The following is a 57,671-nucleotide window of genomic DNA, read 5'->3' as shown; positions in this document are numbered from 1 at the left end:
ATTTGGATAAATCCCAAAACTGGAATTTCAGGGCAATGATCCCTCTTGAAATAAGAAAATGGTGGAATACCAGCAACATGGTCCAAGTCAACAATGCCCGTTGGAAATCCATGATCGGTGACGCTTTGTTGGATGTGTCTCAGACTTCACTGACTCTCAGAACCCAACACACCTTCAACCTGCCTGCGGGATTCAGGGGTGAATTGATGGCGATGTACATTGGCCCCTCCCAATATGGTCAAGCTGCCATCAAGGGATTTGGTTGGGTTGATGCCGGAATCTCAAAAAACCTGATGAAAGACAAGCTGAGCATCACGGTAAATGGAACTGACCTTTTCAGAAGTCAAATCATCAACGCAGCAGTGGTATTTGACAATATAGACACAAGCTTCCAGCAATACAGAAGCAATCAGGGTGTAAGGTTCACCTTGAGGTACAAGTTTGCCAAAGGAGAAAATTTCAAAATCTCCAACAGAAGCGGAAGTACGGAAGAAAGAAACAGGTTGGATAATTAAACAATCCCAAACCCTATACCGAATTGGTATGGGGTTTTTGGGGTTAATTGGATTTCATCAAGTAAATTAAGGTCATAATAGAACCAATCATATCAAAAGATACATCAATATATCATCATGGCAAAGTTATTTTCAACCATCATTGCGCTCCTTTTATTTCAAGGCCTGCTTGCGCAAAACTTCGATAAAGCTAAACTCGACCAATATTTTGAGACTTTGGCTGAAAATCAGAAATTAATGGGCTCTGTCACCCTCTCCCATGAGGGGAAGGTTATCTACCAAAATGCTTTTGGCTATGCCGATATCCAAGCCAATATTCCTGCCTCTTCTGCCACGAAATACCGGGTGGGATCGATCACAAAAATGTTTACTTCTGCCCTTATTCTGAAGGCGGTGGAAGAAGGAAAAATCAGCCTTGACCAAAAAATAGATAAATTTTTCCCTGAAATCAAGAATGCCTCTGACATTAGCATCAGCCAATTGATGAACCACAGAAGTGGAATCCACAGCTTCACCTCCAATCCTGATTATCTCCAGTGGAATACCCAAAATAAGTCGAGAAAAGGACTTTATGACATCATCAGGGAAGGCGGCAGCGATTTTGAACCAGACTCCAAGGCGGATTACAGCAATTCCAATTATGTCCTGCTCACATGGATCCTCGAAGATGTTTACATGCAGTCCTATCCAATCTTACTGAAAAAACACATCACCGATCCATTGAAATTAGCCAATACCTATGTGGGACAGAAAACAACCACTGCCTCCAAGGAATCCTATTCTTACAAATTTGTAGGGAAGTGGGAAAAAGAAACAGAAACGGACATGTCCATTCCTTTGGGAGCGGGAGCAATTGTCTCCACTACCGAGGACCTAACCAAATTTATCGAAGGACTTTTTGCCGGGAAAATCATATCCCCTGCCAGTCTTGCATTAATGAAGGAGATGAGGGATAATTATGGTAGAGGCATGTTTGCCATTCCCTTTTATGACAAAGTATCTTATGGCCACACAGGAGGTATAGACGAATTCAAGTCCATGTTGGGATATTTTCAGGACGAAAAACTTGCTTTCGCCATGGCAGTCAACGGATCCAACATAGACCCAAACCAAGCTGCCATTGCGGTATTGAGTGCGTATTTTGGAAAAGAATATACTATTCCCACCTTTTCGGCAAATCCCCTCAAGACTGAAGATCTGGATGTGTATCTCGGTGTGTATGGAAGTACATCTTTCCCATTGGAAGTGACTATCACCAAAGAAAATACCACATTGATCGGTCAGGCTACCGGACAACCCAAATTTTCCCTAGAATACAAAGAGGAACATGTTTTCATATTTACCCCGGCAGGATTGACATTGGAATTCAATCCCGAAACCAAGGAAATGACCCTGAAGCAGGGAGCAGGAAATTTCGTCCTTAGCAAAAAATAAAGAATCTAAAAGTGAAACGGTTTGCAACTTGAAAGGAGGCTTTAATAAAAGCCTCTTTTTACTTTAAGATATAAGTAAGTCCAATATTGAGGACGAGATTTCCCCTGTCGAGACCCGGCACAAAGTATATATCAGGCTGGTTTTCCAAATACCATTTATAATTCCAGGTATTGACATATTGAAAATTTCCTTGCGCCAAGAGATTACCAAATCTCCACTCTGTGACAAGGGAAGGCACCAAGTCCACATATTTGGTGCGCCAATCCTTGGAAGCCTCAAACCTGAAATTGTAAAAGTCATTGTTATAGACTATCCTTTCCATATGAAAGGCGATTTTGCTGAAATCCCTTACCCATCCCAATTCTACCCAATTGACATTGGCAGCAGGCCCATATCCAATCCCCAACACCTGTCCCTGATGGGTATAACCATGCCTGACATGGTTATGAATGTACCAAGTGTCCAGATTTCGGATGCTTTCCCTGATCGTCTGACCTGACTGGGTCATTTCCGAACTGATCTGGATAAACTGCCTGTCTCTTTTCAATGGGATCAAAGTTGAGAATCCAAGTGTAAACGCCCTGTTTCTCTCTGGAGTAATGAGAAAATCGGCAGTCCTTATACTGTTGCCGTTGGTTCCGTATTCTCCGTAAAACTCAAAATGACCTTCTGAACTCAACCATCTAAAAAACCCTGAACTGAACTGCTGTCTGCGGTCTCTTGTAGGATTGTGGACTGCATAGAATCCTTTTTCTCCATTGAACACAGGAAGATAATCAGCAAAAGTCTCCATGTCTGCCCTGTACATATGGTTTACAGAACCATAACCCAGTGACAAACCTGGCAACCACTTAGGCTGATAGGTAAAAATCAAGCCGGAGATATACCTGTCACCATTTTCCCTTTTTGGAACCAAAACAGGATTTTGTTGGAAAACATAATCTGAATGAGGAGAGGGGTAATTGGTGCTTTTTAGAAAACCTGAAATTAACTGCCCTTCAAAATGTCCGATTTTGGTTTTTATCGGCTTCTGGGTGTTGAGGGTAAAGTGTAAAAAGCCGGGAGCATTGTTGCTCATTAGCAATGAACTCCTTTTGCCGGGTCCCCACCACAGGTTTTCAGTCGAAATACCGAGGGACATTCCTTTGTGGTTGAACCTGAGACTGGATTGTCCGAGGTTAAGGCTATTGAGGGGTTCGGTCCCAAACCGCTCCGGCATGTCAATCCTATTCATATATTCAAAGTAATAAAGAATAGTAGACTGGTGCTCTATAGGAAATCCTAGGTAATCTTTGTTTTGGGCTAGGAAAAATTCCGGCTGAAGCTGAAGGCTGAATTTTCCATATTCAAGATACGCCCCGATGCTGAAAATATTCTGCATGCCCCGATTAGGAATCATGGCACCATCATTCAGGCCAAATGCATAATTCGAAGCATATTGAAACCTGTTGGTGACAGGCATTATGAAGAATTTCAGCTTTTTTTCCTCATCCAAAAATCCATAGTATGGAGAGGTATCTATATCAATAAAAGTACTGTCAAGGTCAAAACCCACTTCCCGGTCAAAAGCATGGACAGGAAGGATTGGCCTGATCATAAAACTGCTCAGGTCATTTAATTTACCCTCAAGCTGCATCCTGCGCATGTAGTCCTCCAGGACAGGCGTGCCAACCGCCACTGATTGGGACAAAGAAACCTCCACAAAAAGGAGCAACTGAAGAATAACCAAACCTAACCTGAGAGATGTTTTCATCGCTGTTTTCATATGATCACATCACAAATAAGGTTGACACTTCTATTTTGCCCAAAGACCAGCTTTCGTCACACTTGGGATTTGGGCTATTTGTCTGCAGCAGCTGATCCCCCAAAGTAACCTTTACTTTTTGATCGGTATGCTTGACCAATTTTGAAATCCTATAAACAGTGGTGTTGTTGGGCTGATTGGCGAGATGACAAAGTCCAGGAATATTGGTTCGGATTGCTCCTTCTTTTGGAAAATTCTGTCTGAAATAATCGGCCGGGTAAGATTGTCTTGGGCAAAAAGTCGATTCACAGGGTGTATTAGAAAAAGTCGTACGCATCACTTCTTCTCCTTCTACTTTCATGTACCAAAAATCAGGGCCGCCAATGGCATTATCCGGATTGCCGTCCCATGAATCATGGATCCAAATCTCTACAGTCACTTTGACAATGTTATGCTTCGGCAATTGCTGCAGTGTCAGGGAAACTTCCTCATTGTTGTAATTTCCTAAAAGGGTATCCCTTTGGAAAACCAAAAGTCTTCCATTTTCAAAATTGGTCAAATCAGATTTTGAAAAATCATTGGAATAAACCTCCTCGACACCCTCACAGTCACAAACCATATCCTGTTGACAGGAACCGAGCCCAAGAGATATAATCAAAAGCGTGAAAAAAAAGGGAAAAGGCAGGTTAATCTTGGGAAGCATACAATTGAAGAGTATTTTTTGCAAAACCACTGAATAGTGGAACCGACAGGTGACAATCGGATTACAAATAAATGAATTTTTGATGGAATAAGAACCTTTTGAAAGGGTAAAATCAGGGAATTATAAATGATTGAAAAAGTAATTAAAACTCAACCAAAAGCTGAGCCAACTCATCTGGCATAGAAAAAAAAGGAGAATGCCCAGATTTCAATTTTACTGTTTTCTCACATTTGACTCTAGTAGGCAACAATGATTTGTCCAAATCCTTACTTTCTGTACACAGAATAAAATATTTTGGAATGTTACCAAAAACTTCTTCAGTCACCTTTACAGGAGTTCCCAATGGAGCAAATGATTGGCGACTTAAATGTTTATGGGCATAATCTTTATCTGATTGGGTGCAGTCATGATAAAACAGAATATCTGCTATTTCCGGTTTGAAAGTGGAGGTCTTTCCATTTTTACTTACAATCAAGCCATTTCCTATTGTCATCCTTGAACTGTCCTTTGGTAAGCTAGCTTCAATTAACCCGGCCAAGGAACTTACTGATTCCCCGTTTTGGGGCAAGAACGCATCGATATAGATAAGTTTGGCTACTTTGACTTTTCCAAGGATTTCTGCCGCTTGCGATATGACAGTTCCTCCCATTGAATGGCCGACCAAAATCACTTCACCTTCTATACTATTGGCAGTTTTTGTAACCTTTTCTACGTAATCTGAAAAAATTACCGAATCAGCATCAGTGGTGTCATTACCATGGCTTGGGAGGTCTATCGCCATCACTTTGTAACCCTTACCTTCCATCAAAGGGATTATCTTGTACCAACACCAAGCCCCATGCCAGGCTCCGTGGACCAAAATATAGGTTTTGTCTTTGGATTGACCTTGAACAGAAGTAATACCCAAGAACAACATGAGGATAAAAAAAACCGGTTTTTTCATTTTTTTCCTAAGTCAAAAGATTGAGGTAACTTCTATTCTAAATACAGGAATTAATCAGCAATTCGCAAAGTTAGAGTTTCAAAATTTTTATTTTTAAACTAAAATTTGGACAAAAAATTAAACTTACTTATTAGAAATTGATAAGGATAAACAGGCCTAATTGGAAATTGTCCTAGATTAGTGACTCAGAAAAAATATCCTCCGCATCTCCGCATCGTTGAATGCCAACTCAATTTGACCAAACAATGAATCGTCTTGACCTCCACTCCAAAATCGGAAGAACCGTCGTCCAAGATGGCAGGGAGTTTTTGTTTTTTAGCGGTACGGCCTATCTGGGTATGGGAGGAGTGGAAGCATTCGAAAAACTGGTCATCGAAGGAATCTCCAAATACGGCATCAGCCACGGCCTCAGCCGGGTCAACAATGTCCGTTTAGCTGTTTATGAGCAGTTTGAGGTGTTTTTTGCAGAAAAGGCAAAGGCTGAAAAATCCCTGGTTTGGAGCAGCGGTTTTTTGGCCGGAACTGCCGCCATCTCTTATTTAAAGAAAGATGCCCACCAGATTTTTATCGCTCCTGATACGCATCCCGCGGTTTTGGCAGAGGGGCTTCATCCTTTCCCCAACCCAAGTTTTGACTATTGGATCGGCTATTGCAAAGAAACCTGTGAGCGGCTTCCTACCTCCAATATTCTTATTCTGGCCAATGCCGTTGATCCGCTGAAGCCTGCTGTCCATGATTTTGATTGGATCAGGGAATTGCCATCACGGCACCATTATACTTTACTCATCGACGACAGCCATGCCTTTGGGATTTTGGGTGAGGATATTTTTGGAACGTATAGCCAATGGAAAAACCTGCCTGTGAATTTGGTCATTTCTGGTTCCTTGGGAAAAGGACTTTCCCTACCAGCCGGAATCATTTTGGCAGATGAAAAAACCGTTTCAGGAATCTCCCAAATGTCTATTTTCCGTACTTCCTCGCCGCCGACGCCGGGATTTTTGCAGGCATTTCTCCAGGGACAGCATCTTTTTGAAGCGCAGCGCACAAAATCCAAATCCAACCTCAGCCTGTTCAAAAGTTTATTGGGAAAGCATTCCGAATTCCTTCAATCCGGTGACTTCCCTGTTTTTTCGTTTCCCGATAAAAGTTGGGCCGCTGCGCTCGAAGCAGCAGGAATCATCGTTTCCTCTTTTCCCTATCCAAAGCCCACCGATCCCTTTGCAAACAGGATTGTGGTTTCGGGCTGTCACGAAGAGTCGGATATCCTGATCCTCTACAAGGCCATTACAAGCCTTATCTGAAGATTTTTGAACCTGTTGTTTGGGTAAAAAAATGAATATGGTTTACTTGAAGTCAAATTTGATGCGCATGTTACAAAAACCTGTTTTCCTTTTCCTGATTGGAATTCTGCTGATTTCCTGTTCCCAAAAAGAGCCTGTCCCATTTGCGGATATTCCGGAAAGCTATCCTGTTCTCAGGGAGGTTTTGGAACATCCTGAGTCGTACAAAGCACAGATTCTGTACACGCAGATCGACCGGGATTCTTTGGGAAATCCTGATTTCAGGGATTTCAATGTGGGTCTCGATGATCAGGTTTATTTTTATCCCGCCAGCACGGTCAAGCTTCCGGTTGCGATTTTGGCTTTGGAATGGTTGGCCGGGCAAAACATAGCCGGACTTACTGCAAATACCATCATGCTTACCGATTCGGTCAGGCCTTCTCAGCTTCCCGCTTTGGTTGACAGTTCGGCAAAAAATAACCTGCCGAGCATCGCCCAATACATCAAAAAAATCCTCCTTGTCAGCGACAATGATGCGTATAACAGGTTGTACGAACTCTTGGGACAAGATTATATCAATACAAAGCTTAAGGAAAAGGGGCTGAACAATACAATGATCAACCACCGGCTTAGCATGCCGATGAGCGAGGCCGAAAACAGACATTTCAATCCAATTCGTTTTGTGGACAGTGTGGGAAATATTTTGATGGAAATCCCTGCAAGAGAAACCTCAGAAATTTACGCCAACATGGACCATCCAAACATAGGAAAGGCTTACTACAGCAATGGCGAACTGGTAAATACGCCGATGGATTTTACGTTCAAGAATAAGTTTGCGCTTTCGGACCTTCACGGCGTCGTCCAAAGGATCATTTTCCCCGAAAATTTTTCTCCTGGGCAAAGATTCCAAATCACAGAGGCAGACAGGGAATTTGTCCTGAAATACATGTCCATGTTGCCATTGGAAAGTGATTACCCTAAATATGAATTACCAGAATTTTACGACAGCTATTCCAAGTTTTTCAAATTCGGAACGGATAAAAACCCCATTCCGGATCGCTTCAGGATTTTCAACAAGACAGGGAATGCTTATGGTCACTTATTGGACGGTACTTATTTTGTGGATTATGAGACGGGAACAGAGTTTTTTGTATCTGCGGTGATTTATACCAATGCCGACGAAACCCTTAATGACGATGTCTATGAGTACGATTCCATTGGCTTTCCGTTTTTTGCGGAATTGGGGGAATATTTATACCAACTGGAATTGAAAAGAAAAAAGGAAAGGAAACCCGATCTTTCAGAATTCCGGTTTACTTATAAATAAATCTTCTCCCGCAGATATCGCTGACCTTCGCAGAAGGAAGGTTCAAAACATTTGATTTTTCACACATGGCTTGTCTTCACTGCCATAAAAAACATTTTTTAATCAGAAAGTCTTGAGGACACTGACTTTGGTACTTCAACATTAAAAAAGCCAACTTAAAGTTGGCTAGGGCAATGCAAACATTTGGTTCGTCTTATGTATTCTCGGACATGAACTTGTCTAGGTCTTTGAGGGTAATCAGGCCTTCGTAATATGCCCTCCCAAAAACTGCAGCAGTCACTCCCATGTCTTTGAGCTTCTTGAAGTCATCAATATTTCGGACACCCCCACTGGCTGCAAGATGGACTTTTGGAAATTTCTCTAATATTCTTTTATACAATTCAAAATTAGGCCCTTCCATCACCCCATCTCTGGTGACATCTGAAACCTTCAGGTATTTTAAGCCCCTATCGTAGAAATTTTCTATATGGTCAAAAAGGTCAATCTCAGTTTTCTTCAACCATCCCCTTGTTTTGATTTTCATATGTTCAGGATTGGTATCGGCTGCCAAAATGATTTTTTCACGACCATATGTTACCAACCACTGCGCAAACCTTTCCGGGTAAGATGCGGCCACGGATGCCGCCGTGATGGTTTTTGCGCCATATTCAAAGCACTTCAACAAATCCCCATCTGTTGAAATCCCTCCTGTAAAATCTACAATCAGGTTGGTATAGCCTGCTATGGCCTCAAGTATATGGTAATTTTTAGGTTCTCCCCTGCGTGCACCATCCAAGTCCACCAAGTGCAGCCACTTGATGCCATGGTCTTCAAAAGCTTGGGCAATCTCCAATGGGTTATTGGAAATTACTTCCTCCGTGGCAAAATCCCCTCTTTTGAGGCGGACGCATTTGCCATTGATGATCCAAATTGAGGGGATGATGTCAAAATCAGTCATAGCTCCAATAGGTTTGAATTGGGAAATTGTTGAAAACCCTGCCAGGCAAAGCTCAAAACTTAATACCTTATCAGGATTTTAAAGATAATACAAGAAAGCAGAATTTGACAATAGCCTCAAAAACTTTACCTATTTTTAAACCTTGGAAAAGAATGGCAGACAAGTCTATCAGTAGACTAGCCTTGCGATTTTACCTTTGGCCCCTGAAGCCCAAATGGAAGTAGTAGTATGGTCAATTTTGACAGCATGAAATCCCTCTTCTGAAAATCTCTCCCAATCATCTCCCCTGTTGGTGGAAAAATCCGATCCATTTGGACCGACTGTAATCAGCCATCCAAATCTGGCATAAAATTCAACTCCTGATCTATAGCCACTTGGAAGTTTTCCGGAGATCAGATTCCATGTTTTTCCTTTGTCCAAAGAGACCATGCAATTGTTATAGCTCGAATCCGCTTGGGTGTAATCTCCACCCACAGCTACAATACCATCTGTGTCAATCCTGACCATGGAGAAAATCCCCTGGGAATCCTCCTCCTGTAAAATAGGCGTGCTGTACTTGTCCCAATGAAATCCATTGTCAGCAGAATGGTAGATTTTACTGTCCTTACCCGCACTTGCAAACCAGATATTGTCTTCGTCTGCCAAAATCCCCGAACCACTTGCCGCAAAGGATCCGCCTCCTACAGGTCCGGGTGGAGAAAGTTCCATCCATTGCCAAGTTTCCCCAAGATCTTTGGTTTCCAAAACCATCCACTTTTCATTTACGACATCCCCAATGGCATATCCTGTATTTTTATAAAATGCCATGCCGTCAAGAAATGCTTCTTCGGGTCCCTGATACTTCTTTACCCAGGTTTTGCCCCCATCGACAGTTTTGTAAATCACGGCAGGTTGACCGGAGGCCATGGCTACGGCAGTATTGGCATCAATACCCTCAATGTCCCTAAAATCTGCCGAGTCCAACCCGTCAATAATTCCGGATTCCCATGTTTCACCGCCGTCAAGGGTTCTCAGCCATGTTCCTCCCGAACCGCTTGCCCAAACAATCTGCTCTGTAATCGGAGACAGACCACGCAAAGAAGCTGTTGATTGGGTTTCCATTATTTTCCAACCCAAGGGTTTTTCAGGAATGACGATTCGCTTAGCTTTGCCACAGCTTACAAGCAGCAGGAACAGCAAAAAAAAGGAGATGTGTATTTTCATAGTCGTGGTTATATTTTTAGTAATATCTCGCAAAAAATGTTTGTAAATAGGTTTTTTGTCGGATCAGAGGTACAACAGAATTTTCCTCTATTTGATTTCATTCCTACAAACTGATGCCTTTGGCCATTAGACCTGCCAAAATCGGAATGATGAATAAAAGCAGCAGTTCAAACCTGACCATCCAGAATATTGATTTGGGAATGTGGATCAATTCCTCAGGATCTCCTTTTCTGTTTTTGATAAAAAAAATTGTAGGATAGGCGGAAAGCAATCCAATGAGGACGAAAAAGCCTAGTTTGGTATGGAAAATGGGATTGTTGCTGTAAAATTCAGTAGGCTTGCCATATCCTCCCAGCCATAGCATCATTCCCGCAGCCAAAAGTACCAATACCGCTAGACCATAAATTCCGTCAATTTTAGAAAGACGGTCGATTTCTGATCGCGTCAGGGATTTTTTGAGCAATAAATGCTCTGAAACCAGTGTGCCCACAATGGTGAAAATACTGATAAAGTGTATGTAGCGGAGGAGGATTTCTGTGGACATATGAAATGGGTATCAGGATAAGGCTTTTCTTAAATCTCCCAACAATTCAGGTACTTTGGTCATGGCATCATATGGGACATTTGGGTCAGGGTCGGGTAGCGTCTCGATGGGAACATATCCCCGGTAATTGGAATCCCTGATGATGGCCACGAGCTTGTTCATGTCGATCTTTCCTCCCTTTCGGTCACTTAGTAATTCCTTCACCTGCCAATTGACCGCATATGGAATTACCCGTGCGATATCGGCATAAGGGTCAGGAGTCAGAAAAAACCCGGTGTCTACGATTGTCCCGAGCCAATCCGAATCCACCATATCCAGGATTTTGATGACTTCATCAGCGCTTTTGAGCATGTCTCCATGGTTTTGGACACCGATCATCACACCAAACTGCTTCCCGTATTCGGCACATTCGGCCAAAGCCTCTGCCACCCAAACAGACGTTTCATCCCAGGTATGTTCCTTGGGCTGCACACCGGCAAAAACCCGTAACACCGGCGCTCCCATCTCTGCAGCAACCTCAATCCAAACTTTGGCCAAGGCGACATCAGCACTTCTTTTGACTTTATCCGCAGTTGCAAAATCATTGCGGATGCCTGTTCCGCTGATTCCAAGACCGAGTTGGAAAGCACGTTGCTTGAATTCATTGATAAATTTTCTTTCAGGTCTGTTGGGATATCCGGGAAAAAAATATCCTGTGGGATCTACCGCATCAAATTCCAATCGGGTACATTCTTCCAGCATATCAAACAGACTCATCCCACCGGCTTCGCCTTTTTGGTATTTGTAGAGCTGCACATAGTAGGACCATGCATTCAGTCCTACTTTGATTTTGGAGGAAGGAGATTTATCGAAACTCTGGCTTTGGGCACCAAAAACATCCTGAATCGGCAAAACTCCCAAACCCAAACCAATGGGAAGAGCAGATTTGAGAAAATTGCGGCGGTGGGTCATAATTCAATGGTTTGGAAAGTAAATCAAGGTACTTATAAATATCCTAAAATTCCATGAACCAGATAGACCTTGAAAAGATATTAATGATATTGGTTCTATCTACCACATAGTAATTTGGCTTTGAAGGAACTTTTCAAAATTTGAATTGTCATAAAATTTTTCAGCGCATATCTGCGCAATCTGCGGGAGTCAATTATCCGATATATAGCCTTCCAAGTAAAATCCTGAAAGCTGACTCCCGCTTTTCCTGATAAATACCTATATTTTACCCTTCAAAATAAACCTATTGTAATGGCCAATTTTAATATCGATGCAAAAAAGGAGATGACCTACGATGCGATTGTCATCGGATCGGGAATCAGCGGGGGATGGGCTGCCAAGGAACTCTGCGAAAAGGGACTGAAGACCCTTGTTCTGGAGCGTGGCAGGATCGTCGAACATGTCGTGGATTATCCCACCATGACCTTGGATCCTTGGGATACCGAACTCCGCGGAGGACTCACTCCCGAGCAGCGGGATATTCATCCCAAAGGAAACAGGTCCGGATTTATCGGCGAGATGAACCATCATTTCCATGCCAACGACCTCGAAAACCCCTATACCGAAGTCAAACCATTTCTTTGGATCCGCGCCCATCAGATGGGCGGAAGGTCCCTGCTTTGGGGAAAACAGACTTACCGATGGTCTGACCTGGACTTCGAAGCCAATATGAAAGATGGTCATGGGGTAGATTGGCCGATCCGATACAAGGATATTGAATCTTGGTACACTTATGTAGAAAAGTTTGCCGGTATCAGTGGGGAAGCACTTGGATTGCCACAATTGCCTGACAGTCATTTTCTGCCTCCGATGGAGCTTAACTGTGTTGAAAAACACGTAAGAGAAAGAATAGAAAAGGAATTTTCAGGAAGAAATATGATCATCGGAAGGGTGGCCCACCTGACCGAACCGCTTAACGGACGTGGCAAATGCCAGTTCAGAAACCGATGCGATCGTGGATGTCCGTACGGCGCTTATTTCAGCAGCAATGCAGTGACTTTACCTGCCGCAAATGCCACCGGAAACCTGACCATCAGGCCGTTTTCCATTGTACAGGAACTGATCTATGACAAAGAAAAAGGAAGGGCCACCGGTGTCAGGATCATCGATTCCGAAACAAGCGAAGTCATTGAATACAATGCCAAAATCATTTTCTGTAATGCCTCCACGCTGAGCAGCACACAGATATTGTTGAATTCTGTTTCTGACCGTTTCCCTAATGGACTCGGCAATGACAGCGGGGAATTGGGACACAACCTCATGGACCATACTTACCGGGTCGGTGCGATGGGTACAGTAGAAGGATTTGACGACCAATACTACAAAGGCCGCCGTCCAAATGGCATCTATATACCACGCTATGTCAACCTTGATGATAAAACCAAATCCGACAAATTTGTCAGGGGCTTTGGATTCCAAGGTGGCGGCGGAAGAGGCAATTGGGGTGCAGGAGCCAATGTCGAGGACTTTGGCGCAGACTTCAAAGACCGCATGATGAAGCCTGGACCTTGGGAATTCTTCATCACTGGTTTTGCAGAATGTCTTCCTTATCATGAAAACAAAGTGTACCTCAACAAAGACGTCCTCGACAAATGGGGTCAGCCGACCTTGTCGATAGATGCAGAATGGGGTGCAAATGAACTTGCCATCAATGCCCAAATGAGGATAGATGCCAAGGAAATGCTTGACCGTGCTGGTTTGACAAATGTCACCGACTTTGACAACAAACATGAAATGGGATACGGCATCCACGAGATGGGAACCGCACGCATGGGACGCGATCCAAAGACTTCGGTCCTCAATGGAAATAACCAAGTGCATGACTGCAAAAACGTGTTTGTGACCGATGGCGCCTGCATGACTTCCTCCTCATGCGTCAATCCATCTCTTACCTATATGGCACTCACTGCCCGTGCAGCAAACTTTGCCGTCGATGAACTCAAAAAAAATAACCTCTAATGCCATGAACAGACGAGACGCACTTAGAAAAACAGCACTTTTGGCGGGATCAGCCGCCGCAGCGCCGACACTCCTTTCCCTGCTTCAATCCTGCGCCAAACAGGACAGACTGACTTGGCAGCCGGTCTTTTTGAATGAAGATCAGGCGAGGTTTATCTCCTCATTTGTGGATACTATCCTGCCAAAAACCGAAACACCGGGTGCTTTGGATGTGAAGACTGATATCTTTATGGATTTGGTGTTTGCCAAGACCTACAACAAAGAAGCCCAAGACAAGGTAGTGGCAGATATTGAAAAGTTCAATGCAGACTGCAAATCCACCTATGGCGATGTCTTTGCCAACCTGAGTCCGGAAGACAAAACCGCCTGCCTCAAAGCCGCAGAAGCAAGTTCCCCGAAGTTCAATCCAAAAGTATGGGGAACGGCCGTCGGGAAGCAAGAACCTGTAGGTTTCTACCGCTCGCTGAAGTCCATGGCGATGTGGGGATACTTCTCTTCGGAGGAGATCGGCAAAAATGTCCTTAGCTACGATCCTATCCCGGGAGAATTCCTTGGATGTATTCCCCTCTCCGATGTCGGAAATACCTGGAGTCTATAAAAAGAAAAACCGTCGAAAGGCGGTTTTTTTGTTTATTAAAAGTGGGGCGTAGCCCTGAGATCTTTCATTAATACCAAATAGCCAACAATCTTCAGATTTTTCACTTCTTTCGTCCCAGAAGAAGGATTCCAATTTTGTTAAACATAATTGCTTTGTCCATTTTCACAGACCATATTTCAAAATTTTCTGTCCCAAGAAACTGTTCAGTTATGCTAAAAAAGTCTTCGTTTTTGTACTCACCTGAATTTGTCCTTCCGTGAATAAATAGGAAATCTTCGCCTGTAAAAAAATCTTCAAAAAGTTTCTTCAACAAGTCAAATTTGATTCCATCACCTGTTCCAAAATGTATCCAGTCTTTTTCCCAAATCACCAGTGAACCTAGATGCTCTGCTGCTTTATACATTTCTCTTGAATCCATCGGCAATTATCAGTGTAGCTTATAAAGATTTCAGGGCTACGCCCCTCTTGGGTCCTTTGTTGTTTTTTATTACGAAGATTAGAGGGCTACGACCCTTGATTTTTACGATGTTTTTTATCTTTTGATTTGCGTTTTACCAACTTTAGAAGTTGGCTTGTCAAATGGTAAGTGGTATTTAATTTTCCATAATATGACCATATAATTCTGCAACCATCAAGCCATTTTTCACATGTAATTTATAACCATTTGAGTTTTCTAACTCTAAATTTTTAATCTTAACCCAAACAATCATGCGCTTTTGGTTGCCTTCTTGGATGATTTCTTCAGTTTTCAATATTTCTATTTTTTGATTAGAACCTGAATTGAAATAATAAATGCCGTCTTTTCTTATATAAAACTGAAATTGATTGTCGGAATGACCTAGTTGTTTTTGACCTATACTCAAAACACTTTTAACCTCATTTGGGTCGGAAGTATCCATTTTCGGGAGAGTGAACGAAAACTTATTTGAAGTATCATCACTTGAAAGTTCAAAATTTAAAATTCTCAAAGGTTCTTTTGTGCCGCTAACCCCATTTGCATTGCAATATCCTATTATCATTTGATACTCCTGAAATCCATATCTCCAATTTATAGATTGGGAATTTAAGTTTGCGCTTAAGCTTGGAGTACGCTGGGCTAAAAATAGGGTGTAATTTGGTTCTCTATCCTCCATTTCATTTTCGGTGCAGCCCATTAGTGAAATTGTGAGTATTAAAATTATAAGCTGTTTCATAGTGTCCTGTTTTAGGATTAAATAATTGGAATACCTTGTCGTAAAAGGATAAAGATCGAATATCAAATTTTAAATTGTTTAATTTTTCCTATCAGCTTATGAAGTCAACTTTTTAAGTAGAGATAATTCGCCAAGGCTTGGTTTTGAGTAACTCTTCTACTTGGAATTTGAAACGTCAAAAAAAGCTCTATAGTTAATGATGTTTTTCAATTCTTTAAACATAGTATCTTTTAGTTAAATATCCAATCCTATAATATGGGTAATTTTTGAATTTGAAATCTGCTCTAAAACTTGGGTTTCTCCTGGAGTCTAAAAAGAAGAAAAACGGTCGAAAGGCGGTTTTATTTAGGGAAGCTACCGAACGTTAATCAATCACACTTTTTGATATCCTTTCAAATCGGTCATGTATCAATAAATTTTGGGGTATTTTGCACCTACCTAAACCTAATCTCTTTTAGTTAAATAACAGTATGACTTATTTTCACTCTTTTTTGGATCAGTATTTTTAAAAAAAATTTTTAAAGCTTGTAAGGTTGCAGGTGTTTTTTACATCTTATAATAAAATTAAAGGCAAATGTCCAAGTCTGTCAGTTTTGAGAAGGCCTATCAAGAATGCTATCCTTCAATCCGTAGATTATGCAGAAGTTATGCTGCTGACCCCGAGGAAGCTGAAGACCTTATACAGGAAACTTTTATCAGCGCTTGGGAAAATTGGCACAGATTCAGGCAAGAATCCCGCGTAAGTACATGGATCTATCGAATCGCTGTCAACGTCTGCTTGACTTATATACGTAAAGCCCGTAAAAAGCCAATTTCCCGTTTGGAAAACAGTCCTGAATCTGAAGTAATATCCAATCCTGAAGATGGGACCGAGGAGCAAATTCAGCATCTATATCACTGCATCGGCCAACTGCGTCCCGCGGACAGAATCCTTATCACATTGGTATTGGAAGAGTTACCTTATCTCGAAATATCGGCGATTACAGGGATTAAAGAGAACACGATTGCAGTCAGAATTCATAGAATCAAAAAAGAATTAACCGAAATATATCAACGTCATGAAAGAATTTAACACCCTTGCTACTATCTGGAAACTGCAGCCTGTTCAAAAAGAACCCAAAGAATTCAAAAAAATCCGATCTGTTCGGTCATTGCTCAAAAAAAGAGCATTCTGGAGTTGTGCCGGCCTGATTTCCTTAATCATTTGGATTGGCTGGATCGGATTGGTTTCTCCAAAAAATCAAGTACCAGGATTTTCATTGGCTTCCATTGTTTTGATAATGTTGATCTTGTTGATTCAGGCCGCCTTCAGTGCCTTCAGTTACTTTCAACTTGCCCAAATGCATGAAGATGGAAAACCTTCTGAAGAGCTGCAAAAATGGAATGCTTATTATAAACATCGGACTTCATATCTCAAGAATGTTTCGCCCCTGTTTTTTTTCCTTCTAAATGGTGCATTTTTGCTCTATCTACCGGAAGTTTTGAAAAGCTATCCGAATGACTATTATAAAGTCGGATTTTCGTTAATTTATTTACTCTGCATGGGTCTGGCTTGGTTTGGTCCGGCAAAAGTCTACCTAAAAAAAGAATTGGATAATTTGGAAGAGATTTCCTCGAATTTGAAGACCATTTTTCAACAGTGGTATTCACTTCTTGAGGGTACTTCATCAGTGGACGACTCGAATGTCTGATACCGGGAAAATGGCTTTCAGGGAATAGCAAAAACCACAAGTATAAAGAGGGAAATAATGTGGGAAGGTTTATATGTTTAACATAACGTACTAGCCGATTGGAAGCTTGTTCCTTTTTCTCAAAGGATTTATGATTAACTCATAGTAAAAAATTCGTTAGGCATGCGCCAACAATTTTTTTTGAATTTTAATAACCTAAATCTATTCAGTTATTTAAATACTTCCTTGATGAGGTTCCCAAATTATTTCAAATGTCTGTTTGACAATTTTATAATTCTGGGATTTTCTCCCACAAAAAATTTCATTTCCAATTATTAGGACACATTTTCGCTGAAGCTAAGGCGGTAAACAAAAACCCTACGAAAATCTACAAAGGATCATCAGGATCATACAATACCTACACTTGGACCCTCCCTTCATCGCTTGACTATACAAGACAAGAAGCTTCTCGGTAATCCATTCTTTTTTTCAATCAAAAACCTGACGATAAGGAAATAATGACCCTTACCTCTGTAAATTACACTTGATTCTTTGACATTCTTGAAGAGTATACCTTTAGCTTTTTGCCATTCGAAAGAAGGTAATCGTTTTTTTGCCAAAAGTAAACCCCCAAAATAATTAGCACTGCCGAAACTGCCGAGAGGATAATTTCTGTTACCTTATATTTTATGTTTAGTCCAGTTTTTAAAATGTAGTGTCCCATGCATCTTTCCCCAAAACACCTTTTTGCTTTAAGGCATTACAGATTCCGATATTTTTTTAAGGTTTCAGACCATTTCATTTCCAGTTCTTGTTCTGACAATTTTGTGATAAGGCAAATGGTTGTGACCAGATTTTTATATTCCATTGTATCTGCCATCAACAATTGCAGTAAACCCTGATCTCCACTATGGCCATGGACAAGTTCACAAATCGCCGCACCGGCAGGATATGCTGTTTGGTATCCATTGAATCTTTCGGATTGGGATATCACAGACTTGAAATTTATTGTTTCTGAACGCTCTTCCAGATCAACGGCCAATTTGTTCATTAGGCTTTCATATTCTTCCTTATTCTCTTTCGTTCCGAGGAACTGTGCAATCCCCTCTTCAATCACAAAATTCCTTTTGGGATTTGAAGGCAGCAGTTTGTGAATAAACTCATGAGGGTAAAATTCATTCCCCTTTGCAGTCAGAATCATTCCTTCTCTGGCTTTTCCGGAGGTTATTCCGACGAAATAATAATCAAAGTTCTCAAGCAATCCCATGTCATCCATGCTGCTTGTGATGTAATACTTAAATTCCCCATCATAACCGGGATTAAATCTTCGGATAATCTCCTCGCAAAAGCTTTTTGCCCGTTCTGCTTCCTGTATATCAAATTCATGGGTGGGAGGAAATATATAGTCAATACAACCAAGTTTTTTGGAGCTCCAGCCTTTTGATAATTCGACAATCAGGTTTTCCAAAACCCAGGATTCACCTTCTTTAACGGCATTCAGTTTTTGAATACACCAAACTTTGGATCCTGCATACTTGGGGTCGGTCGTTGCTGAAGAAAATAAAACCCTGATCTGATATTTTGCCCCAATCGGTTCCACTGACAGTACAAAAGGTGAAAAATATTGGAATAAGGTATTGGCATCCATTCCCCCCTGAAAAATACTTATTCTGCTAAAGTCAAAGTCTTTGTAAAGGGTCTTTTCCTTTTTGTTCCAATAAGGATTGTCGTAAACAGAGTCCGGTTTGGACCTATAATAGTTCTCGTAGAGCTTGATGATTGCGTTTATTTCTTCGGATGTCGTGTCCACCCTTGAACTTATCAATAGGCTTATTGGATCGGTATTATCTTGCGCAAAAAGCGGGTAGAATCCGCCAAGAAAAATAATTGTCAGTAGGATGTTTTTCATTGGTCAATAAAATAAATGTAATGTCCACCCTGCTAAGATAACCCCAAAATACAATTCCATTGATCGCCGGCATTGCCATGGTTATTTGTAGGTTGTCTTTCATACCATAAAAATTTGGAGTTGAAAGTACCGGTATTGGATGGAGGTTTGGAATAATGTTTTTAAGGTTGGCAAACCAAGCAATTTATTAACACTAACCAATCTGATTATTATGAAACTGATAGAGGCACATCCTCTAATTAAGCAATGAACCCGTTATTTCCCCATACTCGATTTTAGCGCTTCTGACTTTGATTTACATGGTCTTCTCCTTTTGAAAATATGTTTTTGTCCCACTTTCGGAATTCATAATATCGACTTTTCGGTTCCCCTGTCCAACCATTGATTCCTTTTTTCTTTGGTAAATAATAACCGTGAACATATAACAATGGAATAATAAAAAGTGATAGCAATGTCATTGATACTGTCCTTCCAAAGTAAGCTGAAACTCCACATACAATAATAAGGGTCATCAGGTATTTTCCAACTCTACGAATTTTAGGTGTCTGTTCTTCAAAATGACCCATAAGTATATTACCCAAGGCATAAATTATACTTACAATTGCAATTTCAAACCAAAGTGAATCCATTTTCAACATATTGGTGAGACTTTATTTGTGTTGAATTTTTTAAATGGTTGTTGGTATTCCAATTAGGATGGCCTTCGTAATAACTATTGTATATCCCCACCCTTGATTTATCTTTCATCAAATCGGCTCGGACTCAATTCTATTGTCTCCTTTTTCCAATCCTTTAAACTTAGTTTTTTTTAGTTAATTATCCAATCCTCCTGTTAGACTAATTGTTGATTTGAATATTCCTGCCCCAATCCCGCAGAAATGGCTTAAATCCGAACAATTCAAAAAAAAACCTCCCGATGGCTCAGGAGGGTCTTTTCATTGATTAGCTGTGTGTATTGGAATAATTAATTGTCTTCATCAAAATCCTCGTCCCCGGGTGTCCCCATGTCAAACATCGAGCTGAACAGGTCCTTGAACTGCATCCCGGTGTCGAGCATTTTCTTGCTGAGTTGGCTGTACTCCGCCAAGCCATGCAGCGCAAATTCCATAAAGAATTCCTTCTCTCTTTCGGGTAATGCTTTCACCTGTTTGGTCACGATGCTTTCGAGCCCCGGAACCTGATGCAGGAGTGTCTTGTATTCTTTGTCGCTTTGCGAAGCCAATAAATCAAGGGTATTTCCTTCTCCAAACCATGATAGCGGCAGGGTGTATAAGTTGTTTGCCTTTTCTTTTTTCTTCAGTTCAGGAGATGGGAAGAAGTCTGTAAAGAGTGTGCGGATGGCTTTGCCGATCAGCGTATAAGCTACCAGACCGGCGCCCTCTTGTTCGCCCTCATAGACGAGTTCCACCTTCCCTGTGATGGCAGGAATGACGCCAATCAGATCCGATATCCTTACAACCGTATTTTCCTCATTATTCATATAGATCCTTCTTTCAGCAGCGGAAATGAGGTTTTCATAAGCTGAGATAGTCAGACGGGCTGACACACCGCTTTTCTCATCCACATATTCACTCTTTCTCGCCTCCACGGCAATCTGCTCGATGAGGTCTTTCATAAGCACCGGCACATGGATTTTGTCCAAAGGCTTTCCGTTCAGTTTTGCTTCCTGTGCGGTAATTCTTTTGCCGATCTCAATGCTCTTGGGATAATGCGTGATGATCTGACTTTCGATCCTGTCCTTGAGCGGAGTGACGATCGAACCTCGGTTGGTGTAGTCCTCCGGATTGGCGGTAAATACAAACTGAATATCAAGCGGCAACCTCAATTTGAATCCACGGATTTGGATATCGCCTTCTTGGAGGATGTTGAAAAGCGCCACCTGTATCCTTGCCTGAAGATCCGGAAGTTCGTTGATGACGAAGATAGAACGGTGGGAGCGGGGTACTAATCCGTAATGGATGACGCGCTCGTCGTTGTAAGAAAGCTTCATCGTTGCGGCTTTGATAGGATCGACATCCCCGATAAGGTCAGCTACCGATACGTCAGGCGTTGCAAGTTTCTCGGTGTATCTGTCATCCCTATGCCACCATGTGATGGGCGTATGGTCGCCTTTGTGCTGTATGAGTTCTTTGGAAAAAGTCGTCAGAGGCGCAAAAGGATCATCATTGAGTTCGGAGCCTTCCACCACAGGAATATACTCGTCCAACAAGTGCGTCATCTGTCTCGCAATCCTGGTTTTGGCTTGACCGCGGAGACCGAGGAGGTTGATATTGTGACGGGAAAGGATTGCCCGCTCGATGTCAGGAATGACTGTATCTTCATATCCCCAAATGCCTTCGAATACGTTCTCTTTGTTTTTGATTTTGTGGATCAGGTTTTGGCGGAGTTCTTCTTTGATGGATTTGGATTGGTATCCGGCGGCTTTGAGTTCGCCTAGGGTTTTTATTTTCAAAAGGTCTTTTCCTGCTAGTTTGCTGTAATCCATGTGTTAAAATTTTTTGGTTCGGTTTCTTTTATAATCTTCAAAAATCAGGTCTCCAAGACCTTTGAGGCTACTGTAATAGGCATTTCCGTTGTTGACTTTGGTAAATTCCTTGACAAATTCCTTCAGGTATGGATCCGATGCAATCATAAATGTGGTGACAGGAATCTTCAGCTTGCGGCATTGTGCAGCGAGTTTCAGTGTTTCATTGAGGATTTTGCTGTCGATGCCAAAGGCATTTTTATAATATTTGATTCCGACCTTGAGACAGGTGGGCTTACCGTCGGTGATCATAAATATCTGTTTGTTGGGATTCTTTCTCCTCCTCAATAAGTCCATCGCCAATTCCAATCCTGCGACGGTATTGGTGTGGTAAGGACCGACCTGAAGGTATGGCAGGTCTTTGATTTCGATCTGCCAAGCGTCATTGCCAAAGACGATGATGTCGAGGGTATCTTTTGGATATCGGGTTTTGATAAGTTCTGCGAGCGCCATGGCAACTTTCTTGGCGGGGGTAATTCTGTCCTCGCCATACAAAATCATGGAATGCGAGATGTCAATCATCAGCACGGTGGAAGTCTGAGAGCGGAATTCATTCTCGACAACTTCCAAGTCATCTTCGGTCAAAAGATAATCTCCTCCAAAACCGTGGTTTACCTGTGCATTTCTGATCGAATCGGTAAGTGCTATTTGATCAAGGTTGTCTCCAAAAGTATATGGCCTTCGGTCAGTTCCTTTCTCTTCGCCCTGACCGGAGTGGGTGGTGCGATGTTGGCCGCTTTTTCCGCGTTTGAGTTTGCCGAAGATTTCTTCCAACGCACTTTTCCTTATGGTTTGCTCGGCTTTGGAAGTGATCTTGAATTCTCCTTTTTGATTTTCCTCAGTCAGGTAGCCTTTGGTTTTGAGGTCTTCTATAAAATCACCGATCCCGTAACCGGGATTGGTCATGTTGTAGCGCTTGTCCAGATTGGTCAACCAAGACAATGCCTCTGCAACATCCCCGCCGGTCATAGTCACGAGCTGGAGGAAAATATTGAGCAGGTTTTCGAAGGTATTTTTCTCCGGATCGTTGGGCGGGACGTATTGTGTAAATCGAAATCCTTTCATAGCAAAGTCATAACACAATCAAGGCAAAGCTGGTTTGGATTCAGGTAAAAATAATTGGATGGGGTTTTGGTTAAGGGTTATTTGGTTAGTGGTTATTTGGTAATTGGCCATTGGCTATTGGTTATTGAAGGCTGAAATGGTTTTGACGTATAAAAATTTGGCAAAGATGGGATTTTATCAAAATTTTATTTCTAAATAATGCCATTCCATTGCCAAAGGACACTTACCTTAGACTCTGAAACCCAAACACTCAGCAACTTGTATGGAAAAGAACTTGCCTCAATCCAACCAGAAAATCAAGATCAATCCTGTTGTCTATCATTCTTTGCAATTGCTTGCGCTAGGTCTGTTATTGGTTTGGTGTTTTTTCATCCTTGAGCCATTTATCACACCTTTGGTTTGGGCAGCTGTTTTGGCGACGACATTTTACCCTCTTCATGTCAGGCTTTCACGCAGGTTGAAGGGAAAAAATGCACTTTCTGCCACCATCATTGCGCTCACGCTCCTGTTGCTGATCATCGGGCCGGGAGTGTGGTTGCTGATCGCGACTGCGGATGAATTCAAGGAGTTAGTCAATGCCTACCGAAGCAATGACCTGCATATACCTCCTCCGGCCGACAAGGTGGCAGAATGGCCGATAATCGGGAAAAAGATCTATGGTCTGTGGGCTGAGGCTTCGTCAAGTCTTTCGCAAACCCTGACCAATCACCAAGAAGAAATCAAACCCTATTTGCTGAAGTTTTTGGATCTCTTGAAGAGCAGTGCAAAGGGATTGTTGCTGTTTTCATTGTCCATTGGCATCAGTGGGGTGATGCTCGCCTATGCCAAGGAGGGCACGCAAATGCTCAAGACGATTTTCACCAAACTTGCCGGCAAAATGGGTGAGGATATGGCCGAAAGTGCGGAGGTGACGATCCGGAACGTGGTCAAAGGAATATTGGGAGTGGCTTTGATCCAATCCATCTTTGCCGGTTTAGGCCTAGTCGTCGCCGGGATACCCTTTGCAGGAGTTTGGATTTTAATCTGCTTAATCTTGTCTATTGTACAGATCGGTATACTTCCGGTTTCGATCGGGACCATTATCTATATCTGGGGGACAGCGGACAGCCTGACAGCAACCCTATTTACCGTTTGGATGATCGCAGCAGGATTGTTGGACAATTTTCTCAAGCCGATCTTATTGGGCAAAGGCGCACCGGCACCGATGGCAATTGTGTTTATGGGCGCGATAGGGGGTTTTATATTTTCCGGATTCATCGGGCTTTTTACCGGGGCCATCATATTGACACTTGGATACAAGCTTGCCTCAGGCTGGCTTGAAGCTGAAAGTGAATAAGCCCATTCCTGAATGTCAAAGTGCTAACAGACCTATTCCATCCCCAATCCCACAAAGATTGTCTTTCTGATTTGGATTGGAAGCAGATGCAACAATCGGTTTTGATTTTTTGTTATCAGGATATAAAACATTGATAGCCATGAAAAACTACCTCTTTCCTGTTTATTTGGTAACCGCTGTATTGATCGTCTATGTGACAGCCATTCAGGTCAACCTTGCTACTTCTTTGATACTGTTAGTATTTTCCTTTTCGCCAGCATTGGTTCTTTGGATGGTATATAGGGTGCTTACCGCAGATGTGGAAGTAACCTCTACTTTCGAAGAAAAATGGTATGAAGATCAATAAGCAAATCAAAGTTTCGGGCCGGGTTCAGAGCGTTTTCTTTCGGAAAAGTACCCAACAAAAAGCCTTGGGGCTGGGGATTAAAGGTTGGGTGAAAAATGAGCCGGATGGGTCCGTCCTGGTAGAAATGGAAGGTAATCCTTCTGCTATGATGGAAATGGAAGTATGGCTGAGACATGGACCTCTCTTGGCCAAAGTTGAGTTTCTTGAAATATCAGATGGTGAAGTTTTCAACCATGCTGATTTTTTGATTCTAAGGTGAGTTTCTTTTAAATTACTTTTTTCATTTTTGCCAGATTATATTGCCGGAGGTTGATAAATAAAAGTAATAATCGATCTATCAAACCTTCTCCGTAAATCTTAAAATCCGGAGGGAAAAAGCATAAAAAAAACCTTCCGGTGAACCTTAACTTATTGTGTTGGTCGTTAGGAACCCGGAAGGAAAAAAAAGAAACTTCAGTTGCAGGCGCCTTGGGTATACGAAAGAACACCGGCGTTAATAGCGACGCAACTATTCCCATAAGTTTTTTTGTCGCAACCACAAACAGGATCATATAGCATGATGCAGGCGGCGGAAGTATTTATCTTGGAAGTATCGATGCATCCATCGATAATTCTCTCTGCCGGACTGACTTCCTCGCATTGAAAGGAGAAAAGCATGATGGCTGAAAATGTGAGGATTAAAGGGAAAATCTTTTTCATAGCATATTGATTAGAATAAACCCAAGACGTTCCTACCAAGGAAAACGCGACTTGTAATTGGAAAACTATCTTTGGTTTTTTTTAGAAAAATTTTTGGATTAAAAAGAGATTTTTTTTGATTTTTATTTCTATTTTTCATTCCCAAATTATTTTGTAATCCGTATATCACCCACTATACGCCCAATTTATTCTTTATGGTTATACTAGGCCTGAATTACTATTTTCATGATTCTACTGCTTGCATTGTAGTAGATGGAAAGCTTGTCGCTGCTATTGAGGAAGAGCGACTCAACCGTGACAAACATACCAAACTTTTTCCTGAATTGGCTATTGCACGTTGTCTGGAAATTGCAAAATTGAAGTACAAAGACATTGATCACATTGCCGTATCTATCAAGCCTAGCCATAATCTTGGCAAAAAGCTGTTGTATGGCGTCACCCATGTCAAGACTATCCGACATTTTATCAGTCATGAATTTGTGCATTCATACCGAAAACAAAAAGGATTTTGGAAATGGTACAAAGGTATCTTTGGGTCAAAAAACTTAGGCCCGAGAGTGCACTTCATTCCCCATCACTTTTCACATGCTCCGGGTTCATTCTTTGTTTCTCCTTATGAGTCTGCCGCCCTTTTGGGAATAGACGGGTCCGGCGAATGGGCCACCACATGGTTGGGCAAAGGAGAAGGCAACAAAATCGAAGGCTTTGGAGAAAGTTTCTTCCCACATTCATTGGGTTCTTTTTATGAGGCTGTGACGCAATTTTGTGGCTTCAAGACCAATTATGATGAAGGCAAAACCATGGGACTTGCTCCGATGGGTGATCCTGAAGTTTTCAAAAAGGAAGTTGAAAAGATTGTTTCTATCGACAAAGAAGGCAGGGTAAAACTGGATTTGAGTTACTTCAATTTCCAAAATATGCAGTATAATCCTTTGAAATTCTCTCATCTGTCACCAAAATTTTCAGAGGTTTTTGGAAGTCCAAGGAGACCGGGAGAGGAATTCAAAAAACACCATATGGACGTGGCAGCTGCTTTTCAAAGGGTTTTGGAAGACCGTGTCTTAGAAATTTGTGAGATCCTACATGAAAAAACAAAAGCTAAATACCTGGTGATTTCAGGGGGAGTATCTCTGAATAGTGTCATGAACGGACGGATCGTTCGCGAAAGCAAATTCAAAGATGTCTACGTCATGCCGGCTGCAGGAGATAACGGTACCGCGATCGGTGCGGCTTATTACCTATACAATGGCATTTTGAAAAACCCAAGGAACTTTGTCCACCTCAACCCATATGTAGGGACAAGCTATTCCAATGAAGAAATTGAGAAAATCCTTAAAGGCTGTAAACTTAACTATTCACAGCATGAGGACATCTGTGAAGTAGCAGCAAGATTGCTGGAAAGCGGAAAAATCATAGGCTGGTTTCAAGGTCCTATGGAAATCGGTCCACGGGCATTGGGTAGCAGGAGTATCCTTGCCAATCCGGCATTCCCTGATATGAAAGCCAAAATCAATTCGGAAATCAAATTCAGAGAAGCTTACAGGCCATTTGCACCTTCGGCCATCGTGGAAGCTAAAGACATGTTTTTTGACCTAGAGGTAGAGGCGCCGTTTATGCTCAAAGTATGTAATGTACTCAAAGACAAACAAAGTGTTATCCCTTCTGTGACCCACGTGGATGGAAGTGCGAGGTTGCAGACTGTCAGAAAAGAACTTCATCCGAGATATTATGACGTCATCAAAAAACTCGGAGAAAAAACCGGCGTACCGGTCGTGCTGAATACAAGCTTTAATATACAGGGTGAGCCTGTAGTAGAATCCCCGAAAGATGCCATCAGGTGTTTTTATTCCACAGGACTTGATGCATTGGTGATCGGCAACTTTATTCTCCATAAGAAAACTGTAAACCTTCCTGATTCTTCTATCAAAAAAGAAATGAGCTTCGCTTATAAATGACAAGTGATTGGCTCAAATTAAACAAATCCGTAGGAGAGCATTTTCCTACGGATTTGTTTTTTATTTTTAGGGCATGGGAGAAAAAAAATGCCCCACCTGCGGCAAGTGGTCTTCTTGGACTAACAATATCCACGAATCATGCGATCACTGCGGTGCATCTCTAGGGGGAAAAGACTTGGAATATCACCTCATCCGGGAAAAAGAAGCCAAGGCAAACCATGAAAAATGGATTTTCTTTATCAAAGAAACAGACAGTCCTTTTGTCAAAAACTCTAAAATTGTCGGAAACTTTTTTTACACCATCTATATGGCTATCATCACTTTTATTGTTTGGCTGATCGCCATGATGCCGGGCTGATGGCTATTTTCAAAAACCCTTTTTTCATCATTCCCTGTATTGTTTTTTGGATCAATCAATACCTGGAAAAAAAACAAAACCTTTTCATTCCTTATGTCCATGCTTATTTGGACGACCTGATGGCGATGCCTGTCGTACTTGGTATTACGCTACAGGTTTTTAGATGGATCCATCCGATGAAACAATCATTTGTATTTACCAAATTCCAAGTCTTTATTGGATGGGCTTATTTCTCCTTATTGTTTGAATTTGTACTTCCAATCTGTTCAGACATTTATAAAGCAGATATCTTTGATGTCGTTTTTTATGGGATTGGTGCTGTGGTTTTTTTTAATTTTATAAATGTAAGCAAAGAGAAAATATGACAACGCTACAAGGGCTTTTTAAGGATTATGTTGCAAGACTACAAGAGCTCTATCCCAAACAGGAAGCCGAGAGCCTCGTTTTTTGGCTATTTGAAGCCTATCTGGGAAAAAAAAGAATGGATCTTTTGAAGAATGAAGGATTGGATAAGGAGCCTCAGGAACTGTCTCAAGCACTTGAAAACCTGTTGCAAGGCATGCCCATCCAATACATTCTTGGCAAAGCGCCATTTTATGGAAGGGAGTTTTTTGTTTCTCCTGCGGTGTTGATTCCGAGAAATGAGACAGAAGAACTCGTCCATTTGATCATCAAAGAAAACCCAAATGAAGGTCTGTGTATCTTGGATATCGGAACAGGATCTGGTTGTATTCCAATTACCCTTGATCTTGAAATGAAAACGCCTACAGTCTTGGGCCTTGACATCAGTGAGGAAGCTTTGGATATAGCCAAAAAGAATGCTAACCTATTGCAGTCCAAAGTTGATTTCTTTCAAATAGACGTATTAAATGAAGAACTTCCATTTAAAGATTTTGACATCATTGTCAGTAATCCACCCTATGTCCGACATTCAGAAAAAGACCTGATGCATACCAATGTTTTGGCCTATGAACCGCATTTGGCTTTGTTTGTATATGATGAGGATCCCCTACTGTTCTACAGAACCATTTCTCAAAAAGCCCTGAAAACCCTCAAATCAGGAGGAAAAATCTATTTCGAAATCAATGAGGCTTTTGGAAAGGAGACCAAAGAACTGATGGAAAATTTGGGATTTGAGCAAGTCAAAATTTTCGAAGACTTAAATGGAAGGCAAAGAATGATCCGGGGTATCAGGTATTCATAAATTCTCCGATCCAAAAAATCCCGTTTCCTTTGATGATGGTAGTCCCTTCTTCTACCTCAATAAATGTGGCGTGCTTGACCTGAACCATTTCATTTCCTTCGGGAGTATGTACTTCCAATATTGTCCCTTCCGGAGCATGGAGCTGTAGGGAAATATCAGGAAACCATTTTTTGAACTGTCCATTTTTAATTGGAAAATAACGTATCGGGCCATCCCAAACCACAATATCCAAAAACTCCAACATCGGCTCAAGTTCAAAGACTTTCAGGTGATCAAGGCCAATGATATTCACCGCCCCATGTTTGGAAGCAATCAGGTACTGAAGTCCCTCTTCAAGGAAATTTTCTTCCTGCACACCCAAAAACTTCACAGGATATTGTTCTTCAAGCAGGTGATAATGGCTTTTTTGAAATTCCATTTCTGCCAAAATCAAGTCAATCTTGACGCCCCAAGAAATGACAACAGGCACTTCATCCTGTACCACCAAGATGGTGGGGACCCATTCCAACAAGGGCGCTATCTGCTCAAAACTGATTCCGGCAGTATTCAATATCAGCAAAGCCGGCTCTTGTTGTTCTTTGACAAAATGGTGGGAGGACATAAGGGATTGGAAAATTGAAAGATTGAAAGATTGGAAAATTACAAAATTATTTACCAAATTGATTTATCCACAATCCTATCATTTAAACCGGACTACCTTTCCATAGGCTTTGGACGTCATGTGTTGAGGAATAGCTGCCGAGATTTCATGGTATAGCAATTCCACCAGTTTCTTTTTCAAAAAACTCCTAGTCAGCACGATACTTACCTCCCTCACGGGCGTCTCATCACTGAATGACCTCAGGCGGGATTTTTCTTCTTCATTTAGGGAAGCTGTGGCCAATTCCGGCAACAGCGTGATACCGGTATATTGGTTGACCATGTTCTTCAGCCCTTCGAGGGAACCGCTTTCATAATGGAAATTCATTCTTTCGAATTTGGTCTGACTGCAGAGATTCAATACTTGGTCTCTAAAACAATGGCCCTGCTGTAGCATCCACATGTCATCTGTTTCAAGGTCTTTGACCAATAGTTTTTCCTTGGATAGCAAAGGATGGCCCTTTGACAGGTATGCAAAAAACTTTTCGTAAAACATCGGCTTTTCCACAATCCCGCTTTCATCCAAAGGAGTGGCCACAATCCCGAGATCGAGTTCATCATTTTTCAATTTTCTGATGATTTCCTCCGTTATCGTTTCTTCTACCTGAAGCTTTACATGGGGATATTTTTCAAGAAATGACCTGATAAATCGGTGGAGTAGGTACGGTGCCAAAGTGGGAATTATCCCCAATTTGATCACACCGCTGATGTCGCCTTTGAGTTGGGAAACAAGCTCAAAGATCCCTTTACTTTCGGAAACGACCCTTTTGGCCTGTTCAATGATCTGTGTTCCGATTTCCGTAGGAATCACCGGCATTTTGGAACGGTCAAATAATATTACTTCAAGTTCCTTCTCCAACTTACTTACTTGCGCACTCAAGGTAGGCTGTGTCACGAAGCAGGACTCCGCCGCATGTCCAAAATGCCTGTGTTTGTCCACAGCAATGATATATTCAAGTTGTTGTATAGTCATATAGGGAGTTATATGGAGATAATATGTGAATCCAAAAAAGCACTTTCTGGTTCGGAATTAAAGTGAAATTCTTTTTCTTTTGATTTTAATTGAAAAATGAAAGAATTAAAAAGGAATTTCCCATCATAGGAAATTTAAACTCCCGAATAGACAATCAGCCCCAACCCAATCACAAACAACAAAAACATTCCTGCAATCAGGTTGCCCGTACCTTTGGGTGCTTTTTTGAATTCCTTCCAAATAAATACTCCCCAAAAAGCGGCGACCATCGTAGCCCCCTGACCCAAGCCGTAGGAAATGGCAGGACCTGCTTTTTCTGCTGCGATGATGCTAAATGACATTCCCACACACCAAATTATCCCACCCATGATTCCAAAAAGGTGCACGGGAAGCTTGCCGGCAAAATAATTCGGTGCTTTTAATGCGGGTCCTTCGATGGGTTTTTTCATCAGGAAAGTATTGAACATAAAATTGCTCAGCAGGATCCCTATCGAAAAGACAAATACTGCACCATAAGGGGTAAATTTCCCGCCTTCAGGATTGGAAAAGTCAAGCGACATGGATTGTGCCACAAAGAAGTAAAAGAAAGACATCAAAAATCCTCCTACCAAAGCCAAAACCAATCCTACTTTGGGGTTTTTTTGGTTTGTCGAGGCGAGCTTTCTGTAAGCCAAAGCGTCCAAAACAATAGCTGCTACCACCAAAGCCACCCCTGAAAAGAGCATGACAGGATCTCCCTGCTGGTTGGAAACATAATTGACGATGACGCCCAAAACCAAGGCGAGTCCGATGCCGACAGGAAATGCCACCGACATTCCGGCATAGGCAATTGCGGCCACGATGAGGATGTTGGCGAGATTGAATATCACCCCTCCGATAAAGGCAAGCGAATAACTCCTGCTGCTAGCCTGAAACAAATCTTCCGTAAATCCCCTTCCTGCCTCCCCGCTGCTTCCCAAGGTATAGCCAAAAACCAAAGAGAGGATAACAATCCCGATGACATAATCCCAATAAAACAATTCAAACCGCCATGAAGAACCGGCCAATTTTTGGGTATTGGCCCAAGAACCCCAACAAAACATGGTGATGATACAAAAGACAACCGCTAGAGAATAAGATTCTATGATGTACATAGGAAGGATTATTTTGGATTGACGATTTGGTAATCGATAAAGGATTGGTAAAAATCATCCATGACGGCATCACGGTCAAAATTCTCCCAAAGGACTATTTTTCGAGAATTCTCGGGCCTTTCTATCCATTGGTTTTCGATCAGGATCGGGCAAGGAATCTCTCTTTTTTCTCCCCAAACAGGATTTTTCAAAATCGCCGCTGCGACCATGTCAAACAAAGCCCGCGAAGGTGGATCGCCATGGTATTCGATATGCTCAAACAAGTTGACCGCATAGTCTCCAAAATTGTGAAACTCTCCGCCATGCCTGCCAACGATCGGGGTTTCTATCTGTGGTCCCAAACCGGGCATGCGGCTGTTGATTTCAGCTTGGGTGACCTTGACGGCATCCGTTCCTGAAGGTTCGCCATAGCGGACGGTAACCATTTCAAAGGGAACTTGCGTATTCAATAAATAATTCATAGAAACGGTATCGTTGTCCTGATTGTATTCTCCGGGTTGTGGATAATTGGATCCCAACCAAACCACCTTCATTTTGGAGGCAATGGATGGGTCTTTTTCCAAAGCCAAAGCGACATTGGTCAACTTCCCAACAGCAAGCAGAATGAGTTCTTCGGGATTATTGGCATTTGCCTGTTCGATAATGAAATCCACTGCCTCCTGACCATCAAAATTCCCGCTTGCGACAGTAGGCTGGATGTCGGCAAAAGATCCATTGGCCCCTTTGAGTAAAGGAATCTTTTCATAACTGAGACCAAGCTGCATGATCCGTTTTGCTTCTTCATAATGTCCGTTGATATCCCCGCCGCTTTTGGTCGCATTGACAGTGACGCCTTCAAGATCAAAAGTCTCCCCGTTGAGCAAAAGGTAAATCAGGGCAAACTGGTCATCCAACTCATTGTTTGCATCTGTGTCATAAATGAGCCGCACTTTATTTTCAACAGGTAAAACTTCCTCTTCGGTTGTATCTTCTACTTTTCCGGTACAGGAAAAAAGCAGAACCATCAGATAAAGGAAAATGGGGAAAGTCTTTTTCATAATTTTGGGTTTAATAGTTTTTATTGCCCGGATCAACAGAGGAATAGTGGATGGCCTCGTTGACATTGACACGGTATCCACTAGGGATGTCGAGGGCTACAAGTCTGACAGCATGGTCTCCTTCCTTCAGGTCATAATTCCAAAAAATCTCATGCTTCCTGCTTTGGAAGCTTGTGGACATTTTGACCTTTTCCATGAGCAAGTTATCCACATAGACCTCCAACTCCAAGACTGCGTCAGGAAGTGAGGCATCTTTGACCGCCTCTCCGGTCAGTACAAATCCATTTCCTGTGGTTGCAAATTCAACAATGGAGTTTTGTTGGTTCAGAGGCTTAAAGATGGAAGCCCTTTTGGTGGGATAAATTCCTTCAAAACCAATTTCCAGAGGTTTGGTAACGGGCTTTTGGTATTTGATGGTAATGCCGTCGGCAGTTTCTTCGCCTCCGTTTCTTTTGACCATTTGGATCGCATGATCCATACCGACCTCATATACTTTGTTGAGAGACATGGTGGTATACTTGAAATTCATGTTTTCCACTTTGTCGATTCCCTGTTTCCAATAATCGGGAATATTGCTGTATCCGATCATGGTTCCCAAAATCCCTCCTGCATTGGCCGGATTACAGTCTGAATCATAGCCACAGCGGGTGCTGATGTCAATGGTTTTGCCATAATCACCATCACCATATAAAAGCCCGATGACAATGTAGGCGGCATTGATTTTGGCATCAATGTTAAAAGCTTTGAAAACCCCATCAGGACAGCCTTTTTCTTTGGTCCATTTCTTTTGGGCTTCAAACCAAGTCTGCTTCCAATCCTCAGGATATTGCTTGTGCCAACGGATAATGTCAGCAATACATTGGTGAAATTCACTTTCCGCCGGAATGGTCTTCAGGGCTTCCTCCACCACAAATTCCATATCATCGTGGACAAAGGCTAAGGCATACATCGAAGCCACATAAATCCCGCCATAGACACCGTCCCCATAATTCATGATATGGCCTATCCGGTCACCGACGTTTGCGGCAGCATTGACCATTCCCGGCGCCATCAATCCGGCGAAATCTGCTTCGATCTGAAAATCGATGTCATCGGAATGTGGGTTGTTTTTCCAATACCCGGAAGCCGGAGGCATCATGCCGTTGAGGATATTGTAGCGGGCGGCTTGGTTGGCATGCCAAAGCTGGTATTCCGCATTGGCAAAGGCAAAGGCGTGTAGGGAATCTGCAGCGTCCAAACCGTGTTTTTCAAAGATATCCACAAAAGTCAGGTCCATGTAGACGTCGTCATACAGTCCGGGAGAGTTTTCGTACCACCACAGCATCTGATTTTCATCCCAAGGAATGGGAACATGGTCGCCTATCATGGTGCCGTTGAACCGGAATTCTGTCGGTCCGCCATAAGTACAGCCGATCACCTGACCTGCCCATCCTCCTTTGATTTTATCCTGAAGTTTTTCTTTACTGATGGCAATGGTAGCGCCTTCTTCATAAGTAGCAGGAGCTTCCACTTCGGTTACAGTTTCTTTTTGACAAGAAAAAAACACCAATCCAAAAAGGACAGGGGCAAAAGTTATCCACAATTTGGTTTTCATAGGGTTAGGGGGGTTGGAAGGGTTGTCAGATTTGCGTTGTCGGGTTGTAGGGTTGTAGGGTTGTAATGGTTATAATGGTTGTAGTTGTTGTAATGGTTGTAATGGTTGTCGGGTTATCTGCTGCGCGTTGTCGGGTTGAGGAATCCGTCATTCTGAACCGAAGCCTGCGAAGGTGAAGAATCTCCCTTAGCTGAGACTCTTCACTACGTTCAGAGTGACGTCCGATTTCTCGTCTTTCGCTTCTAGCATATCCTTTCTCAAAGTTCTTCCAAATACGGTATCGACGTCTGGGCACCAAATCTCTGCACGGACAGCGTGGCGGCTTTCAAAGCAAAGGCCACTGCTTCTTGGATATTCTTCCCATTTCCCAAAGCCACTGCCAAAGCTCCGCAAAAGGTATCTCCGGCGGCGGTTGTATCTTTTACCTCCACTTTCGTTGTTGGAATAATTCCCTGAAAGGTATCCGTAAATAAAAAAGCGCCAACACCTCCCATCGTGATGATGATTCTTTGGACTCCCATGTTCCTCAACCTAGATGCTGCCTGATAGGCAGAGGCTTCGCCGATGACTTTGATCCCTGTCAAGAACTCGGCTTCGGTTTCATTTGGAACTATAAGGTATAGAAAGCGAAACAAGCTTTCAGGCAAATCCATTGCAGGCGCTGGGTTGAGGATTACCCTTTTACCCAAGCCATAGGCTTTTTGGCATGCTTCCACAACTATTGGCACTGGGACTTCGAGCTGTACAAGCACAATATCTGCCTGTTGGAAAGCATTGGATGCACTTGAAATTTCGGCAACCGAAAGCGTATGATTTGCTCCCGGGGCAACGATGATGGTATTTTCTCCAGACTTATCCACAGTAATCAGTGCCACACCCGTTGGTTGGTTAGGATTCTGTTTGATGAATGAAGTATCTATTCCCTCTCTTTTGAAGTTCTCGAGATTCTGGTCTCCAAAAATATCTTTTCCCAATTGGGTAATGAAGCAGACATCTCCTCCCAATCTGGCAGAAGCCACAGCTTGGTTGGCACCTTTTCCACCGGGAATCAAAGAAAATTCTCCTCCCATTATAGTTTCACCGGGAGTAGGAAAATGATCGGTTCGGATCACCATGTCCATATTGGCTGATCCGATGACGAGTATTTTGGGTTTTTTTTTGTCCATCACCTTACAAATAAGAAAACATGGCTTTCATCAAACTAACCTATTCCAAGACTGAATTTTAGTAGTTTAAACTTTTATGAAAGCCCGATTTAAAGTAATATTATATTGTCCATATCTAAAAATAGCAATTTACCCTGAGATAATCCAAATTTACCTTGTAGGGGTAGTTATTAACAATAAACCCAAAAAACAATGAAAAAAAACTTTCCCCAAATTTCCAGGAGGAAATTTTTAGGAGCCTCACTTCTTAGCGCTGCAGGCCTTTCTTTTTTGCCAGGAATAAGTATTGCCTCTAATCAAATGCAATCCGCTGACATCCATCAGATTCGATTGGGATTTATTGGCGTCGGGCGTCAGTCTATGGGAATACTGAATGGCATGATGCGCATTCCCGGGGTGGAAATAATGGCTTGTGCGGATGTATATGAAATCAAAAGAGAAAGATTCAAACTCAGGGTCAATAAGATCAGCGGGGAATTAGGCAAAACGCCTCCCAAAATTGATGTTTACTCTAATTATAAAGACTTATTGGCTAGAACCGATATCGATGCTGTTGTCATTGCCTCCCCTGATCATTGGCATGCCCTTATGGCGATTGATGCCTGCAAAGCCGGAAAAGATATTTACCTCGAAAAACCTCTTACCCTCACCATTCATGAAGGTCAGGAATTGGTCAAAGCGGTTAGGTCGCATGGTACTGTTCTCGCCGTCGGCAGTCAGCAGCGCTCGGATGTCAACTTCCAACATGCTGCCCGTATGGTATTGAAAGGCAGAATCGGAAAAGTAAAACAGGTGCTCGTCCATGTCGGCCAACCGGAACATCCGGTTCCCTATGACCTTGAAAAACAAGAAATACCTGCAGGTTTGGATTGGAAAACATGGCTGGGTCCTTTGCCTGAACTCCATTACAATGAAAAGCTCAATCCACCCATTTCACTCGATCCGGAACAAAATGAAAAGCTTTGGGGGGCGTGGCGATCTTACAAAGAAACCGGCGGAGGGTACATGACAGATTGGGGCGCGCACATGTTTGACATTGCGCAATGGGGATTGGGAATGGACAGAAGCGGCCCTGTCAAAGTCGTTCCGGCCAAAGACGGAAAACCACTGACTTACCATTATGCCAACGGAGTAGAAATGGTCGTCGGACCTTTTGACGGCAACAGGCAAGGCGTTCAATTTATTGGCGAAGAGGGTTGGATCAAGGTTTCGAGAGGAAATTTTGATTCCTCTGACAAAAGTCTTAAGCCCACCATGGAGTTGCCCAAGCTAGGTTATCCACCACATTATTGGGATTTTATAGATTCAGTTATCAAGAGAAAAGATCCGATCGTTCCCGTGGAAATCGGCCACAGCACCTGTGTCGTCTGTACCATCGGCAACATTGCTGCCGAATTGGGTCGTCCCTTAGATTGGGATCCAAAAAGCCAGACTTTTCCACATGATCCTGAAGCCAACGACAAAATGCATTACAATTACGAAAACGGATATAAACTTTAAACCCATCATATCATGAATAAAAGAAGAGATTTCTTAAAAATATCAGGCGCGTTGGCATTGGGAAGTATCCTTGCCCCCAAGGATTTATTTGCTGCACCGTTTGCCAAAAAGCCAATAGGACTGCAGTTATATTCTGTACGAAAGGCCATGACCGATGATCCTCAGGGCACTTTACGCCTTGTATCTTCTATTGGATACAGGCACCTTGAAAATGCGAGTTACAAAGATGGATTGATTTACGGAATGGAACCGCTGTTTTACAGAAAGTACATTGAAGATTTAGGAATGAAACTGCAAAGTGCCCATGTTGGGGGACCGCAATATGATCCTGCCAAGAAACAGGAAGCGCTGGATTGGTGGAAAAAAGCTGCCGATGACCATAAAAAGATGGGCGCCAAATACCTCATCAAGCCCTCCATGCCTATCCCAAAAACCTTGGCAGAATTGGATATTTGGTGCGATTATTACAATGCTGTGGGTGAAGTGACCAAAAAATCAGGATTGATGTTCGGCTTTCATAACCACTCACGAGAATTTGAAAAAATAGAAGGAACCATCATGATGGATCACATGATCAAAAATACCGATCCGAAACTTGTGTGTTTCGAACTCGACGTCTATTGGTCCCAAAAGGGTGGTTATCCGGCAGTGGATTACCTCAATAAATATGCGGGAAGGTTTCCTCTTCTCCATATCAAAGATGAAGAAGAAATCGGAGCAAGCGGAACCATGGATTTCAAACCGATCTTCGAGGCTGCCTATGCCCAAGGAATGAAGGATTTCTATGTTGAGGTTGAAAAGTACAATTATGAACCTATCGAAAGTGTCCAAAAAAGCTTTGAATACCTCAACAAGGCGGCATATGTAAAATAAGCTAGTCAAAAGGCCTGCCCATTCTTCGATTGGAGAGGCCTTTTTTTAAATCCCAAACCTATGAAAAAACATCACTTATCCACATTTCTGATTGTTCTGAGCATGGCTTTTTTAGGAGCATGCGGCAAACAGGAATCCTCAGAAGAAAAAGAGACAACGCAGGATTCCACCACAGTATTTACTCCCAATCCACAGGAGATGACCGAACAGCCTGTTGGAAAATTGGCAATCGGAGATCAGGCCCCTTTTTTCAATTTGCCTGATGTAGAAGGGAAAATGGTCTCGATCGATGACTTCAAAGATGCAGATGTATTGGTCATCAACTTCACCTGCAACCACTGCCCGACAGCACAGGCCTATGAGGACAGGTTTATCAACATGGTCAATGAGTACAAAGGAAAAAGCGTTGCTTTCGTGGCTATTTCCCCAAACAGTCCCATAGGTATTTTACCGGAAGAATTGGGCTATACCGACCTAAGTGACGATTACAAAAGCATGCAGATCCGGTATGTGGATAAAAAGTATAATTTCCCTTACCTCTATGATGGAGACACCCATCAATATTCCCTGGCTTATGGTCCGACAGCTACCCCACAGGTTTTTGTATTTGACAAAGAAAGAAAACTCAGCTATTCAGGCAGGATAGATGCTTCCGAAAAACCCGGTACGGCCAACGGAGAAGACCTCCGAAACGCTATCGAAAAAACTTTGGCCGGAGAACCCCTGCCTGTGGATAAGTCTATCACGCCGGCCTTTGGATGCTCTACCAAATGGGCTTGGAAAAATGAATACACCCTCAAAACCAATGAAGAATGGAAGAAAAAACCAGTGGAAGTTCAAAAGATATCCACAACCGAATTGGCTGACCTGCTCAAAAACGACACTGACAAATTATTGCTGATTAACTTTTGGGCGACTTGGTGTGGTCCCTGTGTGATCGAATATCCCGAGTTTATTGAAATCCAAAGGATGTACATGGGCAGGGATTTTCAGTTTGTCTCCCTCAGTATGGATAACCCCAATCAGGAAGATAAAGTCCTGAAGTTTCTCCAAAGCAAATACTCTGCTGTCCCCAATTACCTGATCGATACAGAAGACAAATACGCCGTCATCGATGTGGTCAAAAACGGTTGGGACGGAAGTCTCCCTATCACCCTTTTGATCGAACCAGGAGGAAAAATGGCTTACACAAGAATGGGTGAAATCAATGCCTTGGAACTGAAAAGGGCAATTGTAGACCATCCTATGATTGGGAGGTATTATTGATTGGTTATTGGTTAATGTGTTATTTGGTTATTGGTTAGCTGTATCATAAGCCCTTCTGAATTCGGAAGGGCTTTTTTTTCTTTACCACCAAAGTCCAATAAATAACATAAAAGCCTTCAGACTTGGTGGAAGAATTTCCAATTTGAAATTAATTTCCTTTGTGTCTTCGTGGCTTTGTGGGATTAATTTTGTTCATTAATAATATTTCCATAAATTGAATTGTGAACAATATATTTCTTCTATATGCCAAATTTACCAAACCTTCAAAATGACCTCGGATTTGACTTTTATGTAGCTTCTAGGTTGGTTTCACAAGCTTACAGAGAACCGCTACAGGAATTAGGATTAACTTATCCACAGTATTTGGTGATGCTGGTACTGTGGGAGGAAGATGGGCAAATGGTTTCACAAATCGGAGAAAAGCTTCAATTGGACTCAGGGACACTCACACCTTTGCTCAAAAGATTGGAATCAGCCAACCTTATCCACCGCAACAGGAGCGAAAATGACGAACGGAAAGTAGTAGTGGAACTCAGCTACCCCGGCAAAGCCCTACAAGCCAAAGCCAAAGAAATCCCCGAAAAAGTAGCCACATCTCTCAACAGTTGGGAAGAAAATGAGTTATCTAATCTGTCAACCCTTACCAAAAAACTGATCAAAGACTTTACCCAAACGAACTCATGGAAAAAATAAACATCAGCTACACAGCCACAGCCATCAACACAGGTGGAAGAAGAGGTCATGTCCGGACAGATGACGGCATGTTGGATTTCGATGTGGCCATGCCAAAGGAAATCGGCGGTCCAGGGGGCAAGACAAATCCTGAACAATTGTTTGCCGCAGGATATGCCACCTGCTTTGGAGGTACCTTGGCTGCTATCGCAAAGGGAGTGAGTCTCATGGATTCAGAAATCACTGTGAAAGTTCATACCGGAGAATCAGACAAAGGTGGCTATGCTTTGGCAGTAGACATCGCTGTCAGCATTCCAAAGGCTTCCTCCAAGTCAGAAGCACAAGAATTGGTCGAGGCTGCCCATGCGCAATGCATGTATTCCAAGGCAGTTAAGGGAAATATTGAAGTAAGGGTGCAAGCGGTTTAAGCCAGGTAATTCTCTTTCAAAAAAATAAGGTGAAAAATCCCAGAAAAATTCCCATAAAAATACGGTTCCGTACTTTTACTTGGTTGAGATGAGATTTTCCACCTGAACTGTAGCTGTGGCCGGCAAGACGTGGGAATTTAGAACATTCTTTCGAATATTTCAAAACTTCGATAGGAATAATAGTTTTTTGATTTAAAAAGCCGAAAAAACAAAATCCAAGCTATTGATTTTCGACATGATTGAATTTTCTATGCGAGGAAGGTCAATAATATTCCGCTGATTTGTGATCGCCAATTCAATCTTGAATGGTTATTCATTGCTTATTGCTGCATGTATTTTTTTAGCAGAGATTGGGATTGGCTTTTGATTTTGTTTTGGACCATTGGAGACCAACCCAATAATATCCCTTTCCAACCCAAAGCCATCCTTGACCATTTCCACAAGTCAAAGCTGTCCGTATGTTTGATGATTTTTCCGTCCTTGAATTCAAATTCGGCTGTGATTTTGTTGTGGACCATTCTTTTGTCAGGACCAAATGGATAAACTGCCTCCCAATGCGCTTCGCCTGAATTCCTAACCACTTTGATATTTGAGAAAGATACCTTCAGGTTGCCTTTACTTCGTTCGATCAGCATTTTCCACATACTTTTGGCCTGTTCGCCCCTAAGCTTTCCAAAAACAGGATCTTCAAAGACTATATCCTGATGGTAATAAGAAACCATTTCATCTGCTTTTCCTTTGGCAAATGCTTTGTAAAAATTGTGGATAACTTTTTCATTGTCCATATAGTATGAAGTTAAGTTGTATCAAAAGTTAATCAATAAAGTGCTATTTACCGCATTGGACGCGAAGGTTTCGCTAAGAGCGCAATTTGAAATATGTGGCATTCTATTTTACCACAGAGGGCACAGAGAACTGTGTTATAACCGCAATGACCGCAAAGGTTTCGCGGAAGGACCCAATGGAAAATTCTCTGCATGTTCGATTGATCACGTCATTCTGAGCCGCAGCTTGCGGAGATGAAGAATCTCCTTAATCTTTGACAAGTTTGGTCAGACCTTTTACTTTACTCATGGTGACTAATTTAACTGAGATCCTTCAGTCGTGCCTCCTTCAGGATGACGGGACACCAATCGTCATTTTCCGTCAGAACATCTGGTCCACATGATTTGCTTTTCCATTGCTATTAACCGACATGTTCACAAAAGTTTCGCTAAGGGGCGCAATTTGAAGTATTTGGCATTCTATTTTACCACAGAGGGCATAGAGTTTGACTTCTGTTATGAAAAGTTTTTTACCGCTATGGACGCTATGGTTAAGCAAAGGATCGCAATGGGCTTTTCTTTGGGTCTTTGCGACTTTGCGGGATTAAAAAATGATAGTCTGACGGCTTGAAGCCATCCGACTGATTTGCGGCTTTGCGAATTGGCGTGAGATAAGAAGTTATACAGCTTCTGGAGAAGCAGGACAACGGGAAACACTTTTTCTTTGCGTCTTTGCGCCTTCGCGGGACTTATTGCCTTTGTGTCTCAGTGTCTTTGTGGGATTATGTTTTTCGAGCTTGCGAGCTTATTTATCCATGAACATGTCCCTCATCTCATCCAAGGGTAATTCCTCCAAGAGCTCCCTTTTGGAGATTCCCTCTTCCTCTGCCCACCGGACAAGCCTTACAAATCCATCAGCGATCTCAATCCCCGAGATGCTGTTGTCACTGTAGCAGCAACAGCCGGCGTTGAAGTAGGTGGGCTTGTACTTCGGCAAATCTTCGACTCCAAGCGTACATTGACTCGGATGCCTTTTGATCTTTTCTTCCAATTCAGCAGACTTATCCACATCCCCATTTTTCTGTGCCTCCACCAATTGTGCCCTAAGCTGTTGGATATGACTGTAGGAGTGAAAGATGGGCTGATGGGTATGTCCGGTTACCAAAACCACATTTTCCTGTTGCTGACTCCACTCGTACATGAGTTTGTTGTGGAGAGTTTTTTCCTTTTGGCTGAGAGCAGGTGTGTTGATGTTGATATCCAAAAATGACTGCAAAGGCCCCCAAATGTAGGCCACAAACCAAATCGAAAACTTATTGCCATCACTCCTTTTGTCCCCCTGATGCCCATGTGTACAAAACACATCGATATGCCTCCCGTCTTTGTATTTGACCCGCACCACGATACCGCCATAGATATTGATGGCTTTGTCATAAATCTCCCGTAGGTACATCTTCGAAAATGGATCTATCTTCCAAAAAAGGTCATGGTTGCCATAGATTTTGAAGAAAGCATTCCGCTGAACAAACTTCTTTTCCACCTCAAAAGTCTTTTTGTTGTGCTGCATGATGGAGAAGATGTTGAACTTCCAAAACTCCTCGCTATCGCCCAAATTGATATAATATGATCCCTTTTCATTGTAATGTTCCAAAGCAGTAAGGTAATTGTTCTCCGCATGGCGGAATTCATCCCGGCCTTTTCTATTCCCCTTGTGCACATCGCTGAAGATGATAAAGCTGTTGTTGCGCATGTCAAGGTGGTAGAGTGCGCCTTCTTCAGGTTCGGGGTTTTGGGTGATATCCCGGTATATTTCTGTCAGACGCTTGAAAACAGATTCCCTATCCGGCGAGGAAGAAATCTTCTTGGAAAACCATATAGTCGGCTTGCGCAATACAAAAACAATCGGGGCTTTGAGGATTTGAAAGAATCGTTGGAACATGGGGCTAAAAATAGGGAAAAATTTAGAGTGGTTGTAGTGGTTGAAATTGTTGTCGGGTTGTCGAGTTGTCAGCTTCGCGTTGTCGGGTTGTCGGGTTGGAATTGTTGTAGTGGTTGTAATTGTTGTAATTGTTGTAACAGTTGTGAAGTTACCTGCTGCGCGTTGTCAGGACTGCAAACTGAAAACTGAGAATGCATACTGGAATTGTTGTCAGCTTCGCGTTGTCGGGTTTTCAAGTTGTCGGGTTGTCTGAAGCGCGTGGTTAGGTCTGCAAACTGAAAACTGAGACTGCATACTGAAATTGTTTTCTGCTGCGCGTTGTCGGGTTGTAGGGTTGTAATTGTTGTCATTGTTATCGGGTTGTCGGGTTGTGGAAAACCCCGAAGGGGTGGTAGGATTATAGAAAAGGTTGCAATTGTTCTAGTGGTTGTGATGGTTGTAATTGTTGTCGGGTTGTCGGATTGTGGAAAACCCCGAAGGGGTGGTAGGATTATAGAAAAATGGATTTGATAGTAGGGTAGGCAAAACCCCGAAGGGGTGACATATTTATAGATCAGAATCAGTCGGGAAGTCAGGTCAGGTTTTGGCTAATTTTATGACCAAAGTTGGAGATGGCTTTCCGCCAAAACAAGGAAGGGATTGAATGCCTGAGGGGTAAAGAGATTAGTGATGATGGTCTTGGAATAGTACAAGCAATTAAATTATCGGAATAATGATATGGTTTCTTGGAAATTGGTCAAAAGGTAACGAATGGGTAAGGAGGGTGTAACGGGTGGGTAGGAGAAGGGTAAGGGAAGGGTAGCGGAAAGTGGGGGGAAATTGCTGATTTTTGGAAATATTATTGAATTATTTCTTTTAGAATTGATTTATTTTAAGTTGGGGTGAATTGTTTTATTTTGGGAAATGGCTTGGAAATACGGCTTGATCTTCTTCTTGTCCGGTAGAAAAGTTAAAGATCTTTTTTCATTTGGAACCATAATAACCTGTCGTTGGAAAATGACTAATTGGATTCATCATTAATGCTGTTGATTTAGAAAATGTAAATTACAAAATGTTAATCGGGTATCAATTTTCATTTGACGAGGGGGTAAGCTCGCAGTATCCCTTACTTTGGTAGGGCTTTGCTAGGGGTTCGGAGGGAGGGTTAAATGTAGCGAGTAAACAATTATTTGAAGGATTGAATCTTATCGTCTCCAATTAAGTCTTTTGCAAAGTCAATAAATAGTTTGTGTGCTTTGGTAAATGAATATCTATCGTTGCCTTGTTTTACTGCTATGTTTCTCTTAACCATAGTTCCAATATGTCGCTTTAAACTGTCGTCTGTGTTTAGTTGCTTGTTAGCTTTGATTACGTCTAACCATGATGAATTTTTAAAGTATTCGAGTATTTCGTCAATATGAAATTCCGAATAATTAAGTTCTTCTAAGAAATTCTTACCGTCTTTGTCAAGTTCATAGCATAGAATTGAAAAGAAAATAGAAATATCTCTTGATGTGTTTTCGTTTGTCTCGCTTGAAACCAAGTAATAAAAGTCGTGATTACCAATTATTTCAAAGCCAAAAGAAGTCTCAAAAAAATTGATATAAAAGTCTTCATTCTTCTTGATTGTCTCAAACAAATAATCCTCAACTGTTATGAACTTCCCTTCCATTAAGAAAGTGACTATTTCTTTGTGTTTATCTGGATACATCTTCTTGTTTCTTAATTGTAAGTTTCGGCATAATCAGTTCTGATTCGTCATTGGAAACAGTAATTTTATTTCCTTGTTTGTTTACTGTAACTTCATAATCATCTTCAAAAAGTAAACTGGTTACCATAAAAAAATTGTCAAAGGAAAAATTTTCACTTTCTTGCTTGATAGAACTTTCACACCATTTAAAAAAATCCTCTACGGGCAAATTTTTGTTCAAAGTTTCTTTATATTTTGATTTATCAAAGAGCCAATCGTTTGTTTCTTGTGCATCTTCTACGATAATTAATTCAGTTTCGTTTTTGAACTGTTCAAAGTATTCTTTCGTGTTTTCATAAACAAATCTGTTGTAGATGTTATCACGAGTAGAAACGAATATTCGAGGTGGTTCAATACCTTTATAACAATTCCCATTATTTAGATAGTGATGAAAACCCCTTAAATATTGGCTTTCAGTTTTTATTCGCTCAATTAATGGCAATAATTCATTGGTGAGAATAACGGATTGAGTATTAAGGTCTTTCCCTACTTGACGAAGTAGATGATAAAGTTTCTCAAATTCTCGTCTTATACTTTCATCTCTATAATCAAATCTTTTTACGTTGGAAAATTGAGAAACATTCAGCAATTCGTTGTAGATAGATTGACTATGATTTACATCTAAAATTGTATTGAGTGGAGAAATGTAATTTTCTATAAGATATCGTGCCTTATGAATTTTTTCTTGATAGTCAATTTTCTTATTGTTCGCTTTTAATTCTTTTGATTCAGTCAACAAACTTTTGGTATTATTTACAACAGCGTTTGTGAACTTCTTAATTTGGTTTGATAAGGCTTCAATTCTTTCCAACAAAATGTTCTTATCATCATTTATACCTTCTTTGATTTTTAGAAATAAAGTCCTGATTGATTGCCCGAAATGTTCTATTTCTTCAGGTAAGAGAGGTTTGAATTGTTGATGTATAAACTCAAAAAGAATCAAATAAGGCTCGTTAAATGCAAAGTCATCATTCTGCTCAACCAATATTTGATATTCGGTTAGTTGTGTCTGTATATTCTTGTCATAGTTTTCTAAACAAATATTTAGAGCTTCTTTCGTAATAATATCATTCTTAACCTGTATGTCAAAAAGGTCTCGTAGCAAATCGTAATGACTTGCCATAAACTGCAATATTGATTTTGGTTCTGACTTAATCATATTTCCAATATTGTTGCTCTAAAAATCGGTTATTTCTTATTATTGTTTCTCTAATTCTAATAACGTTAATGTCTCTACTTTGCTTAATTCTATTAGTCATTTCGGCTTTGTTGCCTTTTAGACTTTGAGAATACTTATTAAAGAGTTCATTATAATTTTCGGGTATGTGTAATTGGGCAAAGTCAAAAACTTCTTTGATTCTTAGAAACTCTTCAAGACCGTTAAAATCATAATCAACAAAAACAAGTAAGTGTTTTGTAGAAAGGCAGTTTAGTGATTCTTTTCCAATTCGACCATATTTATGAAGGAATACATAATTTTTGCCTAAAAGTTTTTCGGCAACTAAAAACGTGTCTAAGTTCTCAACAATACAAATGCGTTTGGCTTCAATCTTTTCAGCATTACAAGCGAATATTTGGAATTTGTTTGTATAATCTTCTAAATTTAAATAATTACCATTTATCTTAATTGTATCAAAGCCTCTAAGCATAAAGATTGGTGAAGTAACTGTTTTTTGAATTTTAGAGTTTCTAAATTTTCTAACATTGTCGGACTTGTCTTTGACTTCAATGTCTTCTGGAAAATAGGTTTTAAAGAAACTTTCAAATTCAACCGCCTTCTTTATTTCGTATCTGAAGCCTCTACCTGACTTTGTTTTTTCAAGGATTAAAGAAGAAACTAAACCTTTGAAATGCGAGGAACTCAAAACAGTTTTCGGGATTGCCTTTTCTGTAAGAAAAGAATCCTCTTTTAATTTCTTGTATGTTCTAAAATCTGTTTGATTCACACTGTTTTCTTTTTACGGTATATTACATTTCCGTTAGTTTCACTTAAAACAATTTTTCCCTTACTTCTTCTCACTAAGTAGTATTTATCAAATCCGTCATATGGGTGCAATGGTGCGGCTGATATGGGAACAAAATTATTTTCCTTGCAGAAATTTAAAATCTCAATTCTGTTGGCTTCATCAATTGTTCCGATTTCATCAACGAAAATCACAATTTTGTTTTCTTCATCATTAATTACAATTTGATGGATAATTGACATAATAATTACCATTCTAATCATTTTGTCTGTTCCGTCTGATTCAATTTGATTTCTTAAATCAACGACTTTATGCTGTCCTTTTTTGTCAAGGTGCAACTTGATGTCAAAAAGGTTATTAAAATCAATTACGAATTGATTATCCAAATATCTGTTCAGAATATTAAGGTTTTCCGATTGGTCGTCAAAGATTAGTTCAGAAGTTAAATCTCTAATATCCATTATCTTCTTCAAATCTTTAATTAGATTTTCGTTCGGAATGATTTCAATACTCAAAGAATCTATGTCAGAGATTTTAATTTTTCGGATTTTTGAATTGAATTGATTATTGATGAACGCTTCAAACTCTTGAAATTTTGAATGAAGTGTTTTGCACGGAATTGAAAATTGCGTTGAAATGTTTTTCAATAATGCGTCAATACTTTTCTGCTTATCTTCAAGCGTTGCGAGTTCAGAATCAAGATATTTGATAAACTCATCTTCCGAAGCAAAACCGGTTTCCGTTTTTGTTTTCAGATTTTCAAATAATCTTTCTTTGTTGTTTTTGATACTTTCTCGTTCAGAAGAGTTTCTTTCAAAATTTTTGAAAAGGTTGTCAAGCGTTTCGTTTGTTTGATATTCAATTGGAATTATTCCCGATTGCTCAACTTTTACTTTCCAACCTTGAATTTCCTTAATACGATTTTCTGCTTTATTGATGTCTTCCGAAAGAATATTTATAGCTTCACTAATTCTCGCAATGAGTTCCGTTGTTTGTTTTAATTCCTTTCCTGTGTTCTCTTGATTTTGAAATAGATTTTTTAGTTCTTCTTCTAACTCTGCAAGATTCTTTTCAAGTTCGGGTAACGAATTAAGTTCTTCAATTTTTTTTTCTGTTTCTTTAATTTTTGCTCGAACAGAAGAAAGTTCAGAACGATATTTTTCTAAATCTTTCGCTATCGGTAAAAGTTTTTCGTTACTTATTTTTTCTTTGATTGCATTTTCTCGTTGAAGTTTTAAGTCATCAATAGACGGAATTGGTTTTCCTTTAAAGTCTTTCGGAATTGTAATTGCTCCGTCAAAGATTTTCATTATTTCAGATAGATTTTCAATTCCCAATTGAATATTTTCTTTCGGAAGTGCAGTAATGGAATCGGAAAGAATTGCGTTTAGCAATTCTTTGTCTTTCCCATTTTTGCTTATCTGATGAATGAGCAAATTTGAGTAAGTTTCAATTTGTCCGTCAAGTTTTGAAATTTCTTGATTGAGTTTAGAAATTTTGTTTTCTAAATCTCGACTGTTTAGGTTTTGATTTTCAATTTGAGTTAATCGGCTTTCGATGTCTTTTCTTTGTGTGTCTAAATTACTGAATGACTGTTTTAAAAAGTCAATTCCCTCATACGATTTTATATTTCGGATTTTTTCGGCAAGGGATTCTTTTGCTGAACCTTTTTGAGAAATGGTTGCTTCTAATTTTCCAATAGTTTGATTTAAATTGTTTTGTTTCGGGGTTAAGTCTTCACTTAATCGTGTTCTGTTTTTATCTCGTTCATTCTTTTTCTCGAAAAGTCTTGTGTTAATGTCAATATTCACAGATGAATAAAGTACTTCAAACGCATATACAATTTCAGATAAAATCTGATTTTTTGCCTTGTACTGATTGACTAATTCCTTGAAGTCGGAAAAACTTTTTTTAATACTTCTAATTGCCTTGATTTCTTTGTTATGTTTCAAAAGTGTTTGAATGTCCTTTTGGTTTTTCTTGGAAAATTCAACTTGTTCATTTTCTTTATTGTCAGCAATAATCAAAGATTCCTTTAAAGTCTTGTTGTCAATAAGTTTTGAGTTAATCAGGTAACGATAAATTTTAGAAAAGTTGTTACTGATTTCTCTTTGGTCTTGTGATGCTCCTTCGTTTAACCACACAACACCGTTATTTTTCTTTCCTTTTTGATATACAAAATTGAAAAGGTCTCGTCTGTTAGAATATTTGCTGTATACTACTCCTGATGAAGAAAATTCAGCAAGTAATGAATCAAATTTCTTAAGTTTTTGTCCTTCTGGTGTTTGTTCAAAATAATGTTCCTCTTTATAATCGCTGTCAATTTTGTAATAATCTAAACTTCCCTCTGCATTCTTCTTTACTAAGATGCAGTAATACCGCTTTTTGAAAATCTCAAAAATAATGTAACTCGAATTGATAGAAGGGAAGTAATGATTAATTGTCGATTTGTCTCCTGTCCGATTACCACTAAATGTCATTTGTTTTCCGTCAATGATATACAGAAAGTTTAAGGCATAAATTAGAGTGCTTTTCCCAATGTTATTAGGTCCAACAATTTGTAATGAATCGCAATCGCCTAACTCGATGTCAGCTTTTGAATATATTTCTGAATGAAGAATAACGAGTCTTTTTAGCATAGTTAAAATTACATATAAAGTTACTTGTTCTGAACTGAAGGTAAAATTTACATTTATTTAGGAATCACTCCCCGGACTCCACCTTCTGGGTTATCCACATCTCCAACGTATCGGGGAATAAGGTGAATATGAACATGGTCAACAGTCTGGCTGGCAGATTTGCCGATATTTATCCCTATATTGAAACCATCAGGTTCATACTTTTTTTGGAGAATTTCTTTTACATAATTCAGCATAAAAATACAGGCCGATTGTTCCCGAAAGCTCAAATCAAAATAGTTATCCACATGTCTTTTTGGAATGATTAAAGCCTGACCCTTGGATACAGGAAATTTGTCCAACATAGAAAAAGCCGTTGCTGATTCGGCTAGAAGTGTCCTATCTGGAGAAGGATTACAAAATGGGCAAGAATCCGCTTTTGGATCTATATTTTTTTGATTATATGGCCTATACTCATAAATTTCACAGTTTTCGTTTCTGAATATGGAGAAAAAAGGAAGGATCACATTGCACTGGTAGGTTGGTTTTTGATGGATTTTATGTGTTCTGAAACCTTCAAAAGTGATGTCCCTTCTAACAGCAAAATAGGCTTTTCCGGTAGGTTTTAACAGTTGTGAAATCTCCATCAGCACCCTTGTCTGCTCTTCTTGCATCAGGACATTGAGCACATAAAAACAGATAATTGTATCGAATTGCTTTTGTGGATAACTTGGAAAATAATGCCTGTCATATCCGACAATATCAATCCCCTTTTCCTTCAAAACCTCCACATCCTTTCCAAAACCACATCCAAAGTCCAAGACCTCTCTTATTAACAATCCCTTATTCAAAACATGCCTTGCAGGAAAAGAAATTGAATCCCGTTCTTTGGCGGTGAGGTGGTTGAAGGAATTGGATGGGCTCATAAAAAAGAAGTTTTTTTGCTAACGCTATATTTGATTATCCCTTAAAAATATTCTCTCGATGCCAAGCTAAATTTTCTTGAGATGGAAAATAATCCTTTTCGAAAGGGAGTTTAATTTTTACTCCCCCCAATAATTTTAAACTGTATGGATGTGTTTCATCTTCATATATATGTTTCGAAACAATTATCCTAAATGAGTTATCCACAGTCAAAAGTCCTCTATCAAAAGCCCGATGCATATTTGGACAAAGGGCTAATCCGTTTGAAATAGTATCATTTTGATTGTAACTAAACGGAACTATGTGGCACGCGTCAATTAGGGAATATCCATGTAATGAAGTCAAACGCAAACCCGTAAAGCAACAAGAGTTATTATAAATCTTTGGGATCATCTTTTTGAAAATTCCATTTCTAACAAAAATTACTTCTTCTTGGCTTATTCTTATACTTGTCTTGGGACTTGTGGCCTTATTTAGCACATACAATTCAAGTTGATCCAAATACCCTTCCTGCCCTGTTTTTGCTTGAAAAAAGTTTCTTAAATCATTTGGAAAATAGTTATCTAACAATGCTGTTTTAAGAATTTCTCTTGAATCCCTATTAGATAGATAAAAATATAATTCTGGTAAAAAGTAACCATAATCAAGCACTTCGCTTAAAGTATTCACGCTTTTTATATGGGAATTTATTGAATAACCCGGTTTAGGTTTCAAAAACCAAAATGGATTGGATTGGATTTTATCATTTTGGAGATAAAAGAAAGGCTGTGTAAAATCAGATTGATGTGGGGTATCAACCAACAATTGCCAATTTTCTTGAAAAATCCCGACAAGATCAGAATTGAGGAAGACCCTGTTTTCCGAAATCATACCCTTATCTATCATTTCGATGAAGGTTAATAACAAAACGGGCTTATGGGGAGCTAAACCAAATTTTGTAGAAGCTCTTTTCAAACTTTTTAACCCACGAATAAAATTTTCAAGAGAATATGTATTCATCAATGTCACTGAAGTTTTAATTTTTGAATTTAACTAATTAAAACATTCATATCTAAAAATCAGGAATTATTTGGCTTCCAAAACCAATTAAGCTATTCTATTTCAATCCAAACACCCAAACCCCTCCTTACTTTCCTTTCCAAATGGAGGAAGGATGCGGTAGGCTTCGATGCGTTGTTGGATGGGGGCATCTTCCATTTGGTAATTTGGCGTATAGCGGACTTCATCCCAATAGGTGGACTTTGGATCGGTAGCCCTGAGGTCTCCGGTTTCGGTCATCCATGCCAATAGTTGGGTTTTCAGCTGTTCTTTGACTGCTTGAGATTCAGGTTCGGCAGCGAGGTTGTGTATTTGATAGGGATCCTTGATTACATCATACAATTCCTCTTCGGGCCTAAGCCCAAAGGAAAGGGCAAAGTAATCCGGTTGGCCCGGTTTAGCTTTTCCTTCCTGATTCATGATCAGAAACTTGGTGATGGAATGGTCCACATCCCCATATTGACCTACGGATTGGTGGACTGTCGGGTCTCCGGCGGGATTGCGCTCGGGTATGGGGTTCCAGATATAGAGGTATTGGTGGTTTCTGATTCCCCTCATCGGATAGCTGAGGTTGCCCTTGCGGACATTGGCATGCCGCTCGCGCTCGAGGAATACCTGATCCCGGTCTTGTTTTTTGCCATCCAATAGGGCCCAAAGGGATTGTCCACACATGTCATCGACATCCTGACCTGCCGCTTCGATAAAGCTCGGGGCAAAGTCCACAAAATTCACAAAATCGTCAATGACAGTTCCGGCTTTGGCTTTTGCAGGCCAACGGATGGCCAAAGGCATGCGGGTACCAAGGTCGTAGAGATTTGCTTTTGCCCGTGGAAAAGGCATGCCATTGTCACTTGTCATGACGATGATCGTATTGTCTAGTTCACCGATTTCCTCCAGCTGTCGGATGAGTTGTCCACATTCCCTGTCAAAGCGCTCTATCTCAAAATAATAGTCCAGGATATCATTCCGTACACAGTCATTGTCAGGAAAAAATCCGGGGACATTGACATCAGACAACTTCATGCCGCTTTTGATTCCGGTGTTGGTTTCATATTCGCGGTGCGGGTCACTGCTGCCAAACCAAAATGTGAAAGGTTGGTCTTTTGGTCTTTGGTCCAAAAAGGTTTTGAAGTCTTCAAATTGCTTTCCTGCAGGATTATGGGTGAGGCCGGAGACCAAAAACTCTCCCGGTCCCCAACCTTTGCGAGTGGAACCTGTGAAATAACCGGCTTGTTCGAGAATGCTGACATAGGTGGGATATTGGGCAGGAAACTCTGACCATAGATTTCCCCCGGATTCATTTTGGTGTGGATATCTTCCGAGCAAAATCGAGGCACGCGAAGGGGAACAGGATGGGGAGGCGGTATAGGCATTGGTAAACAAAGCGCCTTCTTTGGCAAGTCTGTCAAAAGTGGGTGTCCTTACCACCCGATCACCATAGACGCCGGCATGTGGATAAGACCAATCGTCTGCTATCAAAAAGAGGATGTTTGGGGGCTTTTGGGGAGTGTTTTCAACTTCTTTCTTTCCACATGAAAAAAGGAGGATCAAGGAGAAAAAGAGGAGTTGGAAAGATTTCATATATGAGGCTTTTTGTTTTTTCCTTAACAATATCAGGTACCTAATTTAAATGTAAATCATGATTGTAATAAATCACTTTTTTGCCAAAGGTTGAAAAGGCCGCTTTTGAAAGCTATAGATGAGGTAAAACAAAGAGGGAAGGATAAAGACACTTCCTACAAGGAGTGCAATGCCAAGGCTGTTCATGGTGGCAGGACCGGCAGCGGCTTCTTTCAGGATCAGGACACTGTTTTTGAAAACCATAAATGCAGGATGAATACTGTAAAACAGGGCAAAGAGGATCATACTAACCTGAAAACCTACCAGGATCCTTGCTCTCATGTGAAAATTTTCCCTCAAATACTTCCATGTCAAGGGAAGGGAAATACTAGCCAAGACCAATGCTAAAATCGTGATGGGATGCTCCAACATGCCTGCCAACAAAGGAATGCCCTCCAAGGTGGCAGCCAAAAAAACCACAGCGCCGGCAACTACTGTCAGGATATTCATCCTGATGGCTTTTTTTCTGAACAGCATTTGGTCTTCGTGGTTTTGGGCTTCACCGATCAAAAAGACGGCAGCCAAATACCCGCAAATAGCCACAGTAAACAAGCCTACACTGATCGGGAAAAAGGCCAACCATGGAAACAAGTAGGCCTCAGGGAAAGAAGCTGCCTCTAAGTCTATTCTTCCCGAGATGATCGTCCCTGCCAGGATGCCTAGAAAGAGCGGACTGAGGAAAGAAGAATAGACAAAGATAAGGTTATACAAGGGCTGAAATTTTCCCTGATCCGGATCATAATGCCTGAAAATAAAGGCTGTTCCCCGAGCAATTATACCCAGTAGCAACAGGGAAACAGGGATATGGAGGAAAATGGAAACAGTCGAGTAAACTTTTGGAAAGCCCACAAAAAGGATGACGATGGTGATGATGAGCCACATGTGGTTTGCTTCCCAAATGGGACCGATCGCCTGATAAGTAAGTAGCCTTGTGCGGTCTTTTTTGGCATCCGAGGTAAAAAATTCGATGATGCCTGCACCAAAATCCGCCCCTCCGAAAAGCAGGTACATCAATAATGACAAGTACAAAAAAGCAATGATGATATCTACCATGGGATCAGGATGTTTTGGGTGAAAGTTGCTCCGTTTCCTTATCCAAAGCCTTTACCTGCTTTGCCAGCAACGCGCCTACGATCAGGGATAGTGACAAGTACACTGCCACATAAAGCCAGAATGAATACACGATTCCCGGCATTGGGGTCACCGCATCAGCTGTCCGCATGATACCATACAGGATCCAAGGTTGCCTTCCTACCTCAGTCACTACCCAACCTGCCTCCACGGCAATAAAACCCAAAGGGCTCAATAGGGCTAGCAAAGCCAAAAACCAGGGGGCATGTAAATAGGAGGATTTTTTCCACAGCCCAAACAACCAAATCAATCCAACCAGCATCAGCAACATGCCTATACCTACCATGATCTGAAATCCATAGTGGGTAATTGCCACCGGAGGACGCTCATCTTGGGGGATATCCTCAAGCCCCTTGACCTCTGTGACGAAGTCACCATGGATCAGGTAACTCAACCCTCCCGGGATTTTGATGGCATAATTTACTGTTTGGGTAGCTTCATCCGGAATCCCTCCGATGATCAAAGCCGCCCTTTCTTCGGTGTGAAAATGCGCTTCCATAGCCGCAAGCTTTGCGGGCTGTCGGTGGGCAACATCTTTGGCAGCATGGTGCCCGCTCAGCGGCATCAGAATGGCCGCGACAGCGCCGATAGTCAGGGAAATCCTGAGAGCAGGAATGTGGATATCTTTGGATTTTCCCTTCCTGATCATCCAGGCATGGATCCCACCTACGGCAAAGCCTGTTGCGACAAAGGCTGCCAGCGTCATGTGCAAAGCCTGACTGAACCAGGCTTCATTAAACATCGCGGCGATCGGGTCAATATTGGTATAAACCCCATCGATGATATCAAATCCTGTAGGTGCATTCATCCATGCATTGGCTGCAACAACCAATATGCCTGATGCCAAGCCGCTGACCCCTACTACTACTCCTGTAAACCAATGAAACCAAGGGTGGAATTTTCCCCAACCATAGAGGAAAAAGCCCAATGCTATGGCTTCGATAAAAAAGGCCGTTCCTTCCAGGGAAAATGGCATACCAAATATCGGTCCTGCCTCTTCCATGAATTTGGGCCAAAGCAGACCAAGTTCAAAAGAGAGCATTGTTCCTGAAACTGCACCTGTAACAAAAAAGATTGCCACGCCTTTGCTCCATGCGACGGTCAGTTTCTTGTAAGCTTCCTTACCGGTTTTGAGATAGATGTAATGGGAAATGGCCATAAAAAACGGCATGATCATTCCAATGCAGGCAAAAATGATGTGAAAGCCCAGAGATAAGGCCATCTGAGACCTTGCAGCTAAAAGATCATCCATTTGGGAGGAGGTTTTGGTAAACAGGATGGCTAAGTAATTTACATTAGCAGTTTAAAAGTAGGGTATTTTTTTGAAGGAAACCAGGTGGGGAGTGGGTAAAAGGTTGGAAGTTTGAGGTCGGGAAGGATAGAAGAATGATGTTTGGGAGTTGGGGTGAGTAGGAAGCTCTGGTATGCCGGTCAATGATAGGAAAGCAATAGCATTAACAGTAATTTGGGGATGGCATTATTCCATTTCTCTTTGGTCCATTCTGTCAATCTCTTTCCTTACTTCGGCGATTAATTGTTGCTCTGTGGGGAGGTATAATTGGTATTTGCTGGATAATTGTCGAGCGCTCAAAATCTTTTTCGTAATAAGTAGCTTCCCTTCTTAGAATTCATGGAAATCAAAAATTGAGGCTTTGATAGTCAGATTCCAAGGGAAAAATCCGAAATTGATGTTTGCATTTATTTACAACCCAAAAGACCATGAAATATTCCATCGTATTTTCGTTTTTTATTTTGATAGCCATTTCCTGCACCCAACCCAAAAACACCATGAAAGCAAACAGTTCGATAGAAATTCTAGATGAGGCAGCGTTGAGTTTGATAAATCCTGATGCACAGATCGAAGTCATTTCTCAGGGCTATGCCTGGACTGAAGGGCCACTTTGGCTGGAAAAAGAACAGAAGTTGTTGTTTTCGGATATTCCCAACAACTCCATATTTCAGATTGATGCAAAGGGTGAAACAAGTCTTTATCTGAAACCTTCGGGCTATACAGGAGATGCTGCCCGTGGTGGAGAGACAGGTTCCAATGCCCTGATTTTGGATCCGCAGGGGAATTTGGTGCTCTGCCAACATGGAGACCGCAGGATGGCAAAGATGAATGCGCCTTTGGATCAGCCCAAAGCAGATTTTGTCAGCATTGTGGATAACTATCAAGGAAAGCGCCTCAACAGCCCCAACGATGCCATCTATGACAAGGCGGGAAATTTGTATTTCACCGACCCTCCTTATGGCTTGGAGTTCAATGTGGATGACCCGGCGAAGGAATTGGATTTTCAGGGAATCTATTGCCTCAAGACCGATGGGGAACTACTGCTGGTGGACTCCATCTCCCGTCCCAATGGCATCACTTTTTCCCCTGACCAAAGCAAGTTGATTGTCGCCAACTCCGATCCTGAACATGCCGTGTGGTACCAATATGACATTGTGTCCGCGGGTGTGGTGGAAAATAAAAAGTTGTTTTTTGATGCAACATCATATGTAGGAAAAGAAGGCTACAACGGACTTCCTGACGGGATGAAAATGCACAGTTCCGGAAATCTGTTTGCAACAGGACCGGGAGGTGTATGGCTTTTTGATGAAAACGGGAAGGCTTTGGCTAGGATTGCGACTGGGGAAGCAACTTCCAATTGCGCTTTTTCTACGGATGAAAAGACCCTGTATATCACGGCGGATAATTATGTGCTGAAGGTGGGGTTGAAGTGATTCTTTTCCCACAAAGACACTAAGGCACGGAGGGATAATAAATACCAATCACCCAGAGACGCAGATTGACGCAGAAAAAAAGAGAATGTGTCCCGCGAAGACGCAAAGAAAAATATCAATAAAATATGAGATTCTTCACCTCCGCAGGCGCCGGTTCAGAATGACGTTTTTAGAAAACCATCTATGAAAATCTGTGTGCATCCGTGGTAAGGATGTTTTACCGCAGATATCGCAGATGGACGCAGAAAAAAAGAGAATGTGTCCCGCGACGGCGCAAAAACGCAAAGAAAAAGTGAAGGAGTCAAGAAAGATCCCTTGAGCTCTTGGCGAAACCTTTGCGATCATTGCGGTAAAAAATGTCCCGAGAAGGCGCAAAGAAAAATGTTTGAGGTGACTTAAAAGGTCAAGAAAATTTAAAGGCTCAAGAACTAGACCATCTACTTAATTAAGATAGGCTTAAACCTTCGACCGAAAAAAGACGTCTTTAAGTGATCTGTTTAAAGCCATGAAAAGAATCTCTCAGCTTTTATTGTTCTTAATAGTTTCTTTACTATTTGTTTCCTGTTTTACGCCTAGAGCAAGCTACTCTAAAAAAGTTAGTGAACCTTCCAAGCCGATTAGCAATTTTCTAATCCTGTATTCTGTTCTTCATGATGATTTATTGGACTTGGGAGAACAAAATTATAATACCTATCTCAATGGAAAATTCAACAATTTAGAAGATAAGGGTTTCCGTGACAATTTGGTAAATAAGTTTTTAGAATTAGGAAGGGGAACTGATTATCGGGAAATTTTCGAGGATTTCCGTGCATATGATTTTTCGGAATTCAACATTCGATTACAAAATAAAGAGGTCGAGTTCATATTGCTTGTTACACAAAAAAGTTACGTGCGTAATGAGGAACTTTCCGATATCATCAAATATCAGGTTTACCTTTTTGAGTTGGGGAAAGAAGAACCTATTTGGGTTTCTTATGGCTTCACTAATGTTTTTGCAGGAAAATTAGCCAAAGGAATTCTAGTTAAATTAAAAGAGGACATGTTGCTTTGACCAATTTTTTTGTCCAAATAACAACATAAAAAAAGCCCCCTTTCGGAGGCTAATTTTTCAATATTCTCGTCACTTGTATCTAAATAAGGGTAAAACCTTCGAGGTCAAAAAAAGACCTCAAAGGTTATTTGACATACTTCTCAAGCCAAGTGTTCATTTCCCAAAGGGTATGCAAAATGGATTCTTTGCCTGCATAGCCATGGCTTTCATGTGGAAGGAAAACCAATCTGGTAGTTGCGCCGTGACCTTTGAGTGCATTATAATACCGTTCGGACTGGATGGGGAAAGTACCGGAATTGTTGTCCGCCTCTCCGTGGATCAATAAGATTGGGGTTTTTACCTTGTCCGCGTTCATAAATGGCGACATCACATTGTACACATCAGGTGCTTCCCAATAGCTGCGTTGCTCATATTGGAATCCAAAAGGTGTCAAAGTCCTGTTGTAAGCGCCG

At 41.3% G+C, this 57,671-nt stretch carries 54 protein-coding genes (2 of these 54 running past the window's edge); 22 read left to right on the top strand and 32 right to left on the bottom strand.

What is annotated here, in order from left to right; genetic code table 11:
- Both NK987_RS15755 and NK987_RS15750 read left to right on the top strand, forming a co-directional pair.
- Nucleotides 1–515, top strand: partial view of a TonB-dependent receptor gene (locus NK987_RS15755; RefSeq protein ID WP_259264626.1) — the 3' end only. 1,921 nt of this gene lie to the left of the window's left edge; 515 of the gene's 2,436 nt are visible here — the last part of the coding sequence; the start codon falls outside the window, past its left edge; its stop codon occupies nucleotides 513–515.
- 117 nt (nucleotides 516–632) lie between these two features.
- Nucleotides 633–1,949, top strand: a complete 1,317-nt coding sequence (locus tag NK987_RS15750) for a serine hydrolase domain-containing protein (RefSeq protein WP_259264625.1) — start codon at nucleotides 633–635, stop codon at nucleotides 1,947–1,949.
- 58 nt (nucleotides 1,950–2,007) lie between these two features.
- Here NK987_RS15750 and NK987_RS15745 read toward each other — a convergent pair whose 3' ends face one another.
- The 3 genes from NK987_RS15745 to NK987_RS15735 all read right to left on the bottom strand — a co-directional run bounded on the left by NK987_RS15745 (nucleotide 2,008) and on the right by NK987_RS15735 (nucleotide 5,339).
- Nucleotides 2,008–3,702 carry a capsule assembly Wzi family protein gene (locus NK987_RS15745; RefSeq protein WP_258422185.1) on the bottom strand — a complete coding sequence of 565 codons (1,695 nt, stop codon included), beginning with the start codon at nucleotides 3,700–3,702 and terminating at the stop codon, nucleotides 2,008–2,010.
- 16 nt (nucleotides 3,703–3,718) lie between these two features.
- Nucleotides 3,719–4,396, bottom strand: coding sequence for a hypothetical protein (locus NK987_RS15740; RefSeq protein ID WP_259264624.1), 678 nt, complete (start codon nucleotides 4,394–4,396; stop codon nucleotides 3,719–3,721).
- A 142-nt stretch (nucleotides 4,397–4,538) separates the two neighbouring features.
- Complete coding sequence (locus NK987_RS15735; RefSeq protein WP_259264623.1) at nucleotides 4,539–5,339, bottom strand: alpha/beta fold hydrolase; 801 nt, start codon at nucleotides 5,337–5,339, stop codon at nucleotides 4,539–4,541.
- Nucleotides 5,340–5,584: 245 nt separating this feature from the next.
- Between NK987_RS15735 and NK987_RS15730 the strand changes: the two genes are divergently transcribed.
- Both NK987_RS15730 and NK987_RS15725 read left to right on the top strand, forming a co-directional pair.
- On the top strand, nucleotides 5,585–6,640 hold the full coding sequence (locus NK987_RS15730; RefSeq protein WP_259264622.1) for an aminotransferase class I/II-fold pyridoxal phosphate-dependent enzyme: 1,056 nt from the start codon (nucleotides 5,585–5,587) through the stop codon (nucleotides 6,638–6,640).
- A 67-nt stretch (nucleotides 6,641–6,707) separates the two neighbouring features.
- On the top strand, nucleotides 6,708–7,946 hold the full coding sequence (locus NK987_RS15725; RefSeq protein ID WP_259264621.1) for a class A beta-lactamase-related serine hydrolase: 1,239 nt from the start codon (nucleotides 6,708–6,710) through the stop codon (nucleotides 7,944–7,946).
- A 193-nt stretch (nucleotides 7,947–8,139) separates the two neighbouring features.
- On the opposite strand, the gene NK987_RS15720 is transcribed toward NK987_RS15725, so the two are convergent.
- From NK987_RS15720 to NK987_RS15705, 4 genes are all read right to left on the bottom strand, one after another.
- Nucleotides 8,140–8,883, bottom strand: coding sequence for a 1-(5-phosphoribosyl)-5-[(5-phosphoribosylamino)methylideneamino]imidazole-4-carboxamide isomerase (locus NK987_RS15720; protein WP_258422190.1), 744 nt, complete (start codon nucleotides 8,881–8,883; stop codon nucleotides 8,140–8,142).
- Between the two features lie 168 nt (nucleotides 8,884–9,051).
- A complete protein-coding gene (locus NK987_RS15715) occupies nucleotides 9,052–10,086 on the bottom strand; it encodes a WD40/YVTN/BNR-like repeat-containing protein (RefSeq protein WP_259264620.1) in 1,035 nt (344 codons plus the stop codon).
- Between the two features lie 103 nt (nucleotides 10,087–10,189).
- Complete coding sequence (locus NK987_RS15710) at nucleotides 10,190–10,630, bottom strand: DUF2214 family protein (protein ID WP_259264619.1); 441 nt, start codon at nucleotides 10,628–10,630, stop codon at nucleotides 10,190–10,192.
- A 12-nt stretch (nucleotides 10,631–10,642) separates the two neighbouring features.
- The gene (locus NK987_RS15705) at nucleotides 10,643–11,581 is read right to left on the bottom strand and encodes a sugar phosphate isomerase/epimerase family protein (RefSeq protein ID WP_259264618.1); all 939 of its coding nucleotides are present in this window, start codon (nucleotides 11,579–11,581) and stop codon (nucleotides 10,643–10,645) included.
- Between the two features lie 291 nt (nucleotides 11,582–11,872).
- Between NK987_RS15705 and NK987_RS15700 the strand changes: the two genes are divergently transcribed.
- Nucleotides 11,873–13,579: a GMC oxidoreductase gene (locus NK987_RS15700; RefSeq protein WP_259264617.1), complete on the top strand. Its 1,707-nt coding sequence runs from the start codon at nucleotides 11,873–11,875 to the stop codon at nucleotides 13,577–13,579.
- Between the two features lie 4 nt (nucleotides 13,580–13,583).
- Nucleotides 13,584–14,177, top strand: a complete 594-nt coding sequence (locus NK987_RS15695) for a gluconate 2-dehydrogenase subunit 3 family protein (protein ID WP_259264616.1) — start codon at nucleotides 13,584–13,586, stop codon at nucleotides 14,175–14,177.
- A gap of 100 nt (nucleotides 14,178–14,277) precedes the next feature.
- On the opposite strand, the gene NK987_RS15690 is transcribed toward NK987_RS15695, so the two are convergent.
- Both NK987_RS15690 and NK987_RS15685 read right to left on the bottom strand, forming a co-directional pair.
- Nucleotides 14,278–14,580 carry a hypothetical protein gene (locus tag NK987_RS15690; RefSeq protein ID WP_259264615.1) on the bottom strand — a complete coding sequence of 101 codons (303 nt, stop codon included), beginning with the start codon at nucleotides 14,578–14,580 and terminating at the stop codon, nucleotides 14,278–14,280.
- Nucleotides 14,581–14,770: 190 nt separating this feature from the next.
- Entirely contained in the window at nucleotides 14,771–15,370 is a 600-nt protein-coding gene (locus NK987_RS15685) for a hypothetical protein (RefSeq protein ID WP_259264614.1), read from the bottom strand.
- A gap of 574 nt (nucleotides 15,371–15,944) precedes the next feature.
- On the opposite strand from NK987_RS15685, the gene NK987_RS15680 reads away from it, so the two are divergent.
- Entirely contained in the window at nucleotides 15,945–16,442 is a 498-nt protein-coding gene (locus NK987_RS15680; protein WP_259264613.1) for an RNA polymerase sigma factor, read from the top strand.
- Nucleotides 16,429–17,061 carry a hypothetical protein gene (locus NK987_RS15675; RefSeq protein WP_259264612.1) on the top strand — a complete coding sequence of 211 codons (633 nt, stop codon included), beginning with the start codon at nucleotides 16,429–16,431 and terminating at the stop codon, nucleotides 17,059–17,061. Before NK987_RS15680 ends, NK987_RS15675 begins: the two co-directional genes overlap by 14 nt.
- A gap of 739 nt (nucleotides 17,062–17,800) precedes the next feature.
- Here the strand turns inward: NK987_RS15675 and NK987_RS15670 are convergent.
- From NK987_RS15670 to NK987_RS15655, 4 genes are all read right to left on the bottom strand, one after another.
- Complete coding sequence (locus tag NK987_RS15670; RefSeq protein WP_259264611.1) at nucleotides 17,801–18,949, bottom strand: hypothetical protein; 1,149 nt, start codon at nucleotides 18,947–18,949, stop codon at nucleotides 17,801–17,803.
- 275 nt (nucleotides 18,950–19,224) lie between these two features.
- The gene (locus NK987_RS15665) at nucleotides 19,225–19,578 is read right to left on the bottom strand and encodes a hypothetical protein (RefSeq protein ID WP_259264610.1); all 354 of its coding nucleotides are present in this window, start codon (nucleotides 19,576–19,578) and stop codon (nucleotides 19,225–19,227) included.
- Nucleotides 19,579–19,913: 335 nt separating this feature from the next.
- Nucleotides 19,914–21,434, bottom strand: a complete 1,521-nt coding sequence (locus NK987_RS15660; protein WP_259264609.1) for a P-loop NTPase family protein — start codon at nucleotides 21,432–21,434, stop codon at nucleotides 19,914–19,916.
- Between the two features lie 3 nt (nucleotides 21,435–21,437).
- Nucleotides 21,438–22,538, bottom strand: coding sequence for a vWA domain-containing protein (locus NK987_RS15655; RefSeq protein WP_113923534.1), 1,101 nt, complete (start codon nucleotides 22,536–22,538; stop codon nucleotides 21,438–21,440).
- Between the two features lie 262 nt (nucleotides 22,539–22,800).
- On the opposite strand from NK987_RS15655, the gene NK987_RS15650 reads away from it, so the two are divergent.
- The 3 genes from NK987_RS15650 to NK987_RS15640 all read left to right on the top strand — a co-directional run bounded on the left by NK987_RS15650 (nucleotide 22,801) and on the right by NK987_RS15640 (nucleotide 24,479).
- Complete coding sequence (locus NK987_RS15650; RefSeq protein ID WP_259264608.1) at nucleotides 22,801–23,874, top strand: AI-2E family transporter; 1,074 nt, start codon at nucleotides 22,801–22,803, stop codon at nucleotides 23,872–23,874.
- Nucleotides 23,875–24,013: 139 nt separating this feature from the next.
- Nucleotides 24,014–24,220 carry a hypothetical protein gene (locus tag NK987_RS15645; protein ID WP_259264607.1) on the top strand — a complete coding sequence of 69 codons (207 nt, stop codon included), beginning with the start codon at nucleotides 24,014–24,016 and terminating at the stop codon, nucleotides 24,218–24,220.
- Nucleotides 24,207–24,479, top strand: a complete 273-nt coding sequence (locus tag NK987_RS15640) for an acylphosphatase (RefSeq protein ID WP_259264606.1) — start codon at nucleotides 24,207–24,209, stop codon at nucleotides 24,477–24,479. The genes NK987_RS15645 and NK987_RS15640 overlap by 14 nt, the downstream gene beginning before the upstream one ends.
- A gap of 194 nt (nucleotides 24,480–24,673) precedes the next feature.
- On the opposite strand, the gene NK987_RS15635 is transcribed toward NK987_RS15640, so the two are convergent.
- On the bottom strand, nucleotides 24,674–24,919 hold the full coding sequence (locus NK987_RS15635) for a Kazal-type serine protease inhibitor family protein (RefSeq protein ID WP_258422208.1): 246 nt from the start codon (nucleotides 24,917–24,919) through the stop codon (nucleotides 24,674–24,676).
- 194 nt (nucleotides 24,920–25,113) lie between these two features.
- On the opposite strand from NK987_RS15635, the gene NK987_RS15630 reads away from it, so the two are divergent.
- The 4 genes from NK987_RS15630 (at nucleotide 25,114) to prmC (ending at nucleotide 28,436) form a co-directional block, all read left to right on the top strand.
- Complete coding sequence (locus tag NK987_RS15630) at nucleotides 25,114–26,874, top strand: carbamoyltransferase family protein (protein WP_259264605.1); 1,761 nt, start codon at nucleotides 25,114–25,116, stop codon at nucleotides 26,872–26,874.
- 73 nt (nucleotides 26,875–26,947) lie between these two features.
- Entirely contained in the window at nucleotides 26,948–27,232 is a 285-nt protein-coding gene (locus NK987_RS15625; RefSeq protein ID WP_258422210.1) for a hypothetical protein, read from the top strand.
- The gene (locus NK987_RS15620; protein WP_258422211.1) at nucleotides 27,205–27,597 is read left to right on the top strand and encodes a magnesium citrate secondary transporter; all 393 of its coding nucleotides are present in this window, start codon (nucleotides 27,205–27,207) and stop codon (nucleotides 27,595–27,597) included. Before NK987_RS15625 ends, NK987_RS15620 begins: the two co-directional genes overlap by 28 nt.
- A complete protein-coding gene (gene prmC, locus NK987_RS15615) occupies nucleotides 27,594–28,436 on the top strand; it encodes a peptide chain release factor N(5)-glutamine methyltransferase (protein WP_259264604.1) in 843 nt (280 codons plus the stop codon). The genes NK987_RS15620 and prmC overlap by 4 nt, the downstream gene beginning before the upstream one ends.
- Here prmC and NK987_RS15610 read toward each other — a convergent pair.
- The 6 genes from NK987_RS15610 to rbsK form a co-directional block, all read right to left on the bottom strand.
- The gene (locus NK987_RS15610) at nucleotides 28,423–29,037 is read right to left on the bottom strand and encodes a thiamine pyrophosphokinase (protein ID WP_259264603.1); all 615 of its coding nucleotides are present in this window, start codon (nucleotides 29,035–29,037) and stop codon (nucleotides 28,423–28,425) included. The genes prmC and NK987_RS15610 overlap by 14 nt on opposite strands.
- Nucleotides 29,038–29,115: 78 nt before the next feature.
- The gene (locus tag NK987_RS15605; protein WP_258422214.1) at nucleotides 29,116–30,048 is read right to left on the bottom strand and encodes a hydrogen peroxide-inducible genes activator; all 933 of its coding nucleotides are present in this window, start codon (nucleotides 30,046–30,048) and stop codon (nucleotides 29,116–29,118) included.
- 134 nt (nucleotides 30,049–30,182) lie between these two features.
- Nucleotides 30,183–31,181, bottom strand: a complete 999-nt coding sequence (locus NK987_RS15600; RefSeq protein WP_259264602.1) for a GRP family sugar transporter — start codon at nucleotides 31,179–31,181, stop codon at nucleotides 30,183–30,185.
- Nucleotides 31,182–31,189: 8 nt separating this feature from the next.
- A complete protein-coding gene (locus tag NK987_RS15595; RefSeq protein WP_259264601.1) occupies nucleotides 31,190–32,218 on the bottom strand; it encodes a nucleoside hydrolase in 1,029 nt (342 codons plus the stop codon).
- 10 nt (nucleotides 32,219–32,228) lie between these two features.
- Nucleotides 32,229–33,812, bottom strand: a complete 1,584-nt coding sequence (locus tag NK987_RS15590) for an ADP-ribosylglycohydrolase family protein (RefSeq protein ID WP_258422217.1) — start codon at nucleotides 33,810–33,812, stop codon at nucleotides 32,229–32,231.
- A gap of 257 nt (nucleotides 33,813–34,069) precedes the next feature.
- Nucleotides 34,070–34,978: a ribokinase gene (gene rbsK / locus NK987_RS15585; protein WP_259264600.1), complete on the bottom strand. Its 909-nt coding sequence runs from the start codon at nucleotides 34,976–34,978 to the stop codon at nucleotides 34,070–34,072.
- Between the two features lie 192 nt (nucleotides 34,979–35,170).
- Between rbsK and NK987_RS15580 the strand changes: the two genes are divergently transcribed.
- From NK987_RS15580 to NK987_RS15560, 5 genes are all read left to right on the top strand, one after another.
- Nucleotides 35,171–36,478 carry a Gfo/Idh/MocA family protein gene (locus NK987_RS15580; protein WP_259264599.1) on the top strand — a complete coding sequence of 436 codons (1,308 nt, stop codon included), beginning with the start codon at nucleotides 35,171–35,173 and terminating at the stop codon, nucleotides 36,476–36,478.
- A 12-nt stretch (nucleotides 36,479–36,490) separates the two neighbouring features.
- The gene (locus tag NK987_RS15575) at nucleotides 36,491–37,351 is read left to right on the top strand and encodes a sugar phosphate isomerase/epimerase family protein (protein WP_259264598.1); all 861 of its coding nucleotides are present in this window, start codon (nucleotides 36,491–36,493) and stop codon (nucleotides 37,349–37,351) included.
- A 60-nt stretch (nucleotides 37,352–37,411) separates the two neighbouring features.
- Nucleotides 37,412–38,617, top strand: coding sequence for a redoxin domain-containing protein (locus NK987_RS15570; protein WP_259264597.1), 1,206 nt, complete (start codon nucleotides 37,412–37,414; stop codon nucleotides 38,615–38,617).
- Between the two features lie 243 nt (nucleotides 38,618–38,860).
- Nucleotides 38,861–39,310, top strand: coding sequence for a MarR family winged helix-turn-helix transcriptional regulator (locus NK987_RS15565; RefSeq protein ID WP_259264596.1), 450 nt, complete (start codon nucleotides 38,861–38,863; stop codon nucleotides 39,308–39,310).
- A complete protein-coding gene (locus NK987_RS15560; RefSeq protein ID WP_259264595.1) occupies nucleotides 39,298–39,717 on the top strand; it encodes an organic hydroperoxide resistance protein in 420 nt (139 codons plus the stop codon). The genes NK987_RS15565 and NK987_RS15560 overlap by 13 nt, the downstream gene beginning before the upstream one ends.
- Nucleotides 39,718–40,037: 320 nt before the next feature.
- Here NK987_RS15560 and NK987_RS15555 read toward each other — a convergent pair whose 3' ends face one another.
- The 11 genes from NK987_RS15555 to NK987_RS15505 form a co-directional block, all read right to left on the bottom strand.
- On the bottom strand, nucleotides 40,038–40,502 hold the full coding sequence (locus tag NK987_RS15555; RefSeq protein WP_259264594.1) for a nuclear transport factor 2 family protein: 465 nt from the start codon (nucleotides 40,500–40,502) through the stop codon (nucleotides 40,038–40,040).
- A gap of 784 nt (nucleotides 40,503–41,286) precedes the next feature.
- A complete protein-coding gene (locus tag NK987_RS15550; RefSeq protein WP_259264593.1) occupies nucleotides 41,287–42,420 on the bottom strand; it encodes a metallophosphoesterase in 1,134 nt (377 codons plus the stop codon).
- A gap of 1,165 nt (nucleotides 42,421–43,585) precedes the next feature.
- Nucleotides 43,586–44,110, bottom strand: a complete 525-nt coding sequence (locus NK987_RS15545) for a condensin complex protein MksE (RefSeq protein WP_259264592.1) — start codon at nucleotides 44,108–44,110, stop codon at nucleotides 43,586–43,588.
- Nucleotides 44,097–45,308: a hypothetical protein gene (locus NK987_RS15540; RefSeq protein ID WP_259264591.1), complete on the bottom strand. Its 1,212-nt coding sequence runs from the start codon at nucleotides 45,306–45,308 to the stop codon at nucleotides 44,097–44,099. The genes NK987_RS15545 and NK987_RS15540 overlap by 14 nt, the downstream gene beginning before the upstream one ends.
- On the bottom strand, nucleotides 45,301–46,095 hold the full coding sequence (locus tag NK987_RS15535; protein ID WP_259264590.1) for a hypothetical protein: 795 nt from the start codon (nucleotides 46,093–46,095) through the stop codon (nucleotides 45,301–45,303). Before NK987_RS15535 ends, NK987_RS15540 begins: the two co-directional genes overlap by 8 nt.
- Nucleotides 46,092–48,752 carry an ATP-binding protein gene (locus NK987_RS15530; protein WP_259264589.1) on the bottom strand — a complete coding sequence of 887 codons (2,661 nt, stop codon included), beginning with the start codon at nucleotides 48,750–48,752 and terminating at the stop codon, nucleotides 46,092–46,094. Before NK987_RS15530 ends, NK987_RS15535 begins: the two co-directional genes overlap by 4 nt.
- Nucleotides 48,753–48,805: 53 nt before the next feature.
- Nucleotides 48,806–49,657, bottom strand: coding sequence for an HIT domain-containing protein (locus NK987_RS15525; RefSeq protein WP_259264588.1), 852 nt, complete (start codon nucleotides 49,655–49,657; stop codon nucleotides 48,806–48,808).
- A gap of 34 nt (nucleotides 49,658–49,691) precedes the next feature.
- On the bottom strand, nucleotides 49,692–50,654 hold the full coding sequence (locus tag NK987_RS15520) for an HNH endonuclease (RefSeq protein WP_259264587.1): 963 nt from the start codon (nucleotides 50,652–50,654) through the stop codon (nucleotides 49,692–49,694).
- 102 nt (nucleotides 50,655–50,756) lie between these two features.
- Nucleotides 50,757–52,274, bottom strand: a complete 1,518-nt coding sequence (locus NK987_RS15515) for a sulfatase family protein (RefSeq protein ID WP_259264586.1) — start codon at nucleotides 52,272–52,274, stop codon at nucleotides 50,757–50,759.
- 72 nt (nucleotides 52,275–52,346) lie between these two features.
- Nucleotides 52,347–53,366, bottom strand: a complete 1,020-nt coding sequence (locus tag NK987_RS15510) for a cytochrome d ubiquinol oxidase subunit II (RefSeq protein ID WP_259264585.1) — start codon at nucleotides 53,364–53,366, stop codon at nucleotides 52,347–52,349.
- Between the two features lie 4 nt (nucleotides 53,367–53,370).
- Nucleotides 53,371–54,696: a cytochrome ubiquinol oxidase subunit I gene (locus NK987_RS15505; RefSeq protein WP_259264584.1), complete on the bottom strand. Its 1,326-nt coding sequence runs from the start codon at nucleotides 54,694–54,696 to the stop codon at nucleotides 53,371–53,373.
- 467 nt (nucleotides 54,697–55,163) lie between these two features.
- Between NK987_RS15505 and NK987_RS15500 the strand changes: the two genes are divergently transcribed.
- Together NK987_RS15500 and NK987_RS15495 are read left to right on the top strand one after the other, a co-directional pair.
- Complete coding sequence (locus NK987_RS15500; RefSeq protein ID WP_259264583.1) at nucleotides 55,164–56,168, top strand: SMP-30/gluconolactonase/LRE family protein; 1,005 nt, start codon at nucleotides 55,164–55,166, stop codon at nucleotides 56,166–56,168.
- 505 nt (nucleotides 56,169–56,673) lie between these two features.
- On the top strand, nucleotides 56,674–57,219 hold the full coding sequence (locus tag NK987_RS15495) for a hypothetical protein (RefSeq protein WP_259264582.1): 546 nt from the start codon (nucleotides 56,674–56,676) through the stop codon (nucleotides 57,217–57,219).
- Nucleotides 57,220–57,343: 124 nt separating this feature from the next.
- On the opposite strand, the gene NK987_RS15490 is transcribed toward NK987_RS15495, so the two are convergent.
- Nucleotides 57,344–57,671 carry the 3' end of an alpha/beta hydrolase family protein gene (locus NK987_RS15490; protein WP_259264581.1) on the bottom strand. It continues 2,087 nt past the right edge of the window, so 328 of the gene's 2,415 nt are visible here — the last part of the coding sequence; its start codon lies beyond the right edge, outside the window — the gene reads right to left on this strand; its stop codon occupies nucleotides 57,344–57,346.

This window comes from Aquiflexum gelatinilyticum (assembly GCF_024813435.1).
GTDB lineage: Bacteria > Bacteroidota > Bacteroidia > Cytophagales > Cyclobacteriaceae > Cognataquiflexum > Cognataquiflexum gelatinilyticum.
Note: the sequence above shows the minus strand (reverse complement) of the source record. Positions and strands in the feature narration are given on the sequence as shown.

What these genes read in the sequence shown, in the direction of transcription:
- NK987_RS15750 (WP_259264625.1), top strand. Translation starts at nt 633, where the DNA reads ATGGCAAAGTTATTTTCAACCATCATTGCGCTCCTTTTATTTCAAGGC.
- NK987_RS15745 (WP_258422185.1), bottom strand. Translation starts at nt 3,702, where the DNA reads ATGAAAACATCTCTCAGGTTAGGTTTGGTTATTCTTCAGTTGCTCCTT.
- NK987_RS15740 (WP_259264624.1), bottom strand. Translation starts at nt 4,396, where the DNA reads ATGCTTCCCAAGATTAACCTGCCTTTTCCCTTTTTTTTCACGCTTTTG.
- NK987_RS15735 (WP_259264623.1), bottom strand. Translation starts at nt 5,339, where the DNA reads ATGAAAAAACCGGTTTTTTTTATCCTCATGTTGTTCTTGGGTATTACT.
- NK987_RS15730 (WP_259264622.1), top strand. Translation starts at nt 5,585, where the DNA reads ATGAATCGTCTTGACCTCCACTCCAAAATCGGAAGAACCGTCGTCCAA.
- NK987_RS15725 (WP_259264621.1), top strand. Translation starts at nt 6,708, where the DNA reads ATGTTACAAAAACCTGTTTTCCTTTTCCTGATTGGAATTCTGCTGATT.
- NK987_RS15720 (WP_258422190.1), bottom strand. Translation starts at nt 8,883, where the DNA reads ATGACTGATTTTGACATCATCCCCTCAATTTGGATCATCAATGGCAAA.
- NK987_RS15715 (WP_259264620.1), bottom strand. Translation starts at nt 10,086, where the DNA reads ATGAAAATACACATCTCCTTTTTTTTGCTGTTCCTGCTGCTTGTAAGC.
- NK987_RS15710 (WP_259264619.1), bottom strand. Translation starts at nt 10,630, where the DNA reads ATGTCCACAGAAATCCTCCTCCGCTACATACACTTTATCAGTATTTTC.
- NK987_RS15705 (WP_259264618.1), bottom strand. Translation starts at nt 11,581, where the DNA reads ATGACCCACCGCCGCAATTTTCTCAAATCTGCTCTTCCCATTGGTTTG.
- NK987_RS15700 (WP_259264617.1), top strand. Translation starts at nt 11,873, where the DNA reads ATGGCCAATTTTAATATCGATGCAAAAAAGGAGATGACCTACGATGCG.
- NK987_RS15695 (WP_259264616.1), top strand. Translation starts at nt 13,584, where the DNA reads ATGAACAGACGAGACGCACTTAGAAAAACAGCACTTTTGGCGGGATCA.
- NK987_RS15690 (WP_259264615.1), bottom strand. Translation starts at nt 14,580, where the DNA reads ATGTATAAAGCAGCAGAGCATCTAGGTTCACTGGTGATTTGGGAAAAA.
- NK987_RS15685 (WP_259264614.1), bottom strand. Translation starts at nt 15,370, where the DNA reads ATGAAACAGCTTATAATTTTAATACTCACAATTTCACTAATGGGCTGC.
- NK987_RS15680 (WP_259264613.1), top strand. Translation starts at nt 15,945, where the DNA reads ATGTCCAAGTCTGTCAGTTTTGAGAAGGCCTATCAAGAATGCTATCCT.
- NK987_RS15675 (WP_259264612.1), top strand. Translation starts at nt 16,429, where the DNA reads ATGAAAGAATTTAACACCCTTGCTACTATCTGGAAACTGCAGCCTGTT.
- NK987_RS15670 (WP_259264611.1), bottom strand. Translation starts at nt 18,949, where the DNA reads ATGAAAAACATCCTACTGACAATTATTTTTCTTGGCGGATTCTACCCG.
- NK987_RS15665 (WP_259264610.1), bottom strand. Translation starts at nt 19,578, where the DNA reads ATGGATTCACTTTGGTTTGAAATTGCAATTGTAAGTATAATTTATGCC.
- NK987_RS15660 (WP_259264609.1), bottom strand. Translation starts at nt 21,434, where the DNA reads ATGGATTACAGCAAACTAGCAGGAAAAGACCTTTTGAAAATAAAAACC.
- NK987_RS15655 (WP_113923534.1), bottom strand. Translation starts at nt 22,538, where the DNA reads ATGAAAGGATTTCGATTTACACAATACGTCCCGCCCAACGATCCGGAG.
- NK987_RS15650 (WP_259264608.1), top strand. Translation starts at nt 22,801, where the DNA reads ATGGAAAAGAACTTGCCTCAATCCAACCAGAAAATCAAGATCAATCCT.
- NK987_RS15645 (WP_259264607.1), top strand. Translation starts at nt 24,014, where the DNA reads ATGAAAAACTACCTCTTTCCTGTTTATTTGGTAACCGCTGTATTGATC.
- NK987_RS15640 (WP_259264606.1), top strand. Translation starts at nt 24,207, where the DNA reads ATGAAGATCAATAAGCAAATCAAAGTTTCGGGCCGGGTTCAGAGCGTT.
- NK987_RS15635 (WP_258422208.1), bottom strand. Translation starts at nt 24,919, where the DNA reads ATGAAAAAGATTTTCCCTTTAATCCTCACATTTTCAGCCATCATGCTT.
- NK987_RS15630 (WP_259264605.1), top strand. Translation starts at nt 25,114, where the DNA reads ATGGTTATACTAGGCCTGAATTACTATTTTCATGATTCTACTGCTTGC.
- NK987_RS15625 (WP_258422210.1), top strand. Translation starts at nt 26,948, where the DNA reads ATGGGAGAAAAAAAATGCCCCACCTGCGGCAAGTGGTCTTCTTGGACT.
- prmC (WP_259264604.1), top strand. Translation starts at nt 27,594, where the DNA reads ATGACAACGCTACAAGGGCTTTTTAAGGATTATGTTGCAAGACTACAA.
- NK987_RS15610 (WP_259264603.1), bottom strand. Translation starts at nt 29,037, where the DNA reads ATGTCCTCCCACCATTTTGTCAAAGAACAACAAGAGCCGGCTTTGCTG.
- NK987_RS15605 (WP_258422214.1), bottom strand. Translation starts at nt 30,048, where the DNA reads ATGACTATACAACAACTTGAATATATCATTGCTGTGGACAAACACAGG.
- NK987_RS15600 (WP_259264602.1), bottom strand. Translation starts at nt 31,181, where the DNA reads ATGTACATCATAGAATCTTATTCTCTAGCGGTTGTCTTTTGTATCATC.
- NK987_RS15595 (WP_259264601.1), bottom strand. Translation starts at nt 32,218, where the DNA reads ATGAAAAAGACTTTCCCCATTTTCCTTTATCTGATGGTTCTGCTTTTT.
- NK987_RS15590 (WP_258422217.1), bottom strand. Translation starts at nt 33,812, where the DNA reads ATGAAAACCAAATTGTGGATAACTTTTGCCCCTGTCCTTTTTGGATTG.
- rbsK (WP_259264600.1), bottom strand. Translation starts at nt 34,978, where the DNA reads ATGGACAAAAAAAAACCCAAAATACTCGTCATCGGATCAGCCAATATG.
- NK987_RS15580 (WP_259264599.1), top strand. Translation starts at nt 35,171, where the DNA reads ATGAAAAAAAACTTTCCCCAAATTTCCAGGAGGAAATTTTTAGGAGCC.
- NK987_RS15575 (WP_259264598.1), top strand. Translation starts at nt 36,491, where the DNA reads ATGAATAAAAGAAGAGATTTCTTAAAAATATCAGGCGCGTTGGCATTG.
- NK987_RS15570 (WP_259264597.1), top strand. Translation starts at nt 37,412, where the DNA reads ATGAAAAAACATCACTTATCCACATTTCTGATTGTTCTGAGCATGGCT.
- NK987_RS15565 (WP_259264596.1), top strand. Translation starts at nt 38,861, where the DNA reads ATGCCAAATTTACCAAACCTTCAAAATGACCTCGGATTTGACTTTTAT.
- NK987_RS15560 (WP_259264595.1), top strand. Translation starts at nt 39,298, where the DNA reads ATGGAAAAAATAAACATCAGCTACACAGCCACAGCCATCAACACAGGT.
- NK987_RS15555 (WP_259264594.1), bottom strand. Translation starts at nt 40,502, where the DNA reads ATGGACAATGAAAAAGTTATCCACAATTTTTACAAAGCATTTGCCAAA.
- NK987_RS15550 (WP_259264593.1), bottom strand. Translation starts at nt 42,420, where the DNA reads ATGTTCCAACGATTCTTTCAAATCCTCAAAGCCCCGATTGTTTTTGTA.
- NK987_RS15545 (WP_259264592.1), bottom strand. Translation starts at nt 44,110, where the DNA reads ATGTATCCAGATAAACACAAAGAAATAGTCACTTTCTTAATGGAAGGG.
- NK987_RS15540 (WP_259264591.1), bottom strand. Translation starts at nt 45,308, where the DNA reads ATGATTAAGTCAGAACCAAAATCAATATTGCAGTTTATGGCAAGTCAT.
- NK987_RS15530 (WP_259264589.1), bottom strand. Translation starts at nt 48,752, where the DNA reads ATGCTAAAAAGACTCGTTATTCTTCATTCAGAAATATATTCAAAAGCT.
- NK987_RS15525 (WP_259264588.1), bottom strand. Translation starts at nt 49,657, where the DNA reads ATGAGCCCATCCAATTCCTTCAACCACCTCACCGCCAAAGAACGGGAT.
- NK987_RS15520 (WP_259264587.1), bottom strand. Translation starts at nt 50,654, where the DNA reads ATGAATACATATTCTCTTGAAAATTTTATTCGTGGGTTAAAAAGTTTG.
- NK987_RS15515 (WP_259264586.1), bottom strand. Translation starts at nt 52,274, where the DNA reads ATGAAATCTTTCCAACTCCTCTTTTTCTCCTTGATCCTCCTTTTTTCA.
- NK987_RS15510 (WP_259264585.1), bottom strand. Translation starts at nt 53,366, where the DNA reads ATGGTAGATATCATCATTGCTTTTTTGTACTTGTCATTATTGATGTAC.
- NK987_RS15505 (WP_259264584.1), bottom strand. Translation starts at nt 54,696, where the DNA reads ATGGATGATCTTTTAGCTGCAAGGTCTCAGATGGCCTTATCTCTGGGC.
- NK987_RS15500 (WP_259264583.1), top strand. Translation starts at nt 55,164, where the DNA reads ATGAAATATTCCATCGTATTTTCGTTTTTTATTTTGATAGCCATTTCC.
- NK987_RS15495 (WP_259264582.1), top strand. Translation starts at nt 56,674, where the DNA reads ATGAAAAGAATCTCTCAGCTTTTATTGTTCTTAATAGTTTCTTTACTA.